This window comes from Streptomyces sp. BPTC-684 (assembly GCF_030028635.1).
GTDB classification, from domain to species: domain Bacteria; phylum Actinomycetota; class Actinomycetes; order Streptomycetales; family Streptomycetaceae; genus Streptomyces; species Streptomyces noboritoensis.
Genome location: NZ_CP124863.1, coordinates 5,623,324 through 5,680,168, shown reverse-complemented (window position 1 = coordinate 5,680,168; position 56,845 = coordinate 5,623,324). Strand labels below are relative to the sequence as shown.

Here is a 56,845-nt window from a genome sequence, read left to right as displayed (position 1 = left end):
CGGCGAAGGCCCCGCGCGTGCTGCCGTACCCGGCGGCGGGCACGCCCAACGCGGAGGTGTCGCTGGCCGTCGTGCGCGTCGACGGCGGACGGGTCCCGGTGCGGCTGCCCCGGTCGGCGGACCCTGAGTCGCACCCGGGCGGCGCCTGGACCGACCCGGCCTTCGCATACCTGGTGGAGGGCGGCTGGGACGGGGCGGGCCCGTTCGCCACCGTCCAGACCCGGGACCAGCGCACCGCGTACCGCCTCGCCGTCGACCCGGCGAGCGGGGAGACGGAGGTGACAGATCGTCACCATGACGACCATTGGCTGGAGTTCATGCCGGGGGCGACGGCGCTCGACCGTACCGGGGCCGCCCTCCCGGACGGGCTTCCCGCCGGTCTGGAAGTGCGCGCGATACTCGGCTCGGCCGGTGACACGGTCTACTTCACGGCGAGCGACGAGCCGACCGAGACGCATGTCTGGGCGTACGCACCCGGGTCCGGCTTCACCCGCGTCACCGAGGAGCCCGGCGTGCACACGGCGGCCCTCGGCGGCGACACCCTCGTCCTCGACAGCCGCACCCTGCACGAGCACACCGTCACCGTCCTGCGCGACGGCAAGCCGACGGGCCGGATCGGCGTGCTGACCGAGCGGCCGGTGGTGACGCCGAGGCCGGTGTTCCTGTCGCTGGGCGAGCGCGAGCTGCGCACCGCGCTCTATCTGCCCTCCTGGCACCGCGAGGGCGCGGCCCGGCTGCCGGTCGTCGTGCACTCGTACGCGGGCCCGGGCCTCCAGACCGTCGTACGGGCCGGCTCCTGGCACCACGCGGTGAACCAGTGGTTCGCCGAGCAGGGGTTCGCGGTGCTGTCCGTCGACGGGCGCGGCACTCCGGGGCGCGGCGAGGCGTGGCGCACCTCCGTCCACGGCGACCAGTTGACCCCGGTCCTGGAGGACCAGGCCGACGCGGTGCGGGCGGCCGCCGAGCGCTACCCCGATCTGGACACGGACCGGGTGGGCATCCGGGGCTGGTCGTTCGGCGGGTATCTGGCGGCGGCCGCCGTGCTGCACCGGCCCGATGTGTTCCACGCGGCCGTGGCGGGCGCGGCCCCGACCGACCTCACGCTCTACGACACCCACTGGAAGGAGCGGTACCTCGGCCACCCGGACGTGCAGCCGGAGAACTACGAGCGCTGTTCGCTGGTCGCGCACGCCCACAAGCTGACCCGGCCGCTGATGCTCGTCCACGGGATGGCGGACGACAATGTGGTGCCCGCACACATGCTGCGGTTCTCACAGGCGCTGCTCGCGGCGGGCAAGCTGCACAGTGTGCTTCCGCTGGTGGGCGAGAGCCACTTGGTCACCAAGGAGGGTGTGGCCGACACCCTGCTGTGGCTCAATCTCGACTTCCTGAAGAAATCCTTGAACGTCTGAACAAACGGCGGCGCCGGGCCGTATCCCTTCACGCAGCCCCCGTGTAGCAAGGTGAAGGGAAAGCCAGTATGAGCACCCAAGCTCTTCCGTCCGAGCCGGGCCCGGCCCGCCGTACCGTCGTCGCGGCGGTCGGCGGCGCCGGGCTCGCGGCCGCGCTCGCCGCCTGCGGCGACTCGGACAAGTCCGGCGACGCCGCCAAGTCCTCCGGTGACGGGGGTACGGGAGGAACGGGCGGCACGGCCGGAGGGGGCGGCGGGGTGCTGGCGAAGACCGCCGACATCCCGCAGGGCGGCGGCAAGGTCTTCCCCGACCAGGGCGTGGTGGTGACCCAGCCGACGGCGGGCACCTTCAAGGCGTTCTCGGCCACCTGCACCCACCAGGGCTGCACGGTGAAGGACGTCGTCGGCGGCACCATCAACTGCCCCTGCCACGGCAGCAAGTACGACGCGGCCACGGGCAAGGTCACCGGCGGCCCGGCGCCGAGGCCGCTGCCCGCGAAGACGATCAAGGTGGAGGGAGACGCGATCAAGCTGGCGTAACAAGCGGGGTCAGGTGCGCCCGGCCCGACGCGGCCCCTTGAGACAGGCGACGATGTCATCGGTCGTGGCGACGGTGGCGACGAGGGCCAGCGTGTTGCGGATCATCGCGGGGGTGTACTCGGCGGGCACCCCCGCGACGGCGTCCGCGGGCACCACGGCGGTGTAGCCGAGGTTGACGGCGTCGAACACGGCGTTCGGGATCGCCACGTTCGCCGAGACACCGCTGACGATCAGAGTGCGGCAGCCGAGGTTGCGCAGCAGCGGGTCGACGTCCGTCCCCGCGATCGGCGAGAGGCCGTGCAGCCTGCGGACCACGAGGTCCTCGTCCGCCACGTCGATCCCGTCGACGATCCGTACCGCCGTGGTGCCGGAGTACTGCTGCACGGGCAGGCGTTCGGCGGCCCGGAACAGCCGGGCGTTGCGGGACGCGCCGCGCCCGTCCGGCCGCCGCTCGGCCACCGCGTGCAGGACCTGGACGCCCGTCTCGTGCGCGGCGGCGACGAGCCGGGCGATGTTGTGGAGGGCACCCGACGACCGCGCCACCTTGGCGAGTTCGGGCAGCGCGCTGTCGAGGCCGACGACTCCCTGCTGGCACTCCACGGTCATCAGCACGGTGGAGGCGGGGTCCAGTTGCTCGGCCAGCCGTTCGTTCAGTCGTTCGTTCGTCGCCATGGCGCGGGAGGCTAATGGGCATTGCGCGAGGGGGGAAGGGCGCGCCATGATTCCTGACACCCAGTCAGTTAACGGGGTCGACTCACCGGAGGAGCCGTCCGATGACCGCAACCCAGCGCCGGGGCCGCCGGATCATGATGACGGACGCCGAACGGGACGCGTTCCTGGCGGAGCAGCGCACCTGCCGGGTGGCCACGGTGTCCCCCGACGGCCACCCGCACGTGGGCGCACTCTGGTACGTCTGGGACGGATCCGCTCTGTGGCTGTACTCGATCACCCGCAGCCTGCGCTGGTCGCAGCTGCTCAAGGACCCCAGGATCGCGGTGGTGGTGGACGCGGGAGAGTCGTACGGGGAGCTGCGCGGCGTAGAGCTCCGGGGCAAGGCGTTCCCGATCGGCGAAACACCCCGCACGGGCGAGCCGTGCGCCGAACTGGAAGCCCCTGAGCGCCAGTTCGCGAGCAAGAACTTCGGCCTGAAGGAAATGATCCACGACGGCCGCCATGGGTGGCTGCGCCTGACACCGGAGAAGATCGTGTCGTGGGACTTCAGAAAGCTGAAGCCCACCAACGACGCTTAGAGGAGCGGAGCTCCCTAAGGGGCGCGGGGAACTGCGCGCCCAGCCACAAACGGCCCGCAGACGAACACAAGTCCGGGGCGCAGCCCCGAAAGGGGGTCCGGGGGCAAAGCCCCCGGCAACGGCGCTAACTCCCCACCCGGCCGCCCGCCCAGGGCTTTAGGGAAGGGGCGGGGCGGGGAACCTCACCCGGCCACATCCAGGCCGGCCGAGGCCAACGCCTCCACCGCAGCCCGAATGGACGGCCGCCGATCCGCATCGACCCGCCACACCGCGTACACATGCCGCCGCATAGCCCCCCGCACCGGCACCACCCGCACCCCCTCAGGAACCGGCCCCCGCCCCAGCCGAGGCGCGACACTCACCCCCAACCCGGCCGACACGAGCGCGAGCTGCGTAGCGTGCTCACGCGCCACATGCCCGATCCGCGGCTCGACCCCCTTCCCCCGCAGCGTGAACATCAGCCACTCGTGGCAGAACTCGCCCTCGGGCCAGGTGACCCACTCGTCCGAGGCGAACTCCTCCAGGTCCACGGCCGAGCGCCCCGCGAGCCGGTGCCCCACCGGCATCGCCACATCCGCCAGGTCGTCGAGGATCGACCGCTTCGCCAGCCCTTCGGGCAGCGGCAGCGGCTTGTTGTACCAGTCGAGGACGACCGCCAGGTCAAGGTCCCCCAGCAGCACACCCCGTACAGAGTCCTCCGCCTCCAACTCATCCGAACGAACGGCCAGTTGAGGATGGTCGGCGCGCAGCGCCGTGAGCGCCGCCGGGAACAGCCCGCGCGCGGCGGTGGCGAAGCCCGCGATCCGCAGCTCGCCCACGACCCGGCCGCGCTGGGCCTCCAGATCGGCCTGGGCGACCTGCACCTGGGAGAGGATCCGCGCGGCGTGCTCGGCGAGCAGCCGGCCCGCGTCGGTGAGGCGCACGCCCCGTCCGTTCTTGGCGAGCAGCGGCTGCCCCGCCTCCCGTTCCAGCTTCGCGAGCTGCTGGGACACGGCCGAGGTCGTGACGTGCAGATTGTCGGCGGCGCCACCCACCGAGCCGTGACGGGCCACCGCGTCGAGGGTCCGCAGGCGCTCCAAGTTCAACATGTAAGCGATGCTAACCGAACCTCTCCACTTTTTCTCGCTTGTGCTACGAGATTGAACAGACCAGGCTTGCCGCCATGAGCACCGTCACCCCACCCCGGTCCCCGTCGACCACGGCCCCGTCGCCGTCCCCCGCCACCCGCCGCCCGGCTCTCGACTGGCGCGTCCGGTTCGCGGTGCTCTCGCTGGTCTGGGGGTTCAGCTTTCTCCTGATCAAGGTGGGCACGGACGGCTACGCCCCGTTCCAGGTCACCTTCGGACGGCTCTTCTTCGGTACGGCGGTGCTCGCCGTCGCCATGGCCGTGAAGCGGGAGCGGCTGCCGCGCGGCGCCCGCACCTGGCTCCATCTGACGGTGGCCGCACTGCTCCTGAACGCGCTGCCGTTCTCGCTCTTCGCCTACTCCGAGCTGACGATCCCCTCCACCCTCGCCGGGATCTGCAACGCGACCTCCCCGCTGTGGGGCATGGCGCTCTCGCTGGTCGCGCTCTCGGAGGACCGGCCGACCCGGCGCCGGGTGGCGGGCCTGGGCCTCGGCTTCCTCGGGGTGCTCACGGTCCTGGGCGCCTGGCAGGGCTTCCGCGGCCTGGATCTGACGGGCACGGCGATGGCCCTGCTCGCCTCGCTCTGCTACCCGGTCGGCTGGATCTACGTCCGCCGTACGCTGGCGGGCAGCGGCCACTCCAACCTGTCGCTGATCGGCTCCCAGCTGGGCCTGGCGACCGTTCAACTCGCCCTGGTCACCCCGGTGTTCGCGGGCTTCCCGACCTCGTTCCCGGTCGTCCCGCTGCTCGCCGTCGCCGCGCTCGGCGCCCTCGGCACGGGCTTCGCGGTGCTCGTCCAGTACGGCCTGGTCAACGAGGTGGGCCCGACGACCGCGCAGATGGTCACGTACTTCATCCCGGTCATCGCCACCGCCGCCGGGGTGCTGCTCCTCGGCGAGAGCCTGAGCTGGAACACCCCGGTCGGCGCGGCGATCGTCCTCGCGGGCGCGGCCCTGACACAGAGCCGCCCGAGGGTGAAGCGGCGGTAGCCGGCCGCGACCAGGCGGACTTGTGGCGGTCCGCTACAACACCGCGCCCCTCAGGGGCGCGGGGAACTGCGCGACCAGCCACAGACGGCCCGCAGCCGACCGACCCCCCCCCAGCGGAGCTCAGCCGTACCGGCTAGTCATACCGCCGCCCCGGCGCCGATCCCGTGGCCGCCGCCACCGCGTCGGCGGCGGGGCCGATGTCGGCCGGGGCGAGCGTGGAGACGGTGAGGCGGATCCCGGGCGGGGCCGCCATCCGGAAGCGCGCGCCCGGCGCCACCGCCCATCCGGCGTGCAGCAGCCGCGCCACCGCCGCCGTCTCGTCGGGCACCGGCACCCACACGCTGAATCCGCTGCGGCCGTGCGCCGCGACGCCCCGCGAGCGCAGCGCGCGCACCAGGGTGTCGCGGCGCTCGCCGTAGGAGCGGGCCACGGCCGCCGGGTCCAGGACGTCCGAGGTCCACAGGTGCACGACGGTCCGCTGGAGCAGCCGGCTGACCCAGCCGGGGCCGAGCCGCTGGCGCCCGCGCACCCGGTCGAGGGTCACCGCGTCCCCGGTGAGCACGGCGAGCCGCAGGTCGGGGCCGTACGCCTTGGCCACCGACCGTACGAACGCCCAGTGTTCGGTGGTCCGCGAGAGCGGGGAGAGCGGGACGTCGACCATGCCGTGGCCGTGGTCGTCCTCGATCAGCAGGACCGAGGGATGCGCGGACAGCGCCTCGCGCAGCGCGCGGGCGCGGGCCGCGCTCACGGCCGCGCCGGTCGGGTTCTGCGCGCGGCAGGTGACGACGAGCGCCTTGGCGCCCGCGGCGAGCGCGCTCTCGACCGCCCCGGGCAGCGGCCCCTCGTCGTCGAGCGCCACCGGCACCGGCCGCAGCCCGAGCGCCGGAACGAGGTCGAGCAGGGCGCCCCAGCCCGGGTCCTCGATGGCGACGGCGTCGCCGGGCCGCAGATGCGCGGCGAGCACCCGCTCGATCGCGTCGAGCGAGCCGGAGAAGACGCCGACCGGGCCCGGCGGCACCCCGTCGGCGTCCAGGGCCGCGCGGGCCAGCCGCGCCAGCTCCGGGTCCACCGGGTCCTGCCCGTAGAGCGTGGGCCGCTCGGCGTGGTCGCGGGCGGCGGCCGCGAGCGCGTCGCCGAGCGGCGGCAGCAGGGCCGGGTCGGGGTTGCCGTCGGAGACGTTGCGCACGCCGACGGGCACGTCGATGCGCTGGGCGTCGCGGGCGGTGCTGGCGGGGCGCGGGCGCACCCGGCTGCCCCGGCGGCCGCCGGTCTCGATGACGCCCCGGTCCCGCAGCAGCCGGTAGGCGGCCGCGACCGTATTGGGATTCACCCCAAGCTCGGTCGCCAACTCCCGCAGCGGCGGCAGCGGTTGCCCCGGCTCCAGCTCCCCGGCACCCACCGCGCGCTCCACGTCGGCCGCGATCTCCGATGCGCGACGCCCCACGATCCGATACTCTCCTAGCACAAACAGAACTATGCACTAGTGCAATGGAGAACGCAAATGCCCGACACCGCTGCCTACGAGCCCACCGGGCGCACCGTGCCGACCCGCTCGCGCGAGCGGGCGTCGTACGACCGCGAGCTGGTGCACGGGATACTCGACGAGGGGTACGTCTGCCACCTCGGCTTCGTCCGCGACGGCGCCCCGGTCGTGCTGCCGACGCTGTACGGACGGATCGGCGAGCGGCTGTACGTGCACGGCTCGACGGGTTCGCGGCCGCTGCGCATGACCGGCAAGGCCGACCCCGGCCTCGCGGTCTGCCTCACCGTCACCCACGTCGACGGCCTGGTCCTTGCCCGCTCGGCCTTCCACCACTCGATCAACTACCGCTCGGTCGTGGTGCACGGCATCGCGTACGAGGTCACCGACCCCGAGGAGCGGCGCACCGCTCTGGACGCGCTGGTCGACCAGGTGGTGCCCGGCCGCTCCTACGACTCGCGGCAGGCCAACGCCAAGGAGCTCGCCGCGACCGCCGTGATCCGCCTCGACCTCAACGAGGTGTCGGCGAAGGTGCGCACCGGCGGCCCCAACGACGAGCCCGAGGACAGCGCCCTGCCGCACTGGACCGGCGTGCTCCCGGTCGTCCGGGGATACGGGACGCCGATCCCGGCCGACGACCTGGACCCGTCGGTGGAGCTGCCGGAGTACCTCGCGGCGCTGTGAGCGACGCGTCGCACGGGAAACGCCGGACGGGCGTGGCACATCAAGCCCGTCCGGCGTTTGAGGACGAGTCAGGCCGAAGGCCGACGATCAGGGGGTGACCACTGCGGCCCGGGCCCTCGCGGCGAGCCGCGCCTCGGCACCGGCAAGGCCGACCACCGCGACCAGCAACAACAGAGTTCCGGCGACCGTGGCCGCGCTCAGCCGCTCACCCAGCACCGCCACCGCGAGCAGCGCAGCACTCACCGGCTCCAGGAGCATGATCACGGAGACGGTGGCGGACCGGACGACGGCCGCGCCCGCGAAGTAGAGCGCGTAGGCCAGCGCCGTGGGCACCGCCGCCACGTACAGCAGCAGCACGGCCACCCGCACCGGCTCGACGGTGTGCGGCACCAGGCCTTCCGCGCCCGCGAGCGGCAGCAGCAGGACCGAGGCGATGGCGAACGCCCAGGCCGTGGTGGTGGAGGGGTCGGCGGCCGCGCCGTCCCGGCCGAGACGGCGGGTGAGCAGCGTGATCCCCGCGTACCCGGCCGCCGAGAGCAGCGCGAGCAGCACCCCGGCGGGGCGGACCGCGCCGCCGCCGTTGCCGAGGACCAGGACCGCGAGCCCGGCGAGCGCACCGCCCACGGCGGTCAGCCCGGCGCCGCCGATCCGCTCGCCCAGGGTGAGCCGGGCGCCGACGGCGATGAGCACGGGCCCGGCGCCGAGCGTGACCACGGTCGCCACGGCCAGGCCGGTCGAGGCGACGGCGGCGAAGTAGGCGCTCTGGAAGACCGCGAGGCCCACGCCGTTGCCGAGGATCCGCAGCAGCCGCCTGGCGAGCGGCTCGGCGCGCCTGCGCACCGGGCGCCGCAGCGCGCGGGCGGCGAGCAGCAGGACGAGCCCGCCGACGCAGCGCCAGAAGGAGAGGGCGAGCGGGCCGAGGTCGCTGGCGTCGAAGACCAGCGCGGCCGCGCCGCCCGCGGTGCCCCAGGCGACACCGGCGAAGACGAGATAGAGCAGGCCGCGCCCGACGGGCAGGCCGGAGGAAGAGGAAGCGTTCGACACGTACGTACTCCGAAGAGGAAGACGGGAAAGGTCGCATGCCTGGAGTACGCGGGCAGCGACGAGCCGCTCGGGGACTGCCCGAGCCCGGTCTTCGTCTGGGGTGCGGCCGCCCGCGCTTACGCGGCGGGAGGCGGCAGAACGGTCGAATGCATGATCGTCACCCTACGGGGCGGCCCGACCGGCCGACAACTCGCTTTCGGGCGCGGGCCTCTCCTGGCTCTGCGGGGGAAGTCCGTCCCCGCCCGCCACCGGCCCGGACGGCTCCTTCGGCGCCGAGGACTGCGCGATGAAGGCGCCGACCAGGACCACCGCGCCGCCCGCGATCTGCGGCGCGGAGAGGTGCTCGCCGAGCAGCACCCAGGCCAGGACGGTCGCGATGACCGCCTCCAGACAGGCGACCACCCCGGCCACCTGCGGCGACAGCTTGCGCACCGAGATCACCCCGGTGACGTACGCGATCACGGTCGCGATCAGCACGATCCAGCCGAGCAGCAGGGCCGCGGGCACGTCCGTGCCGTTCATGTCGGCGCTGCCACCGAGCACCGACCAGTCCATCCCCCAGGGGCGGGCGACGAGCGTGAGCAGGACGGATCCGATCAGCAGGCCGTACGCGATGACGCCGATCGGGTCGGGCGCGTCGTCCGTGTCGCCGCCCTGGTCGGACAGGACGAAGTAGCCGACCTGGCAGCAGGCGGCGCCGAGGGCCAGCACCAGGCCGAGGACGTCGAAGCTCAGCCCGGACCAGATCTCGACGACGGAGGCGAGGCCGCCGACGGCGAGCACCACGCCGACGGCCGCCGCCCGGGTCACGGGTCGGCGCTGGACGAACCGGACCCAGCCGAGGACCAGCGCGGGCGCCAGATATTCGACGAGCAGGGCGACGCCGACCGGGATACGGGATATCGCCGCGAAGTAGCAGGCCTGGACGCCGGCGACGGCGAGCAGGCCGAACCCGGCGAGCAGCGCGGGCCGGCGTACGAGCAGGCTCCGGTGGCGCCAGGCCACGGGCAGCATGACGAGCGCGGCGCCCGTCACCCGCAGCCACACCACGTGCAGCGGGTCCAGGCCCGCCTCGATCAGCGGCTTGGCCGCGACACCCGATCCACCGAATGAGAACGCCGAGGCCAGGGCCAGTCCCAGGCCGACGTTCCTCCCCTGAGACGCCTGCATCGGCACATCATGACAGGAGAAGTCAGGACCGTCACCCCTGTGACACCTGTCGAGACGGCGGGGCCTCGACGAGCCGTGCCGCGAGCTCCCGGGCGTCGACCCCGGCGTGGTCGAGGACCTCCACGGCCCGGCACTCCGGGTCGGCCGCGAGCGCCGCGAGCAGGTCGGTGCCTCCTACCTGTATGTCGCCGCCCTGTATGTCGCCGCGGGCGCCGGCCCGGGTCAGGGCGCCCTCCATCGCGGTGACCGCGGCGGGCGACCAGCCGGGCTGGGTGAGCAGCGGCAGCGCCCCCGAGTCCTCCACCGAACCCTGCCAGCGCAGTCCGTACCCGATGGAGCGCTGGACGAGGTAGCCGAGCACCCGCGCCACCTGCGGCGCACCGTCGAAGGCGGCCCGCACCTCCGGGTCCGTCTCCATCAGCGAGTGCAGCAGATGGGCGGTGTCGATCTGCCGGTCGCCGTCGCGCAGCGCCCTCCTGCGGGCGCCCGCGACCACCGAAGCCATCTCGTCGGTGAGCCGGGCTTCGAGGTCGGGGGCGGCGGGGACCGGAGCCGGGACGGCCGGGACCCGCGGGATCGGGAGGTGCACCCTCCTACCCCATCAGGACACACACCCCGGAGGCATCCCCGCCGGGAAGCATTCCGCATCCCACGTTGGGTGGGTACGGATGACCGGGTTCTCCTCCTTATGGATGAGATCTGCGGTTTACGTCTCGGGGGCGCGCGGTGCCAGGCCGTACGCCCCGCGCGCAACCACACCGCCGTCGGACACGTCCCCTCCCGTACGACACAGCCGCCCCGGCAACCGCGGGAGGGGACCCGATGTGCTGGATGGTCGCCCTGCTCGCCGAGGACGGGCTGCAGTACGTGTACCGCGTGTACGCCCCGGGGGACGCCCTGCGCGGCGATCTGTTCTGGGCCGCCTTCCACTGCCACGACGAGTCGTCGCGCCCGCGCGCGTCCGACCTCTTCGACTCGGCGCAGATATGGGCGTTACCGGTGAGCGACGCCAGGATCTGAAGGTGGTCCGGCAGTGACCTCACTACGATCTGACGGTTCATCAGTATTGAATGTTCGCGACACCCCGGCTACGTTCCGCGACACGTTCCCGATTCCACGTTCCCGACTCGCGTTCCTCAGGTGAAGGGGTGGTCGCAATGGCCGAGGTCAGCGCTCAGGCGCGCCTGGAGGCTCCGGCGGAGAAGGTCTGGGCCCAGCTGACGGACTTCACCGCGTACGGCGAGTGGAACGCCACCCACACCGGCTTCCCGCACGGCGGCCCCGAGAAGCTGGAGCTCGGCGCCAGCTATGCCGAGAACATGAAGCTCATGGGCTTCCCCGCCGAAGTCACCTGGACCGTGGAGGAGTTCGAGGCGGGCCGACTGCTCGGCATCAAGGGCAAGGGCCCGATGGGGGTGAGCGTCGGCAACCGCTACACGCTCACGCCCGACGGGGACGCCACGGTGGTCCGCATCGAGGGCGAGTTCACCGGCGCCGCCGTCTCGCTGATGGCGGGCAAGCTCAAGGACTCGGCGACGGCCGCGCTGAACGAGTCGCTGCGCAAGCTCGGCGGCCTGGTGGCCTGACCGGCCCGCACACACGGGAAAGCCCCGCGACCGGTGGTCGCGGGGCTTTCGGCGGCCGACGGGGTCAGTCCTCGTCGGCCAGGATCAGATACAGCTTCTTACGGGCGTCGTTGATGACCCCGAGCGCCTTCTGGCGCTGCTCGGCGGTGCCGGTCTTCCAGACCTGGCCGAACGCCTCCATCAGACCGAACCCGGCCTGGCGGATCTCGTTCATGCTCTCCCAGTCGACCCCGCGCCCGGCCTCTTCCCACGGGGCCTCGGACCCCGATTCGGCCTCGGTGCGCCCGGCGTCGGTGAGCGTGAACAGCTTCTTGCCGCCCTCGCTCTCACTGGTGATCAGGCCCTCGTCCTCCATCATCTGGAGGGTCGGGTAGACCGAGCCGGGGCTGGGCTTCCAGGCCCCGCCGCTGCGCTCGACGATCTCCTGGATCATCTCGTAACCGTGCATCGGCCGGTCCTTCAGCAGGGCCAGGATCGACGCGCGGACGTCCCCGCGCCGCGCCCTGCCCCGCGGACCGCCCCGGCCGCCGCGGCCGGGCCCGAACGGTCCGCCGCCGAAGCCGGGACCGAAGGGCCCGAAGGCGGCACGCCGCCCCTCGAAGTCGCCCCGACCGCGATGGCCGGGTCCGTGCTGTCCGTGTCCATGTGAACGCATCGCTAACGCTCCTTCCATCGGTGATCCGTCGCGATGCTTCAACGATATATCGGGACTGTTCGGCTGGCAAGCCTCTTCCGAGCGCCGTACGGAACGGGACCCGACCGGTCCACCGAAGAGGCCAATAAACCCGGATTGGCCTTGGCCGGTGGCCTGCTCCGGCCCGTACCGTCCTGCCCATGCAGATACGAATCGTCGATGCCTTCACCGACCGCCCGTTCGCCGGAAACCCTGCCGGGGTCCTGCTCCTCGACGCGTTCCCGGAGGATGCCTGGCTGCAGGACGTCGCCCGGGAGGTCAACCTCTCCGAGACCGCCTTCGCGCACCCGCTGCCGCCCGGCGGCGAGGCCGACTGGGCGCTGCGGTGGTTCACCCCGGCCACCGAGGTCGGCATGTGCGGGCATGCCACTCTGGCCACCGCCCATGTGCTGCACACCACCGGCGCCGCGACCGGCACGGTCAGGTTCGCGGCCCAGTGCGGCATCCTCTCCGCGACCGCGCACGAGGACGGGTCGATCACGCTCGACTTCCCCACCTCGCCGCTCACCCAGGTGGAGATCCCGGACGGCGTCCCCGAGGCGCTGGGGGCGCGACCCCTGTCCGTCCACGACACCTCCGAGTTCATCGGCGACCTGGTCGTCGAGCTGGCGGACGAGCGGACCGTGCGGACCCTGACGCCCGACTTCAAGGCGCTGGCCGCGTACTCAAAGCGCGGCATCATCGCCACGGCCGCGGCCGAGGACCCCTCCCTGGGCTACGACTTCGTCTCGCGGGGCTTCTTCCCCGGCGTCGGCATCGACGAGGACCCGGTGACGGGCAGCGCGCACACCGCGCTCGCGCCGTTCTGGTCGCCGCGCCTGGGCAGCACCGAGCTGACCGGCCTCCAGGCCTCCGCCCGGACCGGCTTGGTCCGCACGTCCCTGCGGGGCAAGCGCACGCTGCTCACCGGTTCTGCGGTCACCGTCATCGAGGGCGAGCTGCTGACGGCGCCGTAGCCGAACCAGTGGAATGCGTAAGGGGCGTACGCAATAGCCGTACGCCCCTTACACCTCGTCCACGCGCGCGTGCGCGGCGGCAACTGTCAGACCGTCGGCAGCCAGCTCACCTTCCCCGCGAGCAGCGCGTACCCGACGAACGCCCCGATGTCGAGCAGGGAATGGGCCACCACCAGCGGCCCGACCCGCTGCCAGCGGCGGTAGAGCAGGACGAACACGACGCCCATCGCCATGTTGCCGAGGAAGCCGCCGATGCCCTGGTAGAGGTGGTAGGAGCCGCGCAGGACCGAGCTCGCCGCCAGCGCCGCCAGCGGGGTCCACCCCAACTGGCCGAGCCGGCGCAGCAGATACCCGACGACGATCACCTCTTCCAGTACGGCGTTCTGCACCGCCGACAGGACGAGCACCGGGTACTTCCACCAGACGTCCGGCAGCGACTCGGGGACGACCGTCAGATTGCCCCCGGCCGCCCTTGCCACCAGATAGAACCCGAGCCCCGCGCTGCCGATCCCGGCCGCGATCAGCGCCCCCCTGCCGAGGTCCGGCCAGGGCCGCCGGCGGTCGAAGCCGAGCACCCGCAGACCGCCCGCCCCCTCCCGCAGCAGCAGGTGCGCGACGAGCGCCACCGGCACCAGCGCGGTCGCGATGCCGAAGAGCTGCCAGGCCAGATCCAGCCAGGGCCGCCCGGGGGCGTACGAGGTGTTGAGTTTCGCCGCCTGGTCCTTGAGGCCACCCGGCTTGGTCAGCGACCCGACAAAGCTGATCAGCGCCGACACACCGCTCGCGCCGAGCGAGAGGGCCAGCACGAGCACCGTCTCGGACCGGAAGATCCGCGGCGACACCCCCTGTTCGGGAAGAGAATCAGCCACACGCCCCGCCTCCACCTGCACACCTGCCTCCAGTTGACCGAACCCGTCCCACGCCCACCACTGCCCCGCTAGGGTCTCGAATGAAAGTACGAAGATCGCGCGCGACAGGCCGGGGGGCGAGCGCCATTTCGATGGTGCGGTCCCCCTTTTTTCCTTGTTCAGGATTCAAGGAGGGCACCACCGCCATGGGACGTCACAGCTTGCCCGACGCGCACGCGACCGAGGGAACCCGGGGCCGCCCGGCCGCCGCCCGACGCCGTACGGTCGTCGTCGCCACCCTGCTCGTGCTCGTCGTGGCGGGCGGCGCGGCCGTCGCGGCCGGCAGCGGACTGCTCTCCTTCGGGAACTCGTGCCGGGACTCCGCGGTGCGGCTGGATCTCGTCGCCTCCCCCGATGTCGCCCCGGCCGTCCGGTCCGTCGCCGAGCGGGCCCGCGCCGACAAGGTCACCTCCGACGGCTCCTGCATCGACGTCCGGGTCACCGCCCGCGAGTCGTACAAGGTGGCCGACGCGCTCGGCGCGGGCCGCGACCCCGACTTCGCGGTGTGGATACCGGACTCGGCGCTGTGGGTGGACCGCGCCAAGGAGGGCGGCGACGGCGTCCCGGTCGCCACGGCGGGCCACGTCGCCGCGTCCCCGGTCGCGCTCGCGCTGGTGGCGCCCGCCGCCAAGTCCCTTGGCTGGCCGTCCAGGACGTACACCTGGGCCGAGCTCGCCGCGGCCGCCACCCGCTCGGACGCGCTGCGCCTGGGCACGGCCGACCCGGCCCGCTCGGCCGTCGGCCTCCTCGCGCTGAGCAGCGTCGGGCGCTCCACGGCCCGCCAGGGCTCGGACGGCGGCACCAAGGCGGCAGCCCTGGCCAAGCTGCTCTCGCAGCGCGCCTCCGACACCGACGCCCAGGTCGTCGACACCCTCGCCCGGGACGGCTCCGGCACCGAGAGCGGCAATCCGCGCCGCAACCAGGCCGTCGTCCTCTCCGAGCAGGCGGCGTACGCGTACAACACCGGCCGGGGCGCGGGGCAGCGGCTCGACCTCTTCTACCCGAAGGACGGGGCGCCGCTGCTCGACTACCCGTACACGATCGTCCGCGAGAGCCGGCTGAGCACCGACCGCAGCCGCGCCGCGATGCGGTTCCTGACCCTGCTCGGCGAGCCGGAGTCCCGGCGGACCCTCACGCGGAGCGGCTTCCGCACACCCGGCGACGAGGTGGACGAGGCGGCCGTGAAGAAGGCGGGCGGCACCGCGCCGCAGCCCTACGCCACGTCCACCGCCGAGGCGCCCTCGGCCAAGGAGCTCCAGGAAGCCCTCGGGATGTGGACGATCATCGTGCAGAGCGCCCGGCTCACCACCGTCGTGGACGCCTCGGGATCGATGGCCGCGCCCGCGCCCGGCGCCGGCGGCCGGTCCCGGATGGACGTCACCAAGGCCTCACTGCTGCGGGCGCTTGCGCAGTTCACACCCGAGGACGAGATCGGCCTGTGGGACTTCGCCACCCGCCTCGACGGCTCGCGCGACTACCGCGAGCTGGTGCCGACCGCCCGCCTCGGCGACCCGGTCGAGGGCGGCCGCACCCAGCGCGACCGGCTGGCCGCCGCCTTCGGCGCGCTCCAGCCGGTGCCGGACGGGGCGACCGGTCTGTACGACACGACGCTCGCCGCGTACAAGCAGGCCACCGCGGGCTACCGGCCGGGGAAGTTCAACGCGCTGGTGATCCTCACGGACGGCGCCAACGAGGACCCGGGCAGCATCTCGCGCGGCGAGCTCGTCACCCAGCTCCAGAGGCTCGCCGACCCGGCGAAGCCCGTGCCGATGATCGCCATCGCGGTCGGCCCGGACGCGGACGGGGAGGCGGTCAGGGAGATCGCCAGGGCCACCGGCGGCGCGGGGTACCAGGTCACCGACCCGGCCGAGATCCAGGCGGTGATCCTGAAGGCCGTCATGACGGTGGGTCAGGGCGGCCGGGCGGGCTGAGGCATCCGCCCGCGCCCCGCCCCTCACCCCGGCGCCGGGAAGCCCACCGGCCAGGTGTGGACCGGCTCGCCGCCGTGCATCAGATCGCGGTAGCGCCGGGTGGTGGCCGCCAGCGCCGCCTCCCGGGTCAGACCGGCGTCGAGGGCGCGGTGGTACGTGTCGACCTGCCAGGAGGCCCCGTTGACGCGGCGCCGGCAGCGCTCCTCGATGACGCCGAGGTAGTGGTCCCGGTCGGCCGGCTCCACCCCCCACGCGTCGAGCCCGGCGTAGGCCAGCGGCAGCAGTTCGTCCCGGACCAGCTTGACGGCCGGTACGCGCGCGACGCCGCCCGCCCGGCGCGGCACCGGCCACAGCAGCTCGGCGTCGATGCCCTGGCGGCACGCCGTCTCGAAGTTGGCCGCGGCCACCGCGAACGGCAGCCGGGTCCACACCGGCCTGCTGTCCTCGGCGAGCGAGCGCACCAGCCCGTAGTAGAAGGCCGCGTTGGCGATGACGTCGGTGATGGTGGGCCCGGCCGGCAGCACCCGGTTCTCCACCCGCAGATGCGGCACGCCGTCGGCGATCCCGTACACCGGGCGGTTCCAGCGGTAGATCGTCCCGTTGTGCAGGACGAGTTCCTGGAGCGTGGGCACCCCGCCGGCGGACAGCACCCGCAGCGGCTCCTCCTCGTCGCAGATGGGCAGCAGCGGCGGGAAGTAGCGCAGGTTCTCCTCGAACAGCTCGTACGCGGAGGTCACCCAGCGCTCGCCGAACCAGGTGCGCGGGCGCACGCCCTGGGCGCGCAGCTCCGGCGGCCGGGTGTCGGTGGCCTGCTCGAACAGCGGCGGCCGCGACTCGCGCCACAGCTCCCGGCCGAACAGGAAGGGCGCGTTGGCCCCCACCGCGATCTGCACGGCGGCGATGGCCTGCGCCGCGTTCCACACCGCCGCGAACCGGGCCGGGGTGACCTGGAGGTGCAGCTGTACGGAGGTGCAGGCGGCTTCCGGGGTGATGGAGCCGGAAGTGCAGACGAGGCGTTCGACGCCCTCGATGTCGAGGGTGAAATCCTCGCCGCGGGCCGCCACGATCTGATCGTTGAGCAGCACATAGCGATCGGAATTGGAAAGGTTCGCGGAGACCAGGTCCTGCTGGCTGATCGTCGGGAGAATTCCGATCATCAGGATCCCGGCACCGACCTCGCCCGCTTTGCGCTCGGCGTACCCGAGACCGGTCCGCAGCTCCTCGGAGAGCTGATCGAAAACCCGGCCGCCGAGCCGGTGCGGGGCGATATTCACCTCCAGGTTGAACATCCCGAGTTCGGTCTGGAAATCCTTGCTCGCTATCCGCTCCAGAACCTCCGCGTTCATCATGCGCGGCATACCGTCGGGCCCCACGAGATTCAGCTCGATCTCCACGCCCATCAGATTCCTCGGACGGTCGAACCTCCGTTCGGTCAGGAGTCGCCCCAGCCCCTCCAGGCACTGCTGGAGCTTCTGCCGGTACGCGTGCCGATCGGACAGGTCGAACTCGCCCGCCACGACCTTCTCACCCATCGAAGCGTCCCTCCTCGAATGGGCAGCCGGCCCGGCCGGCCGCGTGCGTCACGGTCGATAATGCCCAGGCTGGCTGATCCATAACGCCCCATGGAGGGGAGCCGGATAGTAAGCTGGTACGAACCGGCCCCAGGCACATGCATTCGGCATACAGCAACCTGCGGTTACCACCGCTTCGGGAATCGTGAAAAACACCGACGGGTTTCGGCCTACCGCCGCCGCAGGACCTTTCCAGGCCAGTCCGGTACCCCGTTTCTCGAATCGGGATGAATGCCGCATCACAAGGACCGGAATCCGACTTGCCCGCAATACGGGCGAGAGCTAGCCGAAACACGCCCTGAACACGTGTCGTATAAACTTCGCGAACGAGGCAGAGAGTTGGCGCCCCGGCCACTTTCCCCCGGCCCCCCTCTGACCCCGTATCACCGCAGACAGCGCCGTCCGCACCGCCCACGCACCAACGTGTCTCCGAAGTGAGAGGCGACCCACCATGCCGCTGCATGTTCCCCCGGCCCCCGCGCCCGCCCTGCGCAGCGTCCTCGCGGCACTCGGTTCCCCCACCGCCGTCCGCGCGGCGCGCACCCCCGCCCTGCGATCCGCGCAAGGCCCGCTGACCCCCGAACTCCCTCTCCCCGTCCACGTGCTGGACCGGATCACCCCGAGCTCCCGCGCCCCGCGCAGCCGCCTGGCCGGCTGGCGCTTCCTCATCAGCGACGGAGAGGGCGCGGTCGCGGCCGCGGACACCATGCTCACCCCGGACGGCTGGGCCTTCTCCCACTTCTTCGAAGGTCCCTACCTCGCCTCGACCCAGCGCGCCCTGCGCCAGGCGGAGGCGCTCACCATGGACTTCGAGCCCCGGCTGCTCTCGGTGCCGGAGCTGTACATGCTCACCCTGTGGCTGCGGCGCGACACCACGGCCGACCCCGCCTCCGGCGCCCTGGACCCGGCCGACCTGCTGGTGCCGCTGGCGCCCGCCCCGCCCGGCATCTGCGCCCACCGGCCGCACCGGGTCTCCGAGCTGCTGCCGGTGATGACCCTGCGGCTCACCCCCGCGCCGCTGCTGAGCCAGCCGGTCTGACGCCCGGCCGCCCGCCGGAGGAACGAGCCCACAGCGCCCCGGAGCCCCCTTCGGCCCGGGGCGCTGTGCCGTGCCCCCATGCGCGTCCTCCGTACGGGCTAGCCCGTAACGGTCACCACGAACCACCCGAAGGGACAGGGCAGTTGAGTTGAACCGGCCGCACGAGTGATGCGTCAATATGCAGTAGGAAGTGGTGCCGCTAAATCCCTGCGGATTGACGCCCGTAGGGCAACACTGGGAGCGGACCGACCGACTTACCAACGGGGGGCGGCCATGAACACCGCATCGAGCCGCAGGACACTCACTACTACGACCCAGCGAAAGAACGCATCCATGTGCCAGCACCAGCCAGCCTGCCCGACAGCCGACTCCGCCGACCGGGAGGCCGCGCAGCTCGTGGCGCACCACCCGGAGCAGGGCTGGAGCCTGCTGTGCAACGGCGTCCTCATCTTCGAGGACACCGGCGAGCTGCTGCCGGACGGGCGGATCATCGCCCCGCACCGGGCGCTGACAGCCGGACAGGTGGCGAAGGCCGCCTGACGCGGCCGCTGACACGGAGACAGCTCAACAGCACGACACAACAAGGGGCCGGCCCGGGGAGAAAACCCCGCACCGGCCCCGACGTATGTCAGCCGTAGACGGCCCTACATCAGTTGTCGTACTCGTCCAGCGGCGGGCAGGAGCAGACCAGGTTGCGGTCGCCGAAGGCACCGTCGATGCGGCGCACCGGCGGCCAGTACTTGTCGGCGGCCGAGACCCCGGCCGGGAAGACCGCCTCCTCGCGGCTGTACGCGTGGTTCCACTCGCCGCCGAGCGCGGCCGCGGTGTGCGGGGCGTTGGCGAGCGGGTTGTCGTCGGCGGGCCACTCGCCCGAGGCGACCTTCTCGATCTCGGCGCGGATCGCGATCATCGTCTCGCAGAACCGGTCGAGCTCGGTCAGGTCCTCGCTCTCGGTCGGCTCGATCATCAGCGTCCCGGCCACCGGGAACGACATCGTCGGCGCGTGGAAGCCGTAGTCGATCAGGCGCTTGGCGATGTCGTCGACGCTGACGCCGGTCGACTTCGACAGCGGGCGCAGGTCCACGATGCACTCGTGGGCGACCAGGCTGTTGGGGCCGGTGTAGAGCACCGGGTAGTGCGGCTCCAGGCGCTTGGCGATGTAGTTGGCCGCGAGCACCGCGACCTGCGTCGCGCGCTTGAGGCCCTCGCCACCCATCAGACGCACGTACGCCCACGAGATCGGCAGGATGCCCGCCGAGCCCCACGGGGCGGCCGAGATCGGGCCGACGCCCGTCTCCGGACCGGCCGACGGCTGGAGCGGGTGGTTCGGCAGGTACGGCGCGAGGTGCGCGCGCACACCGACCGGGCCGACGCCGGGGCCGCCGCCGCCGTGCGGGATGCAGAACGTCTTGTGCAGGTTGAGGTGCGAGACGTCGCCGCCGAACTTGCCCGGCTTGGCCAGGCCCACCAGGGCGTTGAGGTTGGCGCCGTCGACGTAGACCTGGCCGCCCGCGTCGTGCACCTCGCCGCAGATGTCCGCGACGTGCTCCTCGAACACACCGTGCGTGGACGGGTAGGTGATCATCAGCACCGAGAGCTCGTCGCGGTACTGCTCGATCTTGGCGCGCAGGTCGGCGATGTCGACCTCGCCGTCGTCGGCGGTCTTCACCACGACGACCTTCATGCCGGCCATCACTGCGCTGGCGGCGTTGGTGCCGTGCGCGGAGGACGGGATGAGGCAGACCGTGCGCTGCTCGTCGCCGTTGGCCCGGTGGTAGGCGCGCACCGCGAGCAGACCCGCGAGCTCGCCCTGCGAACCGGCGTTGGGCTGGATCGACACCGCGTCGTACCCGGTGACCTCGGCGAGGCGCTCCTCCAGCTCGCGGATGAGCGTGAGGTAGCCCCCGGCCTGCTCGACCGGCGCGAAGGGGTGCATCTGGCCGAACTCGGGCCAGGTGACCGGCTCCATCTCGGTGGTCGCGTTCAGCTTCATGGTGCAGGAGCCGAGCGGGATCATGCCGCGGTCAAGCGCGTAGTCGCGGTCGGCGAGCTTGCGCAGGTAGCGCAGCATCGCGGTCTCGGAGCGGTGCTGGTGGAAGACCGGGTGGGTCAGCACGTCGTCGGTGCGCAGCAGCGCGCCCGGCAGCGTGTCCGCGGCCGCGGCGTCCAGCGCCTCGACGTCGCCCTCGGCGCCGAAGGCGGCCCAGACGGCGGCGAGGCGGTCGCGGTCGGTGGTCTCGTCGCAGGCGATCGAGACGGTGTCGGCGTCGACCAGGTGCAGGTTGACCCCGCCGTCACGGGCGGCGGCGACGGCCTCGGCGGCCTTGCCGGGGACCTTGACGGTCAGCGTGTCGAAGTACGCGCCGTGCACGACCTCCACACCGGCGGCGCGCAGCCCCTCGGCGAGGATCACCGCGTACCGGTGGGTGCGGCGGGCGATCTGCCGCAGGCCCTCCGGGCCGTGGTAGACCGCGTACATGCCCGCCATGACGGCGAGCAGGACCTGCGCCGTACAGATGTTGCTGGTGGCCTTCTCGCGGCGGATGTGCTGCTCACGGGTCTGCAGGGCCAGGCGGTACGCCCTGTTGCCGTCCGCGTCCACGGAGACGCCGACCAGGCGGCCGGGCAGGCTGCGGGCGAACTTCTCCTGGACCGCCATGTAGCCGGCGTGCGGGCCGCCGAAGCCCATCGGGACGCCGAAGCGCTGGGTGGTGCCCACCGCGATGTCCGCGCCGAGCTCGCCGGGTGAGGTCAGCAGGGTCAGGGCGAGCAGGTCGGCGGCGACGGTGACGATCGCGCCCAGCTCGTGGGCCTCGTCGATGACGGGCTTGAGGTCGCGGACCTGGCCGGAGGCGCCCGGGTACTGGAGCAGCACACCGAAGACACCGCGCTCGGCGACCTCGGCCGGGATGCCGTGGCTCAGGTCGGCGACGACGACCTCGACACCGGTCGGCTCGGCGCGCGTCTCTATGACGGCGACGGTCTGCGGCAGCGTGTCGGCGTCGACGAGGAAGACCCCGCCCTTGACCTTGCCGACGCGGCGGGAGAGCGCCAGCGCCTCGGCGGCGGCGGTGCCCTCGTCGAGCAGGGAGGCGCCGGAGGTCGGCAGCCCGGTGAGGTCGGCGACGACGGTCTGGAAGTTGAGGAGCGCCTCCAGGCGGCCCTGCGAGATCTCCGGCTGGTACGGCGTGTACGCCGTGTACCAGGCCGGGTTCTCCATGACGTTGCGCAGGATCACCGGCGGGGTGAACGTGCCGTAGTAGCCCAGGCCGATCATCGGGGCCAGGACCTTGTTGCGGTCGGCGAGGGAGCGCAGCTCGGCCAGGACCTCGGCCTCGGTGCGGGCGCCGGGCAGACCCAGCGCCTCGGCGCTCTTGATCACGTCCGGCACCGCAGCGGCGGTGAGCTCGTCGAGCGAGCCGTAGCCGACCTGCGCGAGCATCTTCGCCTGGGCCTCGGCGTCGGGCCCGATGTGACGCTGCTCGAAGGGGATGCCACGCTCGAGCTCGGTGAGCGGCATGCGGTTGGCGGTCATTACGGAGGCCTCCTGGTCAGCACGACCTGCGAGGGGCACCACGGCGCGGGTGCCCGGACGGCCTCCCCCTCTGTCATCTCAACCTGAGAGCTTCACCGGGGCGCGTGGGGGCGTCCCGGCTTTCACCGTCGGTGAGGAAAGGGTGCGCGCACAGGCACATGCCCGCACGCCCCCCTGTCCTGCTTTCCAGAGTGACCTCGTCCGCGCGGTACGTGGGCCTGAGAGATTCCGGGGAGGATTTGCTCCTTCGGCGCCTCCGGACTTCTCTCCGGAGGACTCTCCCGCGCGGGGTCAGCAGCCACCGCCAGGGTACCAGCGCGTTCCGGCCCTGATCCTTCGAGTGGCCGACGCCCGCGATGTGCACTTTCGTAGTGCTTACGAGCAGTTGCGACCAGTTGGAGGGACCGTGCAGACCGATATCGATCCGCGCAGCCTGATCGGCCGCAAGGCGTTCGACCGCAACGGCAACAAGATCGGCACGGTGGACGAGGTCTACCTCGACGACGCCACCGGAGTGCCCGAGTGGGCCGCCGTACGCACCGGCCTGTTCAGCCGGGACGCCTTCGTCCCGCTGGAGCCCAGCACCCTCGTCGACGAGGCGCTGCACATCCCCTACGACCGGGCGCTGATCAAGGACGCTCCCGACTTCGGCGTCGGCCGCCACCTCTCCCCCGAACAGGAGCTGCAGCTCTACCACCACTACGGTCTCGACATCGCCGCCCCCGATCCGCTGCCCGGCCCCGACCGGGACTTCGGACGGCTCGCGGGCGAGGAGGACGACGAGGCCTGACCCTCCGCGTCACCCGCCTCCGTCTCCCCGGGCCCGGCCACCAGCGGCAGCGGATCGGACGGCTCCAGGTCCGGGTCGTCCACCCGGAACGTCCGCACCCGGCCGGGCGCCGTCGACGTGGGCGTCTCGAACCGGACGGTGACCCGCCCCACCCCGCTGCCCTGCACCCAGCCGGGGCCGAACTCGCGGTGGCGCACGTCGTGCCCGGCCGGCCAGTGCCGCTCGGCCGGGTCGGCCGCCTCCGCCTGCTCGGGGGCGGCCGGCTCCGCCTCGTCCTCGGCGGCCGGCTCCTCGACCGCCTCCCGCTCACCGGCCGCCTGGGCGAAGAGGTCCTCCTGCGTGAAGTCCGCGAGGCCGCTGACGCCGACGCCGAGCAGGCGCACGCCGCCCGTCGTGTCCACGGAGTCGAGCAGACGCCCGGCCGCCTCGCGCACCACCGCGGGGTCGTCCGTGGGCCCCCTGAGCGTCTCCGACCGGGTCAGCGTCGAGAAGTCGTACCTGCGGACCTTGAGGACGATGGTGCGGCCCGAGTGGCCGGACGCGCGCAGGCGCTGCACACACCGGTCGGCGAGCCGCCCCACCTCGTTCATCACCCGCACCCGGTCGTGCAGATCCACGTCGAAGGTGTCCTCGACCGACACCGATTTGGTGTCCCGCTCGGCCACCACCGGCCGGTCGTCGAGCCCGAGCGCCATCCGGTGCAGCGACGCCCCGTGCGCCTTGCCCAGCAGCCGTACGAGCTCGTCCTCGCCCGCTTCGGCCAGATCCGCGACCGTGGTCATCCCGGCCCTGCGCAGATGCTCCCCGGTCGCGGGCCCCACGCCCGGCAGCGTCCTGACCGGCATCGGGGCGAGCAGATCCCGCTCGGTGCCCGGCTCTATGAGCCTGAGACCGTCGGGCTTGGCCTCCTCCGAGGCGATCTTCGCCAGCATCTTGGACCCGGCGAGCCCCACCGAGCCCGTCAGACCCGTCACCGCCCGGATGTCCGCACGCAGCCGCTGACCGGCCTCACGGGCCGACTGAGCGTCCCACGCGACTCCCCCGGCCTCCAGGTCCACGAACGCCTCGTCGAGGCTCAGCGGCTCCACCAGGGGCGACAGCCGCCCCAGCAACTCCATCACCTGCTCGCTGATCGAGCGGTAGAAGCCGAAGCGCGGCACCAGATACGCGCCGTTGGGGCACAGCCGTCTCGCCTGCGCCATCGGCATCGCGGACCGCGCGCCGAAGCGCCGTGCCTCGTACGACGCGGTGGCCACCACACCGCGCGGTCCGAGGCCGCCCACGATCACGGGTTTTCCGCGCAGGCTCGGCTTCGACGCCTGCTCTGCGGCGGCGAAGAAGGCATCCATGTCCAGATGCAGAATGGTCGGCGCGGCTCTCACATCACCGATGCTGCCTCACGCCACTGACAATCGGCCCCCGGCGGCCCCGGGGCCCCTCAGACCGCCCGGTTGCGGCGCCGGGCGAGCTCGTCGGCGGGGTTGTGCCCGACCAGCGTCTCGCCGGTGTCGACCCGCTCCCCGTGCAGTTGGGACAGGGCCGCCTCGACGTCACGCCACACCACGCCGACGGCGATGCCGAAGACGCCCTGGCCGCCCTGGAGCAGGTCGACGACCTCGTCGGGCGAGGAGCACTCGTACACGGTGGCCCCGTCGCTCATCAGCGTCATCCGCTCGAGGTCGCGGAAGCCGCGCTCGCGCAGGTGCTGGACGGCGGTGCGGATGTTCTGGAGGGCGACCCCGGTGTCCAGGAAACGCTTGACGATCTTGAGGACGACGACGTCCTTGAAGCTGTAGAGCCGCTGGGTGCCCGATCCGTACGCCGGACGCACACTGGGCTCGACCAGGCCGGTGCGCGCCCAGTAGTCGAGCTGCCGGTAGGTGATCCCCGCCGCCGCGCACGCCGTAGGCCCCCGGTATCCGACGGTGTCGGTGCCGGTGTCGTCCGCACTGTCGTGAAGGGGGTGTCCACTGCTCGGGCCCGGCCGAGAGCCTGGGGGCGGGTACGGCCCGCTCTCCCCCGGACGTCCGGGGGCCTCCCCTGCCGTACTGTCGCCGCTGCTTCTCACGCCGACCCTCCGTCCTAGAACTGCCCTCACGACGGTAGGCAGTCACTCGGGGTGCGTCAACGATCGCCACACTCGGCACGCCGAGTGATAATCACCCTGAGAGTGGTTTCGCGTACCCCTCTTCGGGGAAAGGCTACTCGAATGCGCCGGAGCCGCCCGGCCTGCGGGGGCTCCCGGCGCGGCGGCTCACTGACTGTTGGTGCCGAAGTCCTCGGGCGAGATCTGGTCGAGGAACTCGCGGAACTTCTCCACCTCGTCCTCCTGCTCGTCCGGGATCGCGATCCCGGCGTCGTCGAGCACCCCGTCACTGCCGTAGATCGGCGTTCCGGTGCGCAGGGCGAGCGCTATGGCGTCGGACGGACGCGCGCTCACCTCGACACCACTGGCGAAGACCAGCTCCGCGTAGAAGACGCCTTCGCGCAGGTCCGTGATGCGGACCTCGGTCAGCTCCTGGCCCACGGCCTCCAGCACGTCCTTGAAAAGGTCGTGCGTCAGCGGCCGCGCCGGAGCCATCCCCTGCTGGGCGAAGGCGATCGCGGTCGCCTCCCCTGGACCGATCCAGATGGGGAGGTACCGATCGCCTCCCACTTCACGCAGGAGCACGATCGGTTGGTTGGAGGGCATTTCCACCCGGACACCCACGACGTCGAGCTCGTTCACACAGCAACCCTAGGACGTGCCCGGCAGGTTTGGGTAGTCGGGGACCCCCTGACTCACTGCAGCCGGACCCCTAGAGCGGTCTGGACCAGGGCAGCGTGGAGCCGCACGGACAGCGCCGCCAGCTCCTTGACGGTCGCCTCCGCATGCGCCCTGGTCTGCGGGTTGCGGTGCAGCCGCAGGGGTGCGACCACCTGTTCGACCAGACCGGCCTCGCGGTCGGCCGCCGCCTTCATGGCGCGAAGATGCCGCGGTTCCAGACCGAATCGGCCCAGGTCCGCCACGAGACGCGCCACGTTCACCGACTCCGCGTCGTAGCCGCCCTCGGGACCGGCCGAGATCAGCCCGTAGGACTCCCACTCGGTCAGCTCCGCCTCGGTGACCTCGGCGGCCACCAGCAGCTCCGTACGCCCCACACGGGACGCCGTGGGGCGCTCCGGGTCGCCCTCGCCCCCGCCGTCCGCGAGATCGCGCGCTCCGCCCGGAGCGGGCAGCACGGGCTGCTCCCCCCGGCTCAGCGCGTCGAGGTGCTCGCGGATGACCTTCAGCGGCAGATAGTGGTCCCGCTGCATCCGCAGCACCTGGGCGAGCCGCTCCACGTCCTCGGGGCTGAACTTGCGGTACCCCGACGGCGTGCGCCGGGGCTCCACCAGGCCCTCGGACTCCAGGAAGCGGATCTTGGAGATGGTGACTTCGGGGAACTCCTCGCGCAGCTGGTTCAGCACGGTGCCGATGCTCATCAGCCGGTCGCCCGCGGTGGCGGTGCCGTTTCCGGCACCGCCCGTCGGTGTGTGCAGCATGGGCCTTCCCTGGATGGTCTTTCCCCTGAGGGCCCCCGAGCGGAGTCTGGGAGGGGTCAGGCGCCGCGCTGGCTCGCGTAGAACACCAGCCGGTACTTCCCGATCTGCACCTCGTCGCCGTTGGACAGGTCGATCGAGTCGATCCGCTCCCGGTTCACATACGTACCGTTGAGGCTGCCGACGTCCGAGACGGTGAAGCGGCCGTCCGCGCCCCGGCGGAACTCCACATGACGGCGCGACACGGTCACGTCGTCGAGGAAGATGTCGCTCTGCGGATGCCGGCCCGCCGTGGTCAGCTCGCCGTCCAGCAGGAAGCGGCTGCCCGAGTTGGGACCGCGGCGCACCACCAGGAGGGCGGAGCCCAGCGGCAGCGCGTCGACCGCGGCCTGCGCCTCCGGCGACAGCGACGGCAGCGCCGTCTGGCCCGTCACCTCGGAGTCGTACGCCTCCAGGCCGGAGATCGAGATCGTCGACGTGGTCTCCGCGGCACGCTCGGGAACCGCGCCCGGGCGCAGCGGCGCGCCACAGTTGGAGCAGAAGCGGCTCGCCGCCGCATTGCTGTGCCCGCACCTCGTACACACCGGCATGGACGGATCCTCCTGACCCGGCTGGACCGCGTGGGCGCTGGTCGCATACGGGTCGGGCGCGAACCCTCCACCCGTACTTGATGGATCCCCGAAACCTATGCGGCCGGGACCGGCAGGGTCAACAGAAGACGCGCCCGGACCGCCCGGAATGTCACCTCCGGGGCGGCTCACCTCATCGCGGAACAGCGGGCGCTCGCCGCCCTGCTCCTCCGCCTGTCCACGGCCTCGGGCACGGTGCCGGGCGGAGCCGCTGGCACCGTCCTCACGTGCGCTCTTGCCGAACAACTTCGCAAACAACTTCACGGGCGATTCCCCTTGACCGAAACAGACCCGCCCGTGGGGCAGGACGAACCCAGAATCAACACACCGGCCGACCCGGACATCCTCACAACGTCCGTATCCGCCAAACAGTTTCCACCACGCACCACGAGTTGGGTGCGCCGACCCCCCGCAAGCTCATGCCCTTGTGCGGTCGCTCGCATGCGGCCCCGCGTCACCGCGAGGACGACCGAGCGTAGTCAGGCCGCTTCGCCGGTCGCAAGGCATCCACGACGATCTTCTCGGAACGGACCACAGTGGCCGTGGCCTGCTCCTTCTCCAGAGTCTGCACCACACCGCCGGGGATGTTGAGCGCGGGTTCGAGATCCTGTGGCTTCCCGATCACCTTGAAGACATAGGGAGCGGCGACCTTCCGCCCGTCCACCTCGATGCCCCCGTCGGCGTCCGAGAAGTACGTGTTGGCGACCACCCGGACGTCGTTGACCTGGATCGCCTCCGCGCCCGCGGCGCGCAGCTCCTGGATGGTGTCGAGCAGTTTGTCCGCCTCGACCGCCTTCTTGGAGTCGATGATGGTCAGCGTGATGCCGGGGCCCTGCGCGGCGACCGTGCCGGCCAGGATGCCCAGCTGACGCTCCTTCTCCAGGGTCTGCTTGCGCGCCTCGGCCGCCTGGTTGGAGCTGGTCTCCAGCTCGGTGCGCTGCCCTTCCAGCCGCTGCTTCTCGTCCTCAAGACGCTTGGTACGGGAGTCGAGCTCGTCCAGGATGCGCACCAGGTCCTCCTGGCGGGCGCCGCGCAGCGCGCTGTTGTCGCTGGTGGAGCGGACCTGGATGGCCAGGCCCAGGCCGAGCACGAACAGCAGCAGGGCGACGATCAGTTGGGCCCGGGTCACCCGCGGCGGCCACAGCCCCGCGGCCAGCCGCTGGCGGCCCGTCAGCTGCGGCCCCGACGGCTCCTGGGGCGAAGGGGCGGGCGTCTCGGGCGTTTCGGGCACCGAGGGCATCTGCGACGGCGGGGGCGTCCCGGGCGCCTTCGGCGTGTCGGGACCTTTCGGCGTGTCGGCCCGAGGGGGCTCCGGCACGGAAGGAGTTCCTCCGGTGGGCCCCGGAGTGCGATCCGAACCCTGCTCAGGAGTGTCTTCGCTGCTCATCGGCCTCACGCCCGGAAGACGTGCCGGCGGATGGCCGCGGCGTTGGAGAAGATCCGGATGCCGAGCACGACGACCACACCGGTCGACAGCTGCGCGCCCACGCCCAACTTGTCACCGAGGAACACGATCAGCGCCGCCACGACGACGTTCGACAGGAAGGACACCACGAAGACCTTGTCGACGAAGATGCCGTCGAGCATGGCCCGCAGACCGCCGAAGACCGCGTCCAGCGCGGCGACGACGGCGATGGGCAGATACGGCTCGACCACCGCGGGCACCTCGGGCCGGACCAAAAGTCCGACCACGACTCCCACGACGAGGCCAAGTACGGCGATCACGATGTGCCTTTCCTTGTGGCGGCCGCGCCCCTGCCGGCGCCGGTGGCCTGCGGCTGTGCTGTACGTACGATCAGGCTCGGCGCGGCCGGCAGGCGCACCTCGCCCTGGTCCGAAATGCTGGAACGGATGCCGTAGTTCTCCTGGAGAACATGGAGGTACTGGCCGTCGGCGCTGTCCTGGAAGGCGGTGCTGAGCTTCTTCCCGTCCCCCACCGCGAGCACCGTGTACGGCGGCACCAGCGGCCTGTTGTCGACCAGTATGGCGTCGCCGGCCGCCCTGATCGCCGAAAGGGCGGTCAGCCGCTGACCGTTGATGGCCACGGCCTCGGCGCCGGACTGCCACAGGCCGTTGACGATGCGCTGCATGTCCCGGTCGCGGACCCGGCCGGTGTCCGAGAAGCTGCTGTTCTCACGCGGCCCGCCGCCCCCGCCCGACTCGGTGTTCTTGGCGTCGTCGACGACCAGCTTCACACCGGGGCCGCGCACTTCGGTGGCTCCCGACAGCAGCGCGACCAGTTCGCCCTGGTCACCGCCGTGCTTCTCCAGCGCCTTGCGCTGGCGGTCACCGACCTCGTCGCGCAGCGAGTCGACCTCCTTCTGGAGGTCGTCCGCCGCCTTGGTCTCCGCCTCCACGCGCCCGATCAGCTCCTGGCGCTCCTTGGCGACCACCGGTGCCGTTATCCGCGCCTGCGCGGCGCCGATCGTCACCACCACGGCGGCGAGCACCAGACCGGCGGCCAGCCCGAGCTTCGCGCGCAGGGTGCGGGGCATGCCCTCCTGGCCCTCGGCCTTGCGCCGGGCCGTCGCCTCCGCGTACCCGTCGTCGAGCGCGTGGTCCATCACATTGGTCAGCAGCGACATGGACGCGTCGGGGCGGGACGGCGGAGAAGGCGTGCTCCGAACGGGGGGCTGCTGCGGCATGCCGCACATCGTCGCACGTCGGCGCCGCTGTCGCCGAATGGCCCCACCGGTGCGCCGGGCGGCGTCCCACGGCCCCGCCCGGCACCCCCGAAGACCTCAGTGACCTGCGCTGTCCACGATCGCGGACCACTCGTCGAGCAGCGCCTGCGCGGAGGCGTCGTCGGGCCCCTCGGCCCACAGATGGGTGACCGCCTCGGCCGGGTCGGGCAGCACCATCACCCAGCGGCCGTCGGCCTCGACGACCCGTACCCCGTCGGTCGTGTCCACCGACCGGTCCCCGGCCGCCTCGACCACCCGCCGCATGACCATGCCCTTGACCGCCCAGGGCGTCGCCAGGTCCCGGCGCAGCACATGGGCACGCGGTATCCGTGAATCGATCTGACTGAGCGTCAGCTGCGTTCGCGCCACCAGACCGATGAGCCGTACGAAGGCGGCGGCGCCGTCGAAGACGCTGCTGAACTCGGGAATGATGAACCCGCCGCGCCCGTCGCCACCGAAGATGGTCGACTCCTCACGGCCCACACGCGTGAGGTCGTCGGGCGACGTGGTCGTCCACTCCACCTGCGTACCGTGGTACGCGGCGACCTGCTCGGCGATACGGGTCGTGGTCACCGGCAGCGCCACCCGCCCGCTGCGCCGCTCGGCCGCCACCAGATCCAGCATCACCAGCAGCGCCCGGTCGTCCTCGACGATCCGCCCGCGCTCGTCGACCAGCGACAGCTTCTCCCCGACCGGGTCGAACCGCACGCCGAACGCGGCCCGCGCCGAGGCCACGATCTCCCCGAGCCGCACCAGACCGGCCCGTCGCCCGTCGGCCGTCTCGGTCGGCCGCGACTCGTCGAGCCCCGGGTTGATGGTGAGCGAGTCGACCTGGAGCCGCCCGAGCAGACTGGGCAGGACAAGGCCCGCGCTGCCGTTGGACGCGTCGACCACGACCTTGAGTCCGGCCTCCGCGACACCCGTCGTATCGACCTTGCGCAGCAGGGAGCCGGTGTACGAGTCGAAGACGCTGCTCGGGAACTGCAGGTCACCGATCTCGCCGGGGAACGCCCGCCGGTACTCCTGACGTGCGTACACCCGGTCCAGCTTGCGCTGCCCGGCCTGCGAGAGGTCCGCGCCCCGCTCGTCGAAGAACATGATGTCGACGGAGTCCGGCACGCCCAGCGAGGTCCGGATCATGATCCCGCCAGCGCTGCCCCGCGCGGTCTGCTGTCTCGCCACCGGCAGCGGTACGTTCTCCAGGTCCCGTACGTCGATGGCACTGGCCTGGAGGGCCGAGATCACCGCCCGCTTCAGGGCGCGCGCACCGCGCGAGTGGTCACGGGCCGTCGTGACGGTCGCGCCCTTCTTCAGCGTCGTGGCGTACGCGCCGGCCAGCCGCACCGCGAGCTCCGGGGTGATCTCCACATTGATGATGCCGGAGACACCGCGCGCCCCGAAGAGGTGGGCCTGACCGCGCGACTCCCAGATCACCGAGGTGTTGACGAACGCGCCCGCCTCGATGGTCTTGAACGGATAGACCCGGACATTGCCCTGAATGATCGATTCCTCACCGACCAGGCACTCGTCCCCGATGACGGCGCCGTCCTCGATCCGGGCCGCCCGCATGATGTCGGTGTTCCTGCCGATCACACAGCCGCGCAGATTGCTGTGCTGCCCGATGTAGACGTTGTCGTGGACGACGGCCTTGTGGAGGAAGGCCCCGGTCTTGACGACGACGTTGGACCCGATGACCGTGTGCTCGCGGATCTCCACATCGGCTTCGACCTTGGCGTAGTCGCCGATGTAGAGCGGACCGCGCAGCACCGCGTCCGGATGGACTTCGGCGCCCTCCGCGACCCAGACGCCCGGCGAGATCTCGAAGCCGTCGATGTCGACGTCGACCTTGCCTTCGAGTACGTCGGCCTGCGCCTTCACATAGCTCTCGTGCGTGCCGACGTCCTCCCAGTAGCCCTCCGCGACATAGCCGTAGATGGGCTTGCCCTCCTTCATCAGCTGAGGGAAGACGTCACCGGACCAGTCGACGGGCACATCGGCTTCGACGTAGTCGAAGACCTCCGGCTCCATCACATAGATTCCGGTATTCACCGTGTCCGAGAAGACCTGGCCCCAGGTCGGCTTCTCCAGGAAGCGCTCGACCTTTCCCTCTTCGTCGACGATGGTGATGCCAAATTCCAGCGGGTTGGGCACCCGGGTCAGGCACACCGTGACCAGTGCGCCCTTCTCCTTGTGGAAGTTGATGAGATCCGTCAGATCGAAGTCGGTGAGGGCGTCGCCCGAGATGACGAGAAAGGCATCGTCCTTGAGGGCCTCCTCGGCGTTCTTGACGCTGCCCGCGGTACCGAGGGGCTTCTCCTCATTGGCATAGGTGAGCTCCATCCCGAGCTCCTCGCCGTCGCCGAAATAGTTCCTGACCAGCGAGGCCAGGAACTGCACGGTCACGACGGTCTCATTGAGCCCATGCCGCTTGAGCAGCCGCAGCACATGCTCCATGATCGGCCGGTTCACCACCGGCAGGAGCGGCTTGGGCATGCTCGAGGTCATGGGGCGAAGTCGTGTTCCTTCGCCACCGGCCATCACGACGGCCTTCATGTCGGAAGCGTCCTCCTTGACGAGACGACGGTCTAGCCGACTGCACCCGTCCGGGTGGGCCCCCTGGCATCACGCGCGGACCCCTCTGCTCCGAAGGACCGCCGACGAGCTCAATCGGCCGCTGAGTCCGCCTTGACCAGCCGACGGACCTGAACCACGTACAGGATCCCTGCCCACCAATACAGAGTTGTACCCCATCCGGCGAACGCCCATCCGAAAATCGCCGCCAGATCCGCGAGCCAACCGCTTCCGTCGCTCAGCAGAAGCAACGGGAAGGCGTACATGAGGTTGAACGTGGCCGCCTTACCCAAGAAGTTCACCTGCGGCGGCGGATAGCCGTGCCTGCGGAGGATTCCCACCATCACCAGAAGCATCAGCTCCCGGGCCAAAAGGGCAGCGGTCAGCCAAACCGGCAGGATCTCCCGCCAGGTGAGACCGACGAGCGTGGAAAGGATGTACAGCCGGTCGGCCGCCGGGTCAAGCAGTCGGCCGAGGCTGCTGATCTGGTTCCAGCGCCGGGCGAGCTTCCCGTCCAGGTAGTCACTGACACCGCTCAGCGCCAGTACGAGCAATGCCCAGCCATCGCTCTTGGGCCCGCCGAACTCGGGTCGGAGGATCAGCCACAGGAACACGGGTACGCCGACGAGACGCGCCATGCTGAGGATGTTGGGGATGGTGAGCACCCGGTCCGTCTGAACGCGAGTCTCCTGGACCTCCACCCGGGGGCCTCCTGTGAACGTGCCAACGATGCCCCCTGACCTTACCGGCCGCGGACGTGCACGAGTGCACAGGGGTACGGGTCGGATAAGGCCCTGAACGGTCTTGAACGGGTCCTGAACGCAAAAATGCCTCAACCCCCGGCCCAAAAGGGCACGGGGGTTGAGGCTAAAAATTGTTCGGCGGTGTCCTACTCTCCCACAGGGTCCCCCCTGCAGTACCATCGGCGCTGAAAGGCTTAGCTTCCGGGTTCGGAATGTAACCGGGCGTTTCCCTAACGCTATGACCACCGAAACACTATGAAATTAACGAAACCGGGCAACAACACGGCCGTTCGTTATTTCAGAACTAACACAGTGGACGCGAGCAACTGAGGACAAGCCCTCGGCCTATTAGTACCAGTCAGCTCCACCCCTTACGAGGCTTCCACATCTGGCCTATCAACCCAGTCGTCTACTGGGAGCCTTACCCACTCGAAGGTGGTGGGAGCCCTCATCTCGAAGCAGGCTTCCCGCTTAGATGCTTTCAGCGGTTATCCTTTCCGAACGTAGCCAACCAGCCATGCCCTTGGCAGGACAACTGGCACACCAGAGGTTCGTCCGTCCCGGTCCTCTCGTACTAGGGACAGCCCTTCTCAAGACTCCTACGCGCACAGCGGATAGGGACCGAACTGTCTCACGACGTTCTAAACCCAGCTCGCGTACCGCTTTAATGGGCGAACAGCCCAACCCTTGGGACCGACTCCAGCCCCAGGATGCGACGAGCCGACATCGAGGTGCCAAACCATCCCGTCGATATGGACTCTTGGGGAAGATCAGCCTGTTATCCCCGGGGTACCTTTTATCCGTTGAGCGACGGCGCTTCCACAAGCCACCGCCGGATCACTAGTCCCGACTTTCGTCCCTGCTCGACCCGTCGGTCTCACAGTCAAGCTCCCTTGTGCACTTACACTCAACACCTGATTGCCAACCAGGCTGAGGGAACCTTTGGGCGCCTCCGTTACTCTTTAGGAGGCAACCGCCCCAGTTAAACTACCCATCAGACACTGTCCCTGATCCGGATCACGGACCCAGGTTAGACATCCAGCACGACCAGAGTGGTATTTCAACGACGACTCCCCCTGAACTGGCGTCCAGAGTTCACAGTCTCCCACCTATCCTACACAAGCCGAACCGAACACCAATATCAAACTGTAGTAAAGGTCCCGGGGTCTTTCCGTCCTGCTGCGCGAAACGAGCATCTTTACTCGTAGTGCAATTTCACCGGGCCTATGGTTGAGACAGTCGAGAAGTCGTTACGCCATTCGTGCAGGTCGGAACTTACCCGACAAGGAATTTCGCTACCTTAGGATGGTTATAGTTACCACCGCCGTTTACTGGCGCTTAAGTTCTCAGCTTCGCCTGGACGAATCCAAGCTAACCGGTCCCCTTAACGTTCCAGCACCGGGCAGGCGTCAGTCCGTATACATCGCCTTACGGCTTCGCACGGACCTGTGTTTTTAGTAAACAGTCGCTTCTCGCTGGTCTCTGCGGCCACCCCCAGCTCACGGAGTAAATCCGATCACCGGTGATGGCCCCCCTTCTCCCGAAGTTACGGGGGCATTTTGCCGAGTTCCTTAACCATAGTTCACCCGAACGCCTCGGTATTCTCTACCTGACCACCTGAGTCGGTTTAGGGTACGGGCCGCCATGAAACTCGCTAGAGGCTTTTCTCGACAGCATAGGATCATCCACTTCACCACAATCGGCTCGGCATCAGGTCTCAGCCTTAACGTGTGACGGATTTGCCTACCACACGGCCTACACCCTTACCCCGGGACAACCACCGCCCGGGCTGGACTACCTTCCTGCGTCACCCCATCGCTTACCTACTACCACCTCGGGTCGACGGCTCCACCACTTTCCTTTCCCCGAAGGGTCCGGAACGGCTTCACGGCCTTAGCATTAATGGATTCGATATTGGGCGTTTCAAAGCGGGTACCGGAATATCAACCGGTTGTCCATCGACTACGCCTGTCGGCCTCGCCTTAGGTCCCGACTTACCCTGGGCAGATCAGCTTGACCCAGGAACCCTTAGTCAATCGGCGCACACGTTTCTCACGTGTGTATCGCTACTCATGCCTGCATTCTCACTCGTGAACCGTCCACCACTAGCTTCCGCTGCGGCTTCACCCGGCACACGACGCTCCCCTACCCATCACAGCGGGCGTTGGCCCTCATGCTGCAATGACACGACTTCGGCGGTACGCTTGAGCCCCGCTACATTGTCGGCGCGGAATCACTTGACCAGTGAGCTATTACGCACTCTTTCAAGGGTGGCTGCTTCTAAGCCAACCTCCTGGTTGTCTCTGCGACTCCACATCCTTTCCCACTTAGCGTACGCTTAGGGGCCTTAGTCGATGCTCTGGGCTGTTTCCCTCTCGACCATGGAGCTTATCCCCCACAGTCTCACTGCCGCGCTCTCACTTACCGGCATTCGGAGTTTGGCTAAGGTCAGTAACCCGGTAGGGCCCATCGCCTATCCAGTGCTCTACCTCCGGCAAGAAACACACGACGCTGCACCTAAATGCATTTCGGGGAGAACCAGCTATCACGGAGTTTGATTGGCCTTTCACCCCTAACCACAGGTCATCCCCCAGGTTTTCAACCCTGGTGGGTTCGGTCCTCCACGAAGTCTTACCTCCGCTTCAACCTGCCCATGGCTAGATCACTCCGCTTCGGGTCTAGAGCGTGCAACTATATCGCCCTGTTCGGACTCGCTTTCGCTACGGCTTCCCCACACGGGTTAACCTCGCTACACACCGCTAACTCGCAGGCTCATTCTTCAAAAGGCACGCAGTCACGACGCACCGAGTAAACTCGATGCGCGACGCTCCCACGGCTTGTAGGCACACGGTTTCAGGTACTATTTCACTCCGCTCCCGCGGTACTTTTCACCATTCCCTCACGGTACTATCCGCTATCGGTCACCAGGGAATATTTAGGCTTAACGGGTGGTCCCGCCAGATTCACACGGGATTTCTCGGGCCCCGTGCTACTTGGGTGTCTCTTAAACGAGCCGTTGACGTTTCAGCTACGGGGGTCTTACCCTCTACGCCGGACCTTTCGCATGTCCTTCGCCTACATCAACGGTTTCTGACTCGTCTCACAGCCGGCAGACTATGAAAAAGAGATCCCACAACCCCGTATGCGCAACCCCTGCCGGGTATCACACGCATACGGTTTGGCCTCATCCGGTTTCGCTCGCCACTACTCCCGGAATCACGGTTGTTTTCTCTTCCTGAGGGTACTGAGATGTTTCACTTCCCCTCGTTCCCTCCACATGCCCTATGTGTTCAGGCATGGGTGACAGCCCATGACGACTGCCGGGTTTCCCCATTCGGAAACCCCCGGATCAAAGCCTGGTTGACGGCTCCCCGGGGACTATCGTGGCCTCCCACGTCCTTCATCGGTTCCTGGTGCCAAGGCATCCACCGTGCGCCCTTAAAAACTTGGCCACAGATGCTCGCGTCCACTGTGCAGTTCTCAAACAACGACCAGCCACCCATCACCCCGAACCAACCGGTTCGAGTGCACTGGGGCCGGCATACCGAAGACAAGGCGTAAAGCCCGTGCCTTCAGACACCCAACAGCGTGCCCGGCCCTTCCAGAGCGGTTTTCACGTTCCACGCCGAAGCAGTACTAGGGAAAACCTTCTGAAAGTGCCGAATAGTCAACGTTCCACCCATGAGCTGACCGTGCAGAACATTTGCCTGCAATCGGTACTGTGCTCCTTAGAAAGGAGGTGATCCAGCCGCACCTTCCGGTACGGCTACCTTGTTACGACTTCGTCCCAATCGCCAGTCCCACCTTCGACAGCTCCCTCCCCGCAAGGGGGTTGGGCCACCGGCTTCGGGTGTTACCGACTTTCGTGACGTGACGGGCGGTGTGTACAAGGCCCGGGAACGTATTCACCGCAGCAATGCTGATCTGCGATTACTAGCAACTCCGACTTCATGGGGTCGAGTTGCAGACCCCAATCCGAACTGAGACCGGCTTTTTGAGATTCGCTCCGCCTCACGGCATCGCAGCTCATTGTACCGGCCATTGTAGCACGTGTGCAGCCCAAGACATAAGGGGCATGATGACTTGACGTCGTCCCCACCTTCCTCCGAGTTGACCCCGGCAGTCTCCTGTGAGTCCCCATCACCCCGAAGGGCATGCTGGCAACACAGAACAAGGGTTGCGCTCGTTGCGGGACTTAACCCAACATCTCACGACACGAGCTGACGACAGCCATGCACCACCTGTATACCGACCACAAGGGGGCGACCATCTCTGGCCGTTTCCGGTATATGTCAAGCCTTGGTAAGGTTCTTCGCGTTGCGTCGAATTAAGCCACATGCTCCGCTGCTTGTGCGGGCCCCCGTCAATTCCTTTGAGTTTTAGCCTTGCGGCCGTACTCCCCAGGCGGGGAACTTAATGCGTTAGCTGCGGCACCGACGACGTGGAATGTCGCCAACACCTAGTTCCCAACGTTTACGGCGTGGACTACCAGGGTATCTAATCCTGTTCGCTCCCCACGCTTTCGCTCCTCAGCGTCAGTAATGGCCCAGAGATCCGCCTTCGCCACCGGTGTTCCTCCTGATATCTGCGCATTTCACCGCTACACCAGGAATTCCGATCTCCCCTACCACACTCTAGCTAGCCCGTATCGAATGCAGACCCGGGGTTAAGCCCCGGGCTTTCACATCCGACGTGACAAGCCGCCTACGAGCTCTTTACGCCCAATAATTCCGGACAACGCTTGCGCCCTACGTATTACCGCGGCTGCTGGCACGTAGTTAGCCGGCGCTTCTTCTGCAGGTACCGTCACTTGCGCTTCTTCCCTGCTGAAAGAGGTTTACAACCCGAAGGCCGTCATCCCTCACGCGGCGTCGCTGCATCAGGCTTTCGCCCATTGTGCAATATTCCCCACTGCTGCCTCCCGTAGGAGTCTGGGCCGTGTCTCAGTCCCAGTGTGGCCGGTCGCCCTCTCAGGCCGGCTACCCGTCGTCGCCTTGGTAGGCCATCACCCCACCAACAAGCTGATAGGCCGCGGGCTCATCCTTCACCGCCGGAGCTTTCCACCCACCGAGATGCCTCGGCGGGTCGTATCCGGTATTAGACCCCGTTTCCAGGGCTTGTCCCAGAGTGAAGGGCAGATTGCCCACGTGTTACTCACCCGTTCGCCACTAATCCACCCCGAAAGGCTTCATCGTTCGACTTGCATGTGTTAAGCACGCCGCCAGCGTTCGTCCTGAGCCAGGATCAAACTCTCCATGAATGTGTACCGGTCATCCGGTGCGCACACACGAAAGAGCGGAACAACCAGGCCGGAATATGGCCAGTCGTCCTCAGCGTCCTCGCTGTGTAATTGCCTGCCCGTCACAAGGACCGGCAGGACTTTTCAAAGGAACCTCCAACCCACCACAAGGGATGGGCCGGGGTTGTCAATCTGGCGTTGACTTTTGGCACGCTGTTGAGTTCTCAAGGTACGGACGCTTCCTTTGTTCCCGTTTCCGGGCCCTCCGGGCGCTTCCTTCGTTTCCGACTCTATCAGACCGTTTCCCGGTCCGACTTCCTCGGCGCTTTCCAGGTTCCCGCTTTCACGTTTCCCTTTCCGGCGGCTCCGACTCTACCAGTGCTTTTCCGCCTCCCTGGCCACTTCGTTTTGCGGTGCACGGAAATACCGGCACAGCAAAAAGAGGCGCAGGGTCAAGATCAGCAAGTGAAGAGGAGCCTGCCCGTCCCGACACATTCACGTGAAGTTCACACGTTGTGGTCAGGCGGGACTTAGGACAGTACAGCCACCGGCGCGGTCCGGGCAAATCGGCCCACGAGCCTCCGGGGGTCTATGGTCTAGTCCACTACCGCACCGGTCTAGTCCAGTAGTCTCCGTCGGGGAAGCCCGGACTGGAGTCATACCAGGCGAACCCGGACTTCTTATGACTTACCCTTCTGAACAGTACGCCGTCACACAGCATGTAGTGACGGTGACACGAAGAAGCCCCACCCCTGGGAGGCCATCCATGACCACCGTGACGTCCCCGCTCGCCGGGCGTGCCATCGGACTCGCGGCAGTGCCCGATCCGGTGTTCTCCGGCGCAATGGTGGGTCCCGGTACCGCCATCGACCCCGTACGGGAGCCCTCGGAGGCGGTTTCCCCCGTCGACGGCGTCATCGTCTCCCTGCACCCGCACGCTTTCGTCGTCGTCGACGACGAGGGCCACGGTGTGCTGACGCACCTCGGTATCGACACCGTCCAGCTCAACGGCGAGGGCTTCGAGCTGCTCGTCAACAAGGGCGACACCGTCACGCGCGGCCAGGCCGTCGTGCGCTGGAACCCGGCTGCGGTCGAAGAGGCCGGGAAGTCCCCCGTGTGCCCCATCGTGGCCCTCGAAGCCACTGCTGACTCCCTCGGCGACCTCCGTGCGGACGGCGATGTGAAGGCCGGCGACGTCCTCTTCACCTGGAAGTAGTTCAGCCAGAAGTCGTGACGCCGCCGTCGTCGAGACGGTGAGTCGGACATCCACCGCGGTGGCGGAGACCGCCGCACCAATCGGAGACGGGTGAAATGGAGACAACGCTGCGAGGCGTCGGCGTGAGCCACGGTGTGGCGATCGGCCAGGTCCGGCACATGGGCACTGCGGTCCTGGAGCCGCCGGCCAAGCAGATTCCGGCGGAGGAGGCGGAGCGCGAACAGGGGCGTGCCCGCAAGGCCGTCGAGGCCGTGGCGGCCGACCTGAACGCGCGCGGCAACCTGGCCGGGGGTGAGGCGCAGGCCGTGCTGGAGGCTCAGGCCCTGATCGCCCAGGACCCCGAGCTGATCGCGGACGTCGACCGGCGCATCGCCGTCGGCAGCACCGCCGAGCGGGCCGTGTACGACGCGTTCTCGCACTACCGCGAGCTGCTCGCGGGCGCCGGTGAGTACATGGCCGGGCGCGTGGCGGACCTCGACGACGTGCGCAACCGCATCGTGGCGCGCCTGCTGGGCGTCCCGATGCCGGGCGTTCCGGACAGCGACGAGCCGTACGTGCTGATCGCGCGCGACCTCGCTCCCGCCGACACCGCGCTGCTCGACCCGGCGCTCGTGCTCGGTTTCGTGACCGAGGAGGGCGGGCCGACCAGCCACAGCGCGATTCTGGCGCGGGCGCTGGGCGTCCCCGCGATCGTGGCACTGCCGGGCGCCGGTGAGCTGGCCGAGGGCACGCTGGTCGCCGTCGACGGCAGCACCGGCGAGATCTTCGTCGACCCGAGCGACGACAAGCGCGCCGAGCTGGAGCGCGCCGCGGCCGAGCGCAAGGCCGCGCTGGCCGCGTCCTCCGGTCCGGGTGCGACCTCGGACGGGCACAAGGTCCCGCTGCTCGCCAACGTCGGCGGTCCCGCCGACGTGCCGGCGGCGGTGGAGGCGGGCGCCGAGGGCGTCGGTCTGTTCCGTACCGAGTTCCTCTTCCTCGACGACTCCGCGAAGGCGCCGTCGGAGGAGAAGCAGGTCGAGGCCTACCGCAAGGTGCTGGAGGCGTTCCCCGAGGGCCGTGTGGTCGTGCGCGTGCTGGACGCGGGCGCCGACAAGCCGCTGGACTTCCTGACGCCCACCGACGAGCCGAACCCGGCGCTCGGCGTGCGCGGTCTGCGGTCGCTCCTGGACCACCCCGAGGTGCTCCGGACGCAGCTGACGGCGCTGGCCAAGGCCGTCGAGGGGCTTCCGGTCTATCTGGAGGTCATGGCGCCGATGGTCGCGGACCGTACGGACGCCAAGGCGTTCGCGGACGCGTGCCGGGCGGCCGGGCTGCAGGCGAAGTTCGGCGCGATGGTGGAGATCCCCTCCGCCGCGCTCCGCGCGCGCTCGATCCTCCAGGAGGTCGAGTTCCTGTCGCTCGGCACCAACGACCTGGCCCAGTACACGTTCGCGGCCGACCGGCAGGTCGGTGCGGTGTCGCGGCTGCAGGACCCGTGGCAGCCCGCGCTGCTCGACCTGGTCGCCATGTCCGCCGAGGCGGCCAAGGCCGAGGGCAAGAGCTGTGGTGTCTGTGGTGAGGCTGCCTCCGATCCGCTGCTCGCGTGTGTGCTCACCGGTCTGGGTGTGACCAGCCTGTCGATGGGTGCCGCGTCCATTCCTTATGTGCGCGCGACGCTGGCGAAGTACACGCTCGCCCAGTGCGAGCGCGCGGCCGCCGCGGCCCGTGCCGCGGACTCGGCCGAGGAGGCCCGCGTGGCCGCGCAGGCGGTGCTGTCCGGGGAGTGACCCGGGCCATGCGCTGCCTCGACGCAGTGTCTGAGTGAGAGGGGCTTCCCGTCGCCGGTGCGGCGGGGAGCCCCTTTCGCTTGTCCGTCAGTGGTCAGTGGTGGGCTGGTCGAACGGGAAGCCCGCCCGGTAGTCCACTCCTGGTTCGGGTGCCACCGGGTCTCCGGTGTCGGCATCGGTGCAGTACGCGCTGAAGACCTCCCCGGCGGTGAGCGGGAGCAGGCTGCCTTCGTGCAGCCGCCAGCCGTGGACTCGGTCGGGCGCGTCCGTCGCCGTCGTCCGCAGCACCAGGCCGCCTGGGCTGTGCTGGGCGATGCCCGCGGCGAGGACGGTGACGAACTCGGCGACGTCCGTCTCGTCGAGCAGGGCCGGGTCGCCGCCGTGGCCCTCCGCGTGGAGCACGGCGATGAGGTGCTCCTGCTGTGCCTGGACGCTGCACACCATGTGGTGCAGGCCCGGGCCCGCCGCCTCGATCAGGCGCGTGAGGATCGTCGAGGCGCGTTCGAAGGCGGAGCGGCCGATGTCCTGGCCGCATTCGGCGCACTCCCCCAGGTCCGCCAGGAGCAGGGTCGCGTAGTCCCAGGTCGCCTGGCGGACCGCTTTGTTGATGAGCTCGGGCACCAGGCTCTCGATGGGCTGGCCCGCGTAGGCGACGCGGGCGCCGCCCGCCGCGATCTCGGCGGTGAAGCGGGTGCGGCTGTCGGCGGTGTCGGGGTCGATGCCGCCGGCCGTGCAGAACTCGGTGAACTCCTCCGGGTCGAAGAGGGCGACCGTGGTGTGCAGTCCCTGGGCGGCGAGGGATCTGAGCAGGCCGTCGACCTGGCGGAGATAGGCGGTGTGGTCGTCGAAGGCGAAGGACCGGTACCGCGTCATCGCCTCGAAGTCGTACGCGTCGGCCAGCAGCCCCACCGTGCTGGGCGTCTCCCTGCGCAGGGTCCGCCGCATGGCTCTGGCCGCGTGGACGGGCCGGGAGCCGCGAGGTGTTCGGGACCGGGTGGAGGCCGTCGGGCCGGTGGATTTCCTGGAGTTGCGGATGTGCGCCATGCTTCCCCCTGCGTGCTGTCGATCAGTGCTCACTCACCGTAACCGAGGGCACTGACAACGCCGGTCGCGGCAGCCGGTCCCGTACCAGCCGGTGCTGAACACAGCAGGTCAGAGCGATGACGGCGCCGAAGACCGTCCAGCCGACGGGGCCCGTCGCGATGGCCGCGGTGACGGCGAGCGGTCCGGCGCTGCGCTGTGCGGACTGGGCCAGGCCGTGCACGCCGAGGTAGGCGCCCTGGGCCTGGTCCGGGGCCAGGGCGATCGAGAGTTCCCACGAGACGGTGGCGTGGATCATCTCGGCCAGGGTGAAGGCGGCGGTCGAGACGGTCAGGCAGATGCTCGCCGGTACGGCGCCGTGGACCGCCGAGGCGGCCATGGCGACGCCGGCGGCGGCGAAGACGGCGGCGAGCGGGAGGAGCAGCCGGTGCGCCGCCTTGGTGGTCGCGCCGAAGCGGGCGAGGGGGACCTGGAGGCCCACCACCATCACGTTGTTGAGCACCATCAGGAGCGGTACGAGGCCGTGGGGCGCGTCCGTGGCGGAGACGGCCCAGAGGGGGATGCCGACCTTGAAGACGGCGTCGTCCATGAAGAGCACCGACTCGGTGGCCACGTAGGCCAGGTAGGCGCGGTCCTTCCAGGGGCTGCCCGGTCGTACGGCCGGGGCGGGGTCCTTGGAGGTGGCGACCGTGCGCGCGGGCGAGGGCGGTTCGGCGCAGCGGGCGGTGACCAGGGCGGCGCCGACGAAGGAGAGGGCGTCTCCGGCGAGCAGCCACTGGTAGGCGGCCGTGGTGGCGAGTGCGAGGGCGAGCGCCGCGGCGAGGCCTCCGACGGCCCAGCCCGCGTTGGCCAGGGTGCGGCTGACGGCCTGGTAGCGGACGCGGTCGGGTCCGGCGACGCGGGCCGCGTACAGCTTGGTGAGCACGTTGGCGGAGCGGTCGCCGAAGCTGCCGACGGCCGAGTACACCAGCAGGAGTGCGTAGTTGTCGGTGGTGAGCAGTGCGGCGGAGGCCAGTGCGCGCAGGACCTGGAAGACGATGAGCACGCGCGTGAGGGGCAGCCGGTCGGCGATGCGGCCCCCTATGGGGGCGCCCGCGATGCCGACCGCGCCGGCCAGGGCGACCAGTGTGCCGACCTGGGCGACCGAGAGCCCGGCCACGTAGGTGAAGTACAGGACCGAGGCGGCGGCCCACAGGCCGCTTCCGGTCCGGTCGACGAAGGCGACCCAGAGCATCAGCCGGCCGTCGCGGCCTCCCGGGACTCGTTCCCACAGTGCGGCACGTCGGCTGCGCAATGTCACTGCTCCCCCTTGACTGGCATTATGTATTGATACATAGTTCAGTACGTGGCAGAACAATATGCGATCACCGGCACCTCGGCCAAGGGAATTGCCGCTTCCGTCGAACGGGCCGTCGCCGACGGCGGGTTGGCTCCCGGGGACACGCTTCCTCCGGTCCGCCGGCTCGCCGACGAGCTGGGCGTGAGTCCCGGCACCGTGGCGACGGCGTACAAAGAGCTGCGCAGACGCGGCGTCGTGGTCACGCACGGGCGGGGCGGGACCGTGGTCGCCGCCGCGCCCTCGGTCGCCTCACGGCGCCCGCCGAAGGTGCCGGAGGGGCTGCGGGACCTCGCGGGCGGCCACCCCGACCCGGCCTTCCTGCCCGAACTGCCCGCGCCGGTGCGGATGACCGCCGGTGCGCGGTCGCACCGCTCGACGCCCCGGATGCCGCTGCTTGAGGAGCGCGTCCAGGAATGGCTGGGTGCCGACGGCGTGCCGACCGGTTCGGTGACCTTCGCCCACGGCGCGCTCGACTGCGTCGCCCGGCTGCTCACCACCGAGCTGCGGCCCGGCGACGCGGTGGCCATGGAGGACCCCGGATACCACCACCTGCTCGACCTGGTTCAGGTGATGGGGCTGCGTACGGTCCCGGTCGCCGTCGACGACGAGGGGATGCGGCCCGAGGCCCTGCGCGAGGCGCTGCGGGCCGGGGCGCGGGCCGTCGTGTGCAGCCCGCGGGCGCAGAACCCGTACGGCGGCTGCTTCTCGGAGCGGCGGCGGGACGACCTGGTGGAGGTGCTGCGGGCCGCGCCCGAGGTGCTGGTGATCGAGAACGACCACGCCGCGGAGATCGCGGGGGCGCCGCTGCACTCCCTGACGGCGGGCGGGCGGCTGGCGCGCTGGGCGCATGTGCGGACGGTGACGAAGTACCTGGGCACGGACCTGCGGTGGGCGGCCGCCGCCTGTGACCCGGCGACGCTGGCGCGGCACGACGGCCGGTTGCTGCTGACCTCCGGCTGGGTGAGCCATCTGCTCCAGGGCACGGTGCTCGGGCTGCTCACCGACCGGATGGCGCGGGAGCTCGTGCATCGCGCGCGTGACGCCTACGGGGAGCGGCGCCGCGCTCTGGCGGTCGAGCTCGATGGGCACGGGATCGCCTCGCACGGGGCGAGCGGGATGAACCTGTGGGTGCCGGTGCGGGACGAGTCCGCGGTGGTGAACGGGCTGCGCTCGCGCGGCTGGTGGGTCGCCGCCGGGGCGCGGTTCCGGATCGCTTCGGGGGCCGGTGTACGGATCACCGCGGCGGGGCTGGAGCCCGCCGAGGCGGCCCGGCTGGCCTCGGACTTCGCCGAGGTCCTCGGCGAGTCCGAGGCCACGTACGGAGGGTGACGGGCGGCGCCCCGGCCCTGCGGGCGGCCGGGGCGCGCGCGTGTCAGCCGTGCTTGCGGCCCACCGCTTCGTAGAAGCGGAGGAGGTCGAGGTTGTCGACCGAGCCCGGGTTGACGGCCTTCTCCAGCGGGGTGCCCTGGAGCAGGCGCTTGACCGGCACCTCGATGCGCTTGCCCGTCAACGTGTGCGGGACGCCCGGGACTTCGATGATCTCGTCCGGGACGTGGCGCGGGGAGAGCTGCTCCCGGATCGCCTGCTTGACCTTCGTACGGAGGTCGTCGTCCAGGACGGCCCCCTCGGCGAGGTGGACGAAGAGCGGCATCCAGTAGCCGCCGTCCGGCTCTTCGATGCCGATGACCAGGGACTCACGGATCTCCGGGAGGCGTTCGACGACTTCGTAGATGTCGGCCGAGCCCATGCGGACGCCCTGGCGGTTGAGCGTGGAGTCGGAGCGGCCGTGGATGACCACCGAGCCGTGGTCGGTGATCGTGATCCAGTCGCCGTGGCGCCACACGCCGGGGAACATCTCGAAGTAGCTGTCGCGGTAGCGGCTGCCGTCCGGGTCGTTCCAGAAGCGGATCGGCATGGAGGGCATCGGGTTGACCACGACCAGCTCGCCCACCTCGCCCACGACCGGCTTGCCCTGCGGGTCCCACGACTGGAGGTCGGTGCCCAGACAGGCGGCCTGGAGCTCGCCGATGTGCACCGGCAGCGTCGGGACGGCTCCCGCGAAGCAGGAGCACACGTCGGTGCCGCCGCTGACCGAGGCGATCCACAGGTCCTCGCGGACCTCGTCGTGGAGCCAGCGGAAGCCGTCGGGCGGGAGCGGCGAGCCGGTGGTGGCGACGCACTTCACGCGCGACAGGTCGTGGTCGCGGGACGGGTGCACACCGGCCTTGCGGCAGGCCATCACATAGGCGGCGGAGGTGCCGAAGAGGGTGGCGCCGGTCCGCTCGGCGACGCCCCATTGGGCGCCGGTCTCCGGGTAGCCCGGGCTGCCGTCGTACAGGACGACCGTGGTGCCGGTCAGCAGGCCGGAGACGAGGAAGTTCCACATCATCCAGCCGGTGGAGGTGTACCAGAAGAAGCGGTCCTCGGGGCCCAGGTCGCAGTGGAGGCCGAGCTGTTTGAAGTGTTCGAGGAGGATGCCGCCCTGCGACTGGACGATGGCCTTGGGCAGGCCGGTGGTGCCCGAGGAATAGAGCACCCAGAGCGGGTGGTCGAAGGGAACTTGCTCGAAGACCGGCTCGTTGTCACTCTCAGTGAGCGATGACCATTCGAGAGTTCCTTGGGGGGCAGGGGTGCCGAGCAGCGGGATGTGGACGACGGCGCGCAGGGTGGGCAGTTCGCGGCGGAGCTCGGAGACGACGTCGGTGCGGTCGTGCTCCTTGCCGCCGTAGCGGTAGCCGTCGACGGTGAACAGGACGACGGGTTCGACCTGCTGGAACCGGTCGAGGACGCTGCGCGCGCCGAAGTCGGGGGCGCAGGAGGTCCACACGGCGCCGACGGCCGCGGTGGCCAGGAGCGCGGTGACGGCCTGCGGGACGTTCGGCAGATAGCCGCTGACGCGGTCGCCGGGCCGGACGCCCAGGGCGCGCAGCTCGGCGGCGAGCGAGCCGACCTGGCGGCGCAGCTCCGCCCAGCTGGTGGCGACGGGCTCGTGCGTCTCGTCGACGTGCAGGAGCGCGGCGTCGTCGGCGCGGGCCGGGTCCTCGGCGGTGCGCAGCGCGTGCTCGGCGTAGTTGAGGGTGGCGCCGGGGAACCACTGGGCGCCCGGCATCGACCGGTCGGCGAGCACCGTCTCGTACGGGGTCGAGAAGCGCACGTCGAACCAGTCGGCGACGGCCTTCCAGAAGGTGTCGAGTTCGGTGACGGACCAGCGGTGCAGCGCTTCGTAGCCGCCCTCGGCGGGGGCGCCGTACCGCTCGGCGGCCCAGGTCTGGAACGCGGTGATCCGCGCCCCGGCGATGCGGTCGGGGCTCGGCTGCCACAGGGGCGCGGGCTGCGGCGCGGCGTTCGCTGGTGAGGTCATGGGTCGGCTCCCGGGCTGGTACGCGTGGTGTGCGTGTGCCGCGCGCACACGCGTAGGGGTGTGCGCATGCGGCGGCTCACAGGGACGATGCCATGTGATCGTCTTCCGCACCAGGGTGTGCCGCCCATAGTCCGGCACCTGACGATGTGGTGCCGCCACGGGTGAACGGAAGTTGAACGGAGCACACAGCTCATGAGCCGGATGGCAGGGTGAGCCGCATGGACGGCGATGACCTGGTGCGCTCGGTGAAGGCGGTCGGCTCGGTGCAGGGGCTGCGGGCGGTCCGCTCGGCCCTGCGGCGGCGCCGGGCGGACGCGTGGGGGCTGCCCGCGCGCGGGCCCGAGCGCGCCCGGGTGCCCGGTCAGGTCCAGGACGCGGAGCCCCGGCCGGGCGGCGGCGTGGTGCGGTTCGCGCGCTCCGCCCTGGAGGTGCGGGTGGCGGCGGGCGGCGCCGTGTTCTGGGGCTGGGACGGAGCGGGCCCCGAGCCGTCGTACGCGCTGGCGGGGCCCGCGCCCGAGCCCGACGCGCGCGCCGTCCTGGAGCCCGACACGGACGGCGGCTGGCGGGTGGTCTCCGAACGGGTGATGGTGGCGGTGTCCCGGCACGGGGCCGTGGAGGTGCGCACCCCGGGCGGGGTGGTGCTCCGCCGCGAGCTGCCGCCGCGCTGGTGGGAGCCGGTCGGCGGCGGTCCCGCGCGCTGGGTGCAGCGCTCCGAAGTCGCCGCCGACGCGCGCGTGTTCGGGCTGGGCGGGCGCGCGGACGGCCCCCGGCTGCGCGACGGGGCGTACCGGCTGTGGAACACGGACCCGCGCGGCGGCTTCGCCCCCGGCGACGACCCGCTGTACATCACGATGCCGGTGCAGCTGGTGGTGGCGGACGCCGGGACCCATCTGGCGTTCTACGACAACACCTGGGACGGCCGGGTCCTGCTGCGCGAGGGCGAGGAGGGCGCCGGTTCCGGTCATGACCGGGCCGGGAGCAGCGAGCTGCGGATGGAGGGCGGGCCGCTGCGCTGCTGGGTGGTGGCGGGCACCCCCGCGCGCGTGCTGCAGGGGTGGACGGCGCTGACCGGCGCGCCCGCGCTGCCGCCGTCCTGGGCGCTGGGCCCGCAGCACGCCCGCTGGGGCTTCGGCAGCGAGGCCGAGGTGCGGCGGGTCGTCGCCGGGTACCGGGAGCGCGGGCTGCCCCTGTCCGCGCTCCATCTGGACATCGACCACTACGACGCCCACCAGGTGTTCACGGTCGACCGCGAGCACTTCCCGGATCTGCCCCGCCTCGCCAAGGACCTGGCCGAGGACGGGGTGCGGCTGGTGTCGATCGTCGACCCGGCGGTGAAGGCGCAGCGCGGCAACGCGGTGTACGAGAGCGGGCTCGCCGCGGACGCGTTCGTGCGGGACGCGCGCGGTGACGAAGTGCGGGGCGTGGTCTGGCCGGGCGAGTGCGCGTATCCCGACTTCACCGATCCACGCGCGCGTGCCTGGTGGGGCGGGCTCTACCAGGAGCGGCTCGACCAGGGCTTCGCCGGGGTGTGGCACGACATGAACGAGCCGACGTCGTTCGCGCCCTTCGGCGATCCGACCCTGCCCCGCTCGGCGCGGCACGCGCTGGAGGGCCGGGGCGGCGACCACCGCGAGGCCCACAACGTGTACGGCCTGGCCATGGCGCGGGCGGGCTACGAGGGGCTGCGCAGGCTGCGCCCCGACGACCGCCCCTTCCTGTTCAGCCGCTCCGGCTGGGCCGGGATGCAGCGCTACGGGGGCACCTGGTCGGGTGATGTGAGCACCGGCTGGCCGGGGTTGCGGGCCTCGCTCGCCCTGGTGCTCGGGCTGGGGCTGTGCGGGGTGCCGTACTCGGGTCCGGACGTGGGCGGGTTCAGCGGCACCCCGTCGCCGGAGCTGTATCTGCGCTGGTTGCAGCTGGCGGCCCGGCTGCCGTTCTTCCGGACGCACTCGGCGATCTGGGCCGGGCGCCGGGAGCCGTGGGAGTTCGGTCCCGAGGTGCTCGGCCACGCGCGCGTGGCGATGGCCGAGCGGGAGCGGCTGCGCCCGTACTTCACGACGCTGGCGCAGCTCGCCCGGCTGACCGGGGCGCCCTACGCGCGGCCCGTGTGGTGGGGCACGCCGGGCGACCGGGCGCTGCGGGACTGCGAGGACGCGTTCCTGCTCGGCGACGCGCTGCTGGTGGCTCCCGTCTTCGAGCGGGGCACGGACCGGCGGGCGGTGCGGCTGCCGCGCGGCCGCTGGTACGACACGGCGACCGAGGAGCCCCACGAGGGGCCCTGCCAGGTCCTTCTGGACGCGCCCCTGGACCGTATCCCGGTGCTGGCCAGGGCCGGTTCCGTCATCCCGGTGCGCGGCGCGCACGGAGAGGTGGAGCTGGAGGTGTGGGCCCCGGCGGCCGGGCGCACCGGCGGCGGCCTCGTCGTACGGGACGCGGGCGACGGGTGGGCGCCGGCGTCGGTGGAGCGTTTCACCACCCGGACGGCGGGCGGCCGGGTGGTGGTGGAGCGGATCACGGACGAGGGGGCGACCCGGGAGGTGGGCTATGCGGTGCGGGTGCGGGGTGGGGGGCGGTGAGGCGGGGCGGGCGCCCCTGGTGCTCGCCTCCCCAACACCCGGCGCCCTCGCCCCCTCAACGCCCGGCCGCCCCGACCGCCCTCAACGCCCGGCCGCCCACGAGGCCCGAACCGCTCCGGCCCCCTCAACGCCCCGCGAACCACGCCCGTACCACCTGCGTATGCAGCGGAAACGCCAGTTCCTCGGGGCGGCGGAGCACGCGCCAGCCCGCGGTCTCGTCCGTCGGTGCGGGCGGCGGGAGTTCGGCCGCGGCGCGCGCGGGCAGCAGGCCGAACAGGAGCACGTGGTGCGGCGAGCTGAGCGCGTCCGCGAGGCGCACATCGGCGACGGACGCTTCGATTCCGGTCTCTTCGTACAGCTCGCGGACGACCGCCTCCTGCCACAGCTCGCCGTCGTCGACGAAGCCGCCGGGCAGGGCGAAGCGGCCGATGTGGGGCTCCACGGCGCGGGTGATGACGACGAGTCCCGTACCGCGCGCGTCCGTCACGGGAAGGAGGGCGAGGGCGACGGGCAGCGGGTTGCGATAGGTGACGGTCCCGCAGGCCGCGCAGGGGCGGGGCCAGCCGGCCGAGGCCGAGGGGTAGGGCGACCCGCACGCGGCGCAGTGCGAGTCCTTCACAGGCTGCTTGGAGGTCTTCGAGGTCCCGGTCACGCGCGGACTTTAACCGAATACATTCGGCCATCGGATCACATTGCCCCAACTTCCCCTTTTCTACGTCCCGTTGAGCCGTGAAGGGTGTGCTCATGACACTCAGATCAACCGTGCGCGGCCTGGTCGCCGCCGCCGCAGCCCTGCTCGCCGTGACCGCCACCTCGTCCACCGCCCGGGCCACGCCCGAACCCAAGGCACCCGCCGAGTTCGTCGCACTGGCCACCGTGGACCCGACGATCATCCAGGAGATGCGCTACATCACGCCGCACAACTTCGTGGGCAAGCCGATCGACGGCTACAAGCAGCCGGTGTGCATCCTGACCCGCCAGGCGGCCCGGGCGCTGCACCAGGCGCAGCTGAAGCTGCTCCGCGAGGGCTACTCGCTGAAGGTGTACGACTGCTTCCGGCCGCAGCGGGCCGTCGACAACTTCGTGGAGTGGGCGAAGGACCTCGACGACCAGAGGATGAAGACCGAGTTCTATCCGCTTGTCGACAAGTCGAGGCTGTTCGAGGACGTGTACATCGCGGCCAAGTCCGGTCACAGTCGGGGCAGTTCGATCGACGTCACCATCGTGCGGCTGCCCGCGTGGCCGACGCCGCCCTACCGTCCCGGTCAGCCGCTCGTGCCGTGCTTCGCACCGAAGGACCAGCGCTTCCCGGACAACTCCGTCGACATGGGCACCGGCTTCGACTGCTTCGACACCCTCTCGCACACCGACGACCCGCGCATCCAGGGCGTCCAGCGCGCCAACCGCCAGCTCCTGAAGGGCACGCTCCAGGCCGCCGGGTTCGTCGGGATCCCCCAGGAGTGGTGGCACTACACCTTCCAGCCGGAGCCGTTCCCGGACACCTACTTCGACTTCCCGGTGGCGTGGCGCTCGGTGGCCGGTCACCGCTGAGCGACACCCCCTGCCGGAGCGCGGCCACCCGTGGCACACTTCTGACGTTCCGTCAGATACAAGTGCCGGGAGGGGTTTTGACGCGCACGCGCACGCCCGTGGTGGCGGGCTGGTTCACGGAGGCGGAGGATCGGGAGTTCCGGCTGCTCGGTACCCGGTGCTCGGACTGCGCCTCCGTGTTCTTCCCCCGCGAGGACTCCTTCTGCCGCAACCCCGCCTGCGCCGGGCGGGAGCTGACCGAGGTGCCGCTCTCCCCGCGCGGGCGCGTCTGGTCGTACACCGACGGGCGCTACCGGCCACCCGCGCCCTACGTCTTTGACCCCGAGGCCGTCTGGCAGCCGTACACACTGGTCGCCGTGGAGCTGGAGGCCGAGCGGATGGTCGTCCTGGGGCAGGCCGCGCCGGGGGTGACCACCGCCGACCTCGCCGTCGGGATGGAGGTCGAGGTGGTGCCCGGCGTGCTCAATGAAGAAGCCGGGACCGTCTGGACGACCTGGCACTGGCGGCCCGTGGGGGCGGGCGCATGAGCAGCACGGACGACATCGCGGTCCTCGGCGCCGGAATGCACCCCTGGGGCAAATGGGGCAGGAGTTTCATCGAGTACGGGACGGTCGCGGCCCGCGCCGCGCTCGCCGACGCCGGGCTCGACTGGCCGGACGTGCGGTCCGTGGTGGGCGCGGAGACCGTGCGCGGCGGCTACCCCGGGTACGTGGCCGGGGCGACCTTCGCGCGGGCGCTCGGCTGGCAGGGCGCGCGCGTGACGAGCGTGTACGCGGCCTGCGCCTCCGGGGCGCAGGCGATCAACACCGCGCGGGCGCAGATCCTCTCCGGGATGGCCGAGGTGGTGCTCGTGGTGGGCGCCGACGCGGCGCCCAAGGGGTTCTTCGCCCCGGCGGGCGGCGAGCGGCCCGACGATCCCGACTGGCTGCGCTTCCGGGTCCTGGGCGCCACCAACCCGGCCTACTTCGGCCTCTACGCCCGCCGCCGCATGGCCCTGCACGGGGACACGCCCGACGACTTCGCGCGCGTCAAGGTGAAGAACGCGGCCGCCGGCGCGCTCAACCCGTACGCCCGCTACCGCAAGGCGGTGACCGCCGAGGAGGTCGCCGCCTCGGCCGTGGTCGCCGATCCGCTGCGGCTGCTCGACATCTGCGCGACCTCCGACGGGGCGGCCGCCCTGGTGCTGTGCGGCATGGACTACGCGCGCCGGCACGGGGCGGTGGACCCGGTTCGCATACGGGCCGTGTCCACGGTCACACCCACCTACCCGAACACGGTCCTGGACCTGCCGGACATCGCCACCGACTCGGCGGTCGCGGCCGAGCCCTCGCCGTACTCCTTCCGCGCCTCCATCGCCCGGGCCGCCTACGAGGAGGCCGGGATCGGGCCCGAGGACCTGTCGCTGGCCGAGGTGTACGACCTGTCGACCGCCCTGGAGCTGGAGTGGTACGAGGATCTGGGGCTGTGCGGCGCCGGAGAGGGCGCGAAGCTCGTACGGGAGGGCGTGACGGCGCTCGGCGGTCGCGTTCCGGTCAACGCGAGCGGGGGACTCGCATCGTTCGGCGAGGCGGTGCCCGCCCAGGCCATCGCGCAGGTCTGCGAGCTCACCCGGCAGCTGCGCGGCACGGCGGGCGAGCGGCAGATCGACGGGGCGAGGACCGGGATCACCGCCAATCAGGGCCTGTTCGGGCACGGCTCGTCGGTGATCGCGGTGCGCTGAGCTCCCGGCCGCCGTTCCTCGCGTACCCCGGCGGCCGTTGCTGTCGGCGACCTTGACGCTCCATCACGGCCGGTGAACACTTCCCGTTGTCTCTCGGCGTCGCCGTTCCACGGCTCCCGGCCGCGTGCCGTCGCACGCGGTCGCCGGGCTGCTCCCCCACCGGCGATTCCGCCAGACGAGCACGCTCGTCACGGATGCCGGGCGGGGTCGAACGGACCTTCACCACCGGCTCCGCAGCCATGGGAAGCGCGCACCCTGCACGGAGGACCGGGCCACGCCCCGGGCGAGGGCATTGGAGCAGCCATGAGCAACGGGGACATCTTCCTCGGTGAGGTCATCGGCACGTCGATCCTGATCCTCTTCGGCGCCGGGGTGTGCGCCGCGGTCACGCTCAACCACTCCAAGGCGAGAGGCGCCGGCTGGGTGGTCATCGCCTTCGGCTGGGGCTTCGGCGTGCTGGCCGGGGCGTACACCGCGGCGCCCCTGTCCGGCGGCCACCTCAATCCGGCGGTGACCGTCGGCATCGCCGTCGACACCGGCGAGTGGGACAAGGTCTGGCTCTACGTCCTGGGGCAACTGACCGGCGCGATGCTCGGCGCGGTCCTCGCCTACCTCGTGTACTTCGCCCAGTTCCGGGCCAACGCCGACCGGGACGGCGCCGTCCCGACGCTCGGCATCTTCTCGACGATCCCTGAGATCAGGAATCCGGCCGCCAATCTGATCACCGAGATCATCGCCACCGTCGGCCTGGTGCTGCCCGTGCTCGCCTTCGGCGACAACGAGGGCCTGGGCGACTCCGGCAGCACCGTGCTGATCGTGTCGCTGCTCGTCGTCGGCATCGGCCTCTCGCTCGGCGGACCCACCGGGTACGCCGTCAACCCGGCCCGCGACCTCGGCCCGCGCCTGGTGCACAGCGTGCTGCCGATCCCCCGCAAGGGGACGTCGGACTGGGGTTACGCCTGGATACCGGTGGCGGGACCGCTGGCCGGCGGGGCCCTCGGCGGCCTGATCCACCACGCGGCCTTCTGAGACACGCGCCGCGCACCCGCGGCCTTCCGACCTAGGGGTAGCCATGACGGAGAAGTTCGTCGCAGCCATCGACCAGGGCACCACCTCCAGCCGCTGCATCATCTTCGACCAGGGCGGCGCCATCGTCGCCGTGGACCAGCGCGAGCACCGCCAGATCTTCCCGAAGCCCGGCTGGGTGGAGCACGACGCCACCGAGATCTGGTCCAAGGTGCAGGCCGTGGTCGCGGGCGCGCTGGCCAAGGCCGGGATGCGCGCGGAACAGCTCAGCGCGCTCGGCATCACCAACCAGCGCGAGACGACGGTCCTGTGGGACCGGGCGACCGGCAAGCCCGTGCACAACGCGATCGTCTGGCAGGACACCAGGACCTCCGCGCTCTGCGACCGGCTCGGCGCCGAGGACGGCCAGGACCGCTTCCGGGACGCCACCGGGCTGCCGCTGGCCAGCTACTTCTCCGGGCCCAAGGCGGCCTGGCTGCTCGACAACGTCCCCGGGCTGCGGGCCCGTGCCGAGCGCGGCGAGATCGCGTTCGGGACCGTCGACTCCTGGCTGATCTGGAACCTGACCGGCGGCACGGAGGGCGGCGTGCACGTCACGGACGTCACCAACGCCTCGCGGACCATGCTGATGAACCTGTCGACCCTGGAGTGGGACTCCTCGATCCTGGCCGCGATGAACGTACCGGAGGCGATCCTTCCGGAGATCCGGTCGTCGGCGGAGGTGTACGGGACGGCGGTGGGCCAGCTGGCGGGAGTGCCGGTGGCGTCCGCGCTCGGCGACCAGCAGGCGGCGATCTTCGGGCAGGCCTGCTACGACACCGGCACGGCCAAGAACACGTACGGGACCGGGAGTTTCCTGCTGCTCAACACCGGCGGCCGGCCCGTGGCCTCCAAGAGCGGCCTGATCACCACCGTCGGCTACAAGATCGGTGACCAGGCGCCGGTCTACTGCCTGGAGGGCTCGATCGCGATCACCGGGGCCCTGGTCCAGTGGTTCCGGGACCAGCTCGGCCTCATCCGCAGCGCCGCCGAGATCGAGACGCTCGCCGCGAGCGTCGAGGACAACGGCGGCGCCTACATCGTGCCCGCCTTCTCCGGCCTGTTCGCGCCCTACTGGCGCTCGGACGCGCGCGGTGTCATCACCGGCCTGACCCGGTACGTCACCAAGGCGCACCTGGCCCGCGCGGTCCTGGAGGCCACCAGCTGGCAGACCCGCGAGGTGGTGGACGCGATGTACCAGGACTCCGGGGTACGGATCACCACGCTCAAGGTCGACGGCGGGATGACCGTCAACAAACTCCTGATGCAGCATCAGGCGGACGTGCTCGGCGTGCCGGTGATCCGGCCGAAGGTCTCCGAGACGACCTGCCTGGGCGCCGCCTACGCGGCCGGGCTCGCCACCGGGGTGTGGTCGGGCCTGGACGAGCTCAAGGCGCACTGGCGGAAGGACGTGGAGTGGGTACCCGCCATGGAGGCGCGGGTGCGCGAGCGCGAGTACGACAACTGGCGCAAGGCGGTGGAGCGCAGCCTCGGCTGGCACGAGGAGGACGGCAAGTAGGCCACCTCCGCCGGAGCCCCCAAGACGCACGGCCCGTACCCCAGTCGGTGGGGGTACGGGCCGTGTCCCTGCGTACGGGCCTAGGGCCTGTCCGGTGGGTCCGGCCGGCACGCGGGGGTCTGGCACGCCCATCTGCGGCGAAAACGCGCCCCGGGCCGAAGCCGACCGGACTCACCGGACAGGCCCTAGATCGAGACCGTCCGGCGTCTGCGCTCGGAGAGGACCATCGCGTGCTCCACGACCGCGACCAGGACGTCCTTGACGGCCTCGCGGTCGCGCGCGTCCGTCATCATCAGCGGCACGTCCGGGTCGAGGTCGAGCGCGGAGCGCACGGCGTCGGCCGGGTAACGGGCCGCGTCGTCGAAGCAGTTGACGGCCACCGTGAAGGGCAGCCCCCGGCGCTCGAAGTAGTCGATCGCCGCGAAGGAGTCCTCCAGGCGGCGGGTGTCCGCGAGGACCACCGCGCCGAGCGACCCCTGCGCCAGCTCGTCCCAGAGGAACCAGAAGCGGTCCTGGCCGGGCGTGCCGAAGAGGTAGAGGACCAGGTCCTCGCGGAGGGTGATGCGCCCGAAGTCCATCGCGACCGTGGTGGTGCTCTTCGCCTCCACGCCCTCGACGTCGTCGACCGGCCGCCCGGCCTCGCTGAGCCGCTCCTCGGTGCGCAGCGGCCGGATCTCGCTGACCGCGCCCACCAGAGTGGTCTTGCCGACTCCGAAGCCGCCCGCCACCAGGATCTTGAGGGTCACCGGTTCGACGGGCCGCTTCCTGCGGCTAGAGCGCCCGAAGGCCATTGATCACCTCGCGGAGAAGGGACTCGTCCGGCAGCTCGGCCGGCGGAACGGGTCGGGAGACGTGCACCAGCTGGTCCTGGACGAGATCGCCCACCAGGACGCGGACCACCCCGACGGGGAGGTCGAGTCCGGCGGCGAGCTCGGCGATGGACTGCGGGGTGCCGACGCAGCGCTCGACGATCTCGACGTGCTCGGGCGAGAGCGAGTGGTCGTGCCCCGGGTCGTCGGCGGCCGGTTCGGGCACCACCACCGCGATCAGGTCGAGCCGGTGCTGACCGGCACTGCTGGTGCGGCCGCGGGTCATCGCGTACGGCCGCACCACCGGTCCCGCGTCGTCGTCGAACCAGTGGTGCTGCCGGGGCGGCGACTGCTGCGGCACCCGGTCCGGCTGCTGCGGGCCGTTCGCCGGCGCCCGCTGGTCTGCGTCACTCATACCGTCGCGCTCACCCTGCGGTGGGCAGGCCGGTCCGTGGTGCCGTGGTGAGGTGGGCCCCGACCCGCTTGACCATCAGGGTCATCTCGTACGCCACCTGGCCGACGTCCGACTCGGCGTCGGACAGGACGGCCAGACAGCTGCCGTCCCCGGCGGCGGTCACGAACAGGAAGGCGTCGTCGAGCTCCACGACGGTCTGGCGGACCCCGCCCACGTCGAAGTGGCGGCCGACCCCCTTGGCGAGGCTGTGGAAGCCGGAGGCGACGGCGGCCAGGTGCTCGCCGTCCTCCCGCGTCAGGTCCCTCGACGTGCCGGTGGGCAGGCCGTCGCTGGACAGGACGAGCGCCTTGCGGATGGAACCGACCCGGTCGACC

Annotated in this window: 48 protein-coding genes, 3 rRNA genes and 1 riboswitch (2 of these 52 running past the window's edge); of the genes, 21 read left to right on the top strand and 30 right to left on the bottom strand. The window is 70.6% G+C overall.

The window, feature by feature from the left end:
* Positions 1-1,412: the 3' portion of a prolyl oligopeptidase family serine peptidase gene (locus QIY60_RS25245; protein WP_283144462.1), read on the top strand. It extends 688 nt beyond the left edge of the window; 1,412 of the gene's 2,100 nt are visible here — the last part of the coding sequence; the start codon falls outside the window, past its left edge; it ends in the stop codon at positions 1,410-1,412.
* A 68-nt stretch (positions 1,413-1,480) separates the two neighbouring features.
* Entirely contained in the window at positions 1,481-1,951 is a 471-nt protein-coding gene (locus QIY60_RS25240) for a Rieske (2Fe-2S) protein (RefSeq protein ID WP_283144461.1), read from the top strand.
* Between the two features lie 9 nt (positions 1,952-1,960).
* Here the strand turns inward: QIY60_RS25240 and QIY60_RS25235 are convergent, their stop codons facing one another.
* Positions 1,961-2,623 (bottom strand): cysteine hydrolase, encoded by a 663-nt coding sequence (locus QIY60_RS25235; protein WP_283144460.1) that lies wholly within the window; start codon positions 2,621-2,623, stop codon positions 1,961-1,963.
* A 101-nt stretch (positions 2,624-2,724) separates the two neighbouring features.
* Between QIY60_RS25235 and QIY60_RS25230 the strand changes: the two genes are divergently transcribed.
* The gene (locus QIY60_RS25230) at positions 2,725-3,201 is read left to right on the top strand and encodes a pyridoxamine 5'-phosphate oxidase family protein (RefSeq protein ID WP_283144459.1); all 477 of its coding nucleotides are present in this window, start codon (positions 2,725-2,727) and stop codon (positions 3,199-3,201) included.
* Positions 3,202-3,383: 182 nt separating this feature from the next.
* On the opposite strand, the gene QIY60_RS25225 is transcribed toward QIY60_RS25230, so the two are convergent.
* A complete protein-coding gene (locus tag QIY60_RS25225; protein ID WP_283144458.1) occupies positions 3,384-4,289 on the bottom strand; it encodes a LysR family transcriptional regulator in 906 nt (301 codons plus the stop codon).
* Positions 4,290-4,363: 74 nt separating this feature from the next.
* Between QIY60_RS25225 and QIY60_RS25220 the strand changes: the two genes are divergently transcribed.
* A complete protein-coding gene (locus QIY60_RS25220; RefSeq protein ID WP_283144457.1) occupies positions 4,364-5,317 on the top strand; it encodes a DMT family transporter in 954 nt (317 codons plus the stop codon).
* Between the two features lie 133 nt (positions 5,318-5,450).
* On the opposite strand, the gene QIY60_RS25215 is transcribed toward QIY60_RS25220, so the two are convergent.
* Positions 5,451-6,782, bottom strand: coding sequence for an aminotransferase class I/II-fold pyridoxal phosphate-dependent enzyme (locus tag QIY60_RS25215; protein WP_283144456.1), 1,332 nt, complete (start codon positions 6,780-6,782; stop codon positions 5,451-5,453).
* A gap of 36 nt (positions 6,783-6,818) precedes the next feature.
* Between QIY60_RS25215 and QIY60_RS25210 the strand changes: the two genes are divergently transcribed.
* On the top strand, positions 6,819-7,481 hold the full coding sequence (locus tag QIY60_RS25210) for a pyridoxamine 5'-phosphate oxidase family protein (protein WP_283144455.1): 663 nt from the start codon (positions 6,819-6,821) through the stop codon (positions 7,479-7,481).
* A gap of 87 nt (positions 7,482-7,568) precedes the next feature.
* Here QIY60_RS25210 and QIY60_RS25205 read toward each other — a convergent pair whose 3' ends face one another.
* The 3 genes from QIY60_RS25205 to QIY60_RS25195 all read right to left on the bottom strand — a co-directional run bounded on the left by QIY60_RS25205 (position 7,569) and on the right by QIY60_RS25195 (position 10,200).
* Complete coding sequence (locus QIY60_RS25205) at positions 7,569-8,525, bottom strand: EamA family transporter (RefSeq protein ID WP_283144454.1); 957 nt, start codon at positions 8,523-8,525, stop codon at positions 7,569-7,571.
* Between the two features lie 162 nt (positions 8,526-8,687).
* Positions 8,688-9,695, bottom strand: coding sequence for an EamA family transporter (locus QIY60_RS25200; protein ID WP_283144453.1), 1,008 nt, complete (start codon positions 9,693-9,695; stop codon positions 8,688-8,690).
* 31 nt (positions 9,696-9,726) lie between these two features.
* Positions 9,727-10,200: a Clp protease N-terminal domain-containing protein gene (locus QIY60_RS25195; RefSeq protein ID WP_283146065.1), complete on the bottom strand. Its 474-nt coding sequence runs from the start codon at positions 10,198-10,200 to the stop codon at positions 9,727-9,729.
* Positions 10,201-10,517: 317 nt separating this feature from the next.
* Between QIY60_RS25195 and QIY60_RS25190 the strand changes: the two genes are divergently transcribed.
* Entirely contained in the window at positions 10,518-10,715 is a 198-nt protein-coding gene (locus QIY60_RS25190) for a hypothetical protein (protein WP_283144452.1), read from the top strand.
* 137 nt (positions 10,716-10,852) lie between these two features.
* Positions 10,853-11,281: an SRPBCC family protein gene (locus QIY60_RS25185; RefSeq protein WP_283144451.1), complete on the top strand. Its 429-nt coding sequence runs from the start codon at positions 10,853-10,855 to the stop codon at positions 11,279-11,281.
* Positions 11,282-11,345: 64 nt separating this feature from the next.
* Here QIY60_RS25185 and QIY60_RS25180 read toward each other — a convergent pair whose 3' ends face one another.
* On the bottom strand, positions 11,346-11,936 hold the full coding sequence (locus QIY60_RS25180; RefSeq protein ID WP_190094438.1) for a PadR family transcriptional regulator: 591 nt from the start codon (positions 11,934-11,936) through the stop codon (positions 11,346-11,348).
* Positions 11,937-12,115: 179 nt separating this feature from the next.
* Here QIY60_RS25180 and QIY60_RS25175 point away from each other — a divergent pair, with 179 nt between their 5' ends.
* Positions 12,116-12,931: a PhzF family phenazine biosynthesis protein gene (locus QIY60_RS25175; RefSeq protein WP_283144450.1), complete on the top strand. Its 816-nt coding sequence runs from the start codon at positions 12,116-12,118 to the stop codon at positions 12,929-12,931.
* Between the two features lie 86 nt (positions 12,932-13,017).
* Here QIY60_RS25175 and QIY60_RS25170 read toward each other — a convergent pair whose 3' ends face one another.
* Positions 13,018-13,821 carry a CPBP family intramembrane glutamic endopeptidase gene (locus QIY60_RS25170; RefSeq protein WP_283144449.1) on the bottom strand — a complete coding sequence of 268 codons (804 nt, stop codon included), beginning with the start codon at positions 13,819-13,821 and terminating at the stop codon, positions 13,018-13,020.
* A gap of 164 nt (positions 13,822-13,985) precedes the next feature.
* On the opposite strand from QIY60_RS25170, the gene QIY60_RS25165 reads away from it, so the two are divergent.
* Positions 13,986-15,770 carry a substrate-binding domain-containing protein gene (locus QIY60_RS25165; RefSeq protein WP_283144448.1) on the top strand — a complete coding sequence of 595 codons (1,785 nt, stop codon included), beginning with the start codon at positions 13,986-13,988 and terminating at the stop codon, positions 15,768-15,770.
* A gap of 23 nt (positions 15,771-15,793) precedes the next feature.
* Here the strand turns inward: QIY60_RS25165 and QIY60_RS25160 are convergent, their stop codons facing one another.
* Positions 15,794-17,302: a glutamate-cysteine ligase family protein gene (locus QIY60_RS25160; protein ID WP_283144447.1), complete on the bottom strand. Its 1,509-nt coding sequence runs from the start codon at positions 17,300-17,302 to the stop codon at positions 15,794-15,796.
* Between the two features lie 490 nt (positions 17,303-17,792).
* Here QIY60_RS25160 and QIY60_RS25155 point away from each other — a divergent pair, with 490 nt between their 5' ends.
* Both QIY60_RS25155 and QIY60_RS25150 read left to right on the top strand, forming a co-directional pair.
* Positions 17,793-18,380 (top strand): hypothetical protein, encoded by a 588-nt coding sequence (locus QIY60_RS25155; protein ID WP_283144446.1) that lies wholly within the window; start codon positions 17,793-17,795, stop codon positions 18,378-18,380.
* Positions 18,381-18,713: 333 nt separating this feature from the next.
* Positions 18,714-18,920: a DUF5999 family protein gene (locus QIY60_RS25150; protein ID WP_067155431.1), complete on the top strand. Its 207-nt coding sequence runs from the start codon at positions 18,714-18,716 to the stop codon at positions 18,918-18,920.
* A 109-nt stretch (positions 18,921-19,029) separates the two neighbouring features.
* On the opposite strand, the gene gcvP is transcribed toward QIY60_RS25150, so the two are convergent.
* Positions 19,030-21,915: an aminomethyl-transferring glycine dehydrogenase gene (gene gcvP / locus QIY60_RS25145; protein WP_283144445.1), complete on the bottom strand. Its 2,886-nt coding sequence runs from the start codon at positions 21,913-21,915 to the stop codon at positions 19,030-19,032.
* Between the two features lie 196 nt (positions 21,916-22,111).
* A riboswitch (glycine riboswitch) is annotated at positions 22,112-22,209 on the bottom strand.
* 112 nt (positions 22,210-22,321) lie between these two features.
* On the opposite strand from gcvP, the gene QIY60_RS25140 reads away from it, so the two are divergent.
* Positions 22,322-22,705, top strand: a complete 384-nt coding sequence (locus tag QIY60_RS25140) for a PRC-barrel domain-containing protein (protein ID WP_283144444.1) — start codon at positions 22,322-22,324, stop codon at positions 22,703-22,705.
* Here QIY60_RS25140 and QIY60_RS25135 read toward each other — a convergent pair.
* The 13 genes from QIY60_RS25135 to QIY60_RS25075 form a co-directional block, all read right to left on the bottom strand.
* On the bottom strand, positions 22,615-24,087 hold the full coding sequence (locus tag QIY60_RS25135) for a DNA polymerase IV (protein WP_283144443.1): 1,473 nt from the start codon (positions 24,085-24,087) through the stop codon (positions 22,615-22,617). The two genes, QIY60_RS25140 and QIY60_RS25135, sit on opposite strands and share 91 nt — an antisense overlap.
* Before the next feature lie 56 nt (positions 24,088-24,143).
* The gene (locus tag QIY60_RS25130; RefSeq protein ID WP_283144442.1) at positions 24,144-24,773 is read right to left on the bottom strand and encodes a MerR family transcriptional regulator; all 630 of its coding nucleotides are present in this window, start codon (positions 24,771-24,773) and stop codon (positions 24,144-24,146) included.
* Between the two features lie 186 nt (positions 24,774-24,959).
* Entirely contained in the window at positions 24,960-25,433 is a 474-nt protein-coding gene (locus QIY60_RS25125) for a bifunctional nuclease family protein (protein WP_006123076.1), read from the bottom strand.
* A gap of 53 nt (positions 25,434-25,486) precedes the next feature.
* Positions 25,487-26,230: a MerR family transcriptional regulator gene (locus tag QIY60_RS25120; RefSeq protein ID WP_283144441.1), complete on the bottom strand. Its 744-nt coding sequence runs from the start codon at positions 26,228-26,230 to the stop codon at positions 25,487-25,489.
* Between the two features lie 56 nt (positions 26,231-26,286).
* Positions 26,287-27,228 carry an FHA domain-containing protein gene (locus QIY60_RS25115; protein ID WP_101387280.1) on the bottom strand — a complete coding sequence of 314 codons (942 nt, stop codon included), beginning with the start codon at positions 27,226-27,228 and terminating at the stop codon, positions 26,287-26,289.
* Between the two features lie 82 nt (positions 27,229-27,310).
* Positions 27,311-28,243, bottom strand: coding sequence for a DUF881 domain-containing protein (locus QIY60_RS25110; protein WP_283144440.1), 933 nt, complete (start codon positions 28,241-28,243; stop codon positions 27,311-27,313).
* Between the two features lie 5 nt (positions 28,244-28,248).
* Positions 28,249-28,581, bottom strand: a complete 333-nt coding sequence (locus tag QIY60_RS25105; protein ID WP_003970459.1) for a small basic family protein — start codon at positions 28,579-28,581, stop codon at positions 28,249-28,251.
* Entirely contained in the window at positions 28,578-29,510 is a 933-nt protein-coding gene (locus QIY60_RS25100; protein WP_180357124.1) for a DUF881 domain-containing protein, read from the bottom strand. The genes QIY60_RS25105 and QIY60_RS25100 overlap by 4 nt, the downstream gene beginning before the upstream one ends.
* Positions 29,511-29,597: 87 nt before the next feature.
* Positions 29,598-32,093, bottom strand: a complete 2,496-nt coding sequence (locus tag QIY60_RS25095) for a mannose-1-phosphate guanyltransferase (protein ID WP_283144439.1) — start codon at positions 32,091-32,093, stop codon at positions 29,598-29,600.
* Between the two features lie 110 nt (positions 32,094-32,203).
* Positions 32,204-32,812: a CDP-alcohol phosphatidyltransferase family protein gene (locus QIY60_RS25090; RefSeq protein WP_067155476.1), complete on the bottom strand. Its 609-nt coding sequence runs from the start codon at positions 32,810-32,812 to the stop codon at positions 32,204-32,206.
* A 175-nt stretch (positions 32,813-32,987) separates the two neighbouring features.
* A 5S ribosomal RNA gene (rrf, locus tag QIY60_RS25085) occupies positions 32,988-33,104 on the bottom strand.
* Between the two features lie 78 nt (positions 33,105-33,182).
* Positions 33,183-36,306, bottom strand: a 23S ribosomal RNA gene (locus tag QIY60_RS25080).
* Between the two features lie 280 nt (positions 36,307-36,586).
* Positions 36,587-38,114: ribosomal RNA gene (locus tag QIY60_RS25075) — 16S ribosomal RNA — on the bottom strand.
* Together the 16S, 23S and 5S rRNA genes form the textbook arrangement of a ribosomal RNA operon.
* A 745-nt stretch (positions 38,115-38,859) precedes the next feature.
* Between QIY60_RS25075 and QIY60_RS25070 the strand changes: the two genes are divergently transcribed.
* Together QIY60_RS25070 and ptsP are read left to right on the top strand one after the other, a co-directional pair.
* On the top strand, positions 38,860-39,309 hold the full coding sequence (locus tag QIY60_RS25070; protein WP_283144438.1) for a PTS glucose transporter subunit IIA: 450 nt from the start codon (positions 38,860-38,862) through the stop codon (positions 39,307-39,309).
* Between the two features lie 95 nt (positions 39,310-39,404).
* A complete protein-coding gene (gene ptsP / locus QIY60_RS25065; RefSeq protein ID WP_283144437.1) occupies positions 39,405-41,075 on the top strand; it encodes a phosphoenolpyruvate--protein phosphotransferase in 1,671 nt (556 codons plus the stop codon).
* A gap of 87 nt (positions 41,076-41,162) precedes the next feature.
* On the opposite strand, the gene QIY60_RS25060 is transcribed toward ptsP, so the two are convergent.
* Positions 41,163-42,020 carry a hypothetical protein gene (locus QIY60_RS25060; protein WP_283146064.1) on the bottom strand — a complete coding sequence of 286 codons (858 nt, stop codon included), beginning with the start codon at positions 42,018-42,020 and terminating at the stop codon, positions 41,163-41,165.
* 121 nt (positions 42,021-42,141) lie between these two features.
* On the bottom strand, positions 42,142-43,350 hold the full coding sequence (locus QIY60_RS25055) for an MFS transporter (RefSeq protein WP_283144436.1): 1,209 nt from the start codon (positions 43,348-43,350) through the stop codon (positions 42,142-42,144).
* 111 nt (positions 43,351-43,461) lie between these two features.
* On the opposite strand from QIY60_RS25055, the gene QIY60_RS25050 reads away from it, so the two are divergent.
* Positions 43,462-44,784, top strand: coding sequence for an aminotransferase class I/II-fold pyridoxal phosphate-dependent enzyme (locus QIY60_RS25050; RefSeq protein ID WP_283144435.1), 1,323 nt, complete (start codon positions 43,462-43,464; stop codon positions 44,782-44,784).
* Between the two features lie 43 nt (positions 44,785-44,827).
* Here QIY60_RS25050 and QIY60_RS25045 read toward each other — a convergent pair whose 3' ends face one another.
* A complete protein-coding gene (locus tag QIY60_RS25045; RefSeq protein ID WP_283144434.1) occupies positions 44,828-46,816 on the bottom strand; it encodes an acetoacetate--CoA ligase in 1,989 nt (662 codons plus the stop codon).
* A gap of 218 nt (positions 46,817-47,034) precedes the next feature.
* Here QIY60_RS25045 and QIY60_RS25040 point away from each other — a divergent pair, with 218 nt between their 5' ends.
* Entirely contained in the window at positions 47,035-49,392 is a 2,358-nt protein-coding gene (locus QIY60_RS25040; RefSeq protein ID WP_283144433.1) for a TIM-barrel domain-containing protein, read from the top strand.
* A 124-nt stretch (positions 49,393-49,516) separates the two neighbouring features.
* Here QIY60_RS25040 and QIY60_RS25035 read toward each other — a convergent pair whose 3' ends face one another.
* Positions 49,517-50,044 carry an NUDIX domain-containing protein gene (locus QIY60_RS25035; protein WP_283144432.1) on the bottom strand — a complete coding sequence of 176 codons (528 nt, stop codon included), beginning with the start codon at positions 50,042-50,044 and terminating at the stop codon, positions 49,517-49,519.
* A 92-nt stretch (positions 50,045-50,136) separates the two neighbouring features.
* On the opposite strand from QIY60_RS25035, the gene QIY60_RS25030 reads away from it, so the two are divergent.
* From QIY60_RS25030 to glpK, 5 genes are all read left to right on the top strand, one after another.
* Positions 50,137-50,943, top strand: a complete 807-nt coding sequence (locus tag QIY60_RS25030) for a M15 family metallopeptidase (RefSeq protein WP_283144431.1) — start codon at positions 50,137-50,139, stop codon at positions 50,941-50,943.
* 77 nt (positions 50,944-51,020) lie between these two features.
* Positions 51,021-51,470, top strand: a complete 450-nt coding sequence (locus QIY60_RS25025) for a zinc ribbon domain-containing protein (RefSeq protein WP_283144430.1) — start codon at positions 51,021-51,023, stop codon at positions 51,468-51,470.
* Positions 51,467-52,663 (top strand): lipid-transfer protein, encoded by a 1,197-nt coding sequence (locus tag QIY60_RS25020; protein WP_283144429.1) that lies wholly within the window; start codon positions 51,467-51,469, stop codon positions 52,661-52,663. The genes QIY60_RS25025 and QIY60_RS25020 overlap by 4 nt, the downstream gene beginning before the upstream one ends.
* Before the next feature lie 303 nt (positions 52,664-52,966).
* A complete protein-coding gene (locus QIY60_RS25015) occupies positions 52,967-53,692 on the top strand; it encodes an MIP/aquaporin family protein (RefSeq protein ID WP_283144428.1) in 726 nt (241 codons plus the stop codon).
* A gap of 43 nt (positions 53,693-53,735) precedes the next feature.
* Positions 53,736-55,247, top strand: coding sequence for a glycerol kinase GlpK (gene glpK, locus QIY60_RS25010; protein ID WP_283144427.1), 1,512 nt, complete (start codon positions 53,736-53,738; stop codon positions 55,245-55,247).
* A gap of 185 nt (positions 55,248-55,432) precedes the next feature.
* On the opposite strand, the gene QIY60_RS25005 is transcribed toward glpK, so the two are convergent.
* The 3 genes in view from QIY60_RS25005 to QIY60_RS24995 are tightly spaced (at most 10 nt apart) and all read right to left on the bottom strand, a layout consistent with a single transcriptional unit that may run on beyond the window.
* Positions 55,433-56,038 carry an ATP/GTP-binding protein gene (locus QIY60_RS25005; protein WP_190089462.1) on the bottom strand — a complete coding sequence of 202 codons (606 nt, stop codon included), beginning with the start codon at positions 56,036-56,038 and terminating at the stop codon, positions 55,433-55,435.
* Complete coding sequence (locus tag QIY60_RS25000) at positions 56,019-56,471, bottom strand: DUF742 domain-containing protein (RefSeq protein WP_283144426.1); 453 nt, start codon at positions 56,469-56,471, stop codon at positions 56,019-56,021. The genes QIY60_RS25005 and QIY60_RS25000 overlap by 20 nt, the downstream gene beginning before the upstream one ends.
* Positions 56,472-56,481: 10 nt before the next feature.
* Positions 56,482-56,845, bottom strand: partial view of a roadblock/LC7 domain-containing protein gene (locus tag QIY60_RS24995; protein WP_101387296.1) — the 3' portion only. It continues 77 nt past the right edge of the window; the window shows 364 of its 441 coding nt (coding positions 78-441); the start codon falls outside the window, past its right edge; its stop codon occupies positions 56,482-56,484.

Excerpts from the sequence above, each read along its gene's own strand:
- QIY60_RS25240 (WP_283144461.1), top strand. The coding sequence starts at position 1,481 with ATGAGCACCCAAGCTCTTCCGTCCGAGCCGGGCCCGGCCCGCCGTACC.
- QIY60_RS25235 (WP_283144460.1), bottom strand. The coding sequence starts at position 2,623 with ATGGCGACGAACGAACGACTGAACGAACGGCTGGCCGAGCAACTGGAC.
- QIY60_RS25230 (WP_283144459.1), top strand. The coding sequence starts at position 2,725 with ATGACCGCAACCCAGCGCCGGGGCCGCCGGATCATGATGACGGACGCC.
- QIY60_RS25225 (WP_283144458.1), bottom strand. The coding sequence starts at position 4,289 with ATGTTGAACTTGGAGCGCCTGCGGACCCTCGACGCGGTGGCCCGTCAC.
- QIY60_RS25220 (WP_283144457.1), top strand. The coding sequence starts at position 4,364 with ATGAGCACCGTCACCCCACCCCGGTCCCCGTCGACCACGGCCCCGTCG.
- QIY60_RS25210 (WP_283144455.1), top strand. The coding sequence starts at position 6,819 with ATGCCCGACACCGCTGCCTACGAGCCCACCGGGCGCACCGTGCCGACC.
- QIY60_RS25200 (WP_283144453.1), bottom strand. The coding sequence starts at position 9,695 with ATGCAGGCGTCTCAGGGGAGGAACGTCGGCCTGGGACTGGCCCTGGCC.
- QIY60_RS25195 (WP_283146065.1), bottom strand. The coding sequence starts at position 10,200 with ATGGCTTCGGTGGTCGCGGGCGCCCGCAGGAGGGCGCTGCGCGACGGC.
- QIY60_RS25190 (WP_283144452.1), top strand. The coding sequence starts at position 10,518 with ATGTGCTGGATGGTCGCCCTGCTCGCCGAGGACGGGCTGCAGTACGTG.
- QIY60_RS25185 (WP_283144451.1), top strand. The coding sequence starts at position 10,853 with ATGGCCGAGGTCAGCGCTCAGGCGCGCCTGGAGGCTCCGGCGGAGAAG.
- QIY60_RS25180 (WP_190094438.1), bottom strand. The coding sequence starts at position 11,936 with ATGCGTTCACATGGACACGGACAGCACGGACCCGGCCATCGCGGTCGG.
- QIY60_RS25175 (WP_283144450.1), top strand. The coding sequence starts at position 12,116 with ATGCAGATACGAATCGTCGATGCCTTCACCGACCGCCCGTTCGCCGGA.
- QIY60_RS25165 (WP_283144448.1), top strand. The coding sequence starts at position 13,986 with ATGGGACGTCACAGCTTGCCCGACGCGCACGCGACCGAGGGAACCCGG.
- QIY60_RS25160 (WP_283144447.1), bottom strand. The coding sequence starts at position 17,302 with ATGGGTGAGAAGGTCGTGGCGGGCGAGTTCGACCTGTCCGATCGGCAC.
- QIY60_RS25155 (WP_283144446.1), top strand. The coding sequence starts at position 17,793 with ATGCCGCTGCATGTTCCCCCGGCCCCCGCGCCCGCCCTGCGCAGCGTC.
- QIY60_RS25150 (WP_067155431.1), top strand. The coding sequence starts at position 18,714 with ATGTGCCAGCACCAGCCAGCCTGCCCGACAGCCGACTCCGCCGACCGG.
- gcvP (WP_283144445.1), bottom strand. The coding sequence starts at position 21,915 with ATGACCGCCAACCGCATGCCGCTCACCGAGCTCGAGCGTGGCATCCCC.
- QIY60_RS25120 (WP_283144441.1), bottom strand. The coding sequence starts at position 26,230 with ATGCTGCACACACCGACGGGCGGTGCCGGAAACGGCACCGCCACCGCG.
- QIY60_RS25110 (WP_283144440.1), bottom strand. The coding sequence starts at position 28,243 with ATGAGCAGCGAAGACACTCCTGAGCAGGGTTCGGATCGCACTCCGGGG.
- QIY60_RS25100 (WP_180357124.1), bottom strand. The coding sequence starts at position 29,510 with ATGTGCGGCATGCCGCAGCAGCCCCCCGTTCGGAGCACGCCTTCTCCG.
- QIY60_RS25095 (WP_283144439.1), bottom strand. The coding sequence starts at position 32,093 with ATGAAGGCCGTCGTGATGGCCGGTGGCGAAGGAACACGACTTCGCCCC.
- QIY60_RS25070 (WP_283144438.1), top strand. The coding sequence starts at position 38,860 with ATGACCACCGTGACGTCCCCGCTCGCCGGGCGTGCCATCGGACTCGCG.
- ptsP (WP_283144437.1), top strand. The coding sequence starts at position 39,405 with ATGGAGACAACGCTGCGAGGCGTCGGCGTGAGCCACGGTGTGGCGATC.
- QIY60_RS25060 (WP_283146064.1), bottom strand. The coding sequence starts at position 42,020 with ATGCGGCGGACCCTGCGCAGGGAGACGCCCAGCACGGTGGGGCTGCTG.
- QIY60_RS25055 (WP_283144436.1), bottom strand. The coding sequence starts at position 43,350 with ATGCTCTGGGTCGCCTTCGTCGACCGGACCGGAAGCGGCCTGTGGGCC.
- QIY60_RS25045 (WP_283144434.1), bottom strand. The coding sequence starts at position 46,816 with ATGACCTCACCAGCGAACGCCGCGCCGCAGCCCGCGCCCCTGTGGCAG.
- QIY60_RS25040 (WP_283144433.1), top strand. The coding sequence starts at position 47,035 with ATGGACGGCGATGACCTGGTGCGCTCGGTGAAGGCGGTCGGCTCGGTG.
- QIY60_RS25030 (WP_283144431.1), top strand. The coding sequence starts at position 50,137 with ATGACACTCAGATCAACCGTGCGCGGCCTGGTCGCCGCCGCCGCAGCC.
- QIY60_RS25020 (WP_283144429.1), top strand. The coding sequence starts at position 51,467 with ATGAGCAGCACGGACGACATCGCGGTCCTCGGCGCCGGAATGCACCCC.
- QIY60_RS25015 (WP_283144428.1), top strand. The coding sequence starts at position 52,967 with ATGAGCAACGGGGACATCTTCCTCGGTGAGGTCATCGGCACGTCGATC.
- glpK (WP_283144427.1), top strand. The coding sequence starts at position 53,736 with ATGACGGAGAAGTTCGTCGCAGCCATCGACCAGGGCACCACCTCCAGC.
- QIY60_RS25005 (WP_190089462.1), bottom strand. The coding sequence starts at position 56,038 with ATGGCCTTCGGGCGCTCTAGCCGCAGGAAGCGGCCCGTCGAACCGGTG.
- QIY60_RS25000 (WP_283144426.1), bottom strand. The coding sequence starts at position 56,471 with ATGAGTGACGCAGACCAGCGGGCGCCGGCGAACGGCCCGCAGCAGCCG.